The organism is Streptomyces triticirhizae (genome assembly GCF_003696235.1).
GTDB classification, from domain to species: domain Bacteria; phylum Actinomycetota; class Actinomycetes; order Streptomycetales; family Streptomycetaceae; genus Streptomyces; species Streptomyces triticirhizae.
This window is the reverse complement of the sequence record NZ_RFFJ01000010.1, coordinates 1-56,402: the sequence shown is the minus strand read 5'-3', so window position 1 is coordinate 56,402 and position 56,402 is coordinate 1. Positions and strand designations below refer to the sequence as shown.

52 protein-coding genes, 1 tRNA gene and 1 pseudogene (1 of these 54 running past the window's edge) are annotated in these 56,402 nt (G+C 72.9%); 27 read left to right on the top strand and 27 right to left on the bottom strand.

Features of this window, described 5'->3' with window-relative positions:
* Together EBN88_RS31540 and EBN88_RS03990 are read right to left on the bottom strand one after the other, a co-directional pair.
* Nucleotides 1–320, bottom strand: partial view of a serine/threonine-protein kinase gene (locus EBN88_RS31540; RefSeq protein WP_233580441.1) — the 5' portion only. Its footprint begins 1,093 nt before the window's first position; only the first 320 of its 1,413 coding nucleotides appear in the window; it begins with the start codon at nt 318–320; its stop codon lies off the left edge, out of view.
* Nucleotides 321–480: 160 nt separating this feature from the next.
* Nucleotides 481–552 (bottom strand) — tRNA-Val (locus EBN88_RS03990).
* 142 nt (nt 553–694) lie between these two features.
* Here EBN88_RS03990 and EBN88_RS03985 point away from each other — a divergent pair.
* Together EBN88_RS03985 and EBN88_RS32330 are read left to right on the top strand one after the other, a co-directional pair.
* Nucleotides 695–2,047, top strand: coding sequence for a hypothetical protein (locus EBN88_RS03985; protein WP_122182379.1), 1,353 nt, complete (start codon nt 695–697; stop codon nt 2,045–2,047).
* 161 nt (nt 2,048–2,208) lie between these two features.
* A pseudogene (locus EBN88_RS32330) lies at nt 2,209–2,634 on the top strand (DUF4383 domain-containing protein); the annotation flags it as partial.
* Between the two features lie 178 nt (nt 2,635–2,812).
* Here the strand turns inward: EBN88_RS32330 and EBN88_RS03975 are convergent.
* From EBN88_RS03975 to EBN88_RS03965, 3 genes are read right to left on the bottom strand one after another with little or no spacing between them, the layout of a single operon-like run.
* Complete coding sequence (locus EBN88_RS03975) at nt 2,813–3,712, bottom strand: HAD family hydrolase (protein ID WP_233580440.1); 900 nt, start codon at nt 3,710–3,712, stop codon at nt 2,813–2,815.
* Nucleotides 3,709–6,126, bottom strand: a complete 2,418-nt coding sequence (locus EBN88_RS03970) for a phosphoribosyltransferase (protein ID WP_122182377.1) — start codon at nt 6,124–6,126, stop codon at nt 3,709–3,711. Before EBN88_RS03970 ends, EBN88_RS03975 begins: the two co-directional genes overlap by 4 nt.
* Entirely contained in the window at nt 6,123–7,286 is a 1,164-nt protein-coding gene (locus EBN88_RS03965; protein ID WP_122182389.1) for an HpcH/HpaI aldolase/citrate lyase family protein, read from the bottom strand. The genes EBN88_RS03970 and EBN88_RS03965 overlap by 4 nt, the downstream gene beginning before the upstream one ends.
* 110 nt (nt 7,287–7,396) lie before the next feature.
* On the opposite strand from EBN88_RS03965, the gene EBN88_RS03960 reads away from it, so the two are divergent.
* A complete protein-coding gene (locus EBN88_RS03960) occupies nt 7,397–8,047 on the top strand; it encodes a TerD family protein (protein WP_122182376.1) in 651 nt (216 codons plus the stop codon).
* Nucleotides 8,048–8,087: 40 nt separating this feature from the next.
* On the opposite strand, the gene EBN88_RS03955 is transcribed toward EBN88_RS03960, so the two are convergent.
* The 4 genes from EBN88_RS03955 to EBN88_RS03940 form a co-directional block, all read right to left on the bottom strand.
* On the bottom strand, nt 8,088–8,828 hold the full coding sequence (locus EBN88_RS03955; RefSeq protein ID WP_122182375.1) for a Tellurium resistance: 741 nt from the start codon (nt 8,826–8,828) through the stop codon (nt 8,088–8,090).
* A 120-nt stretch (nt 8,829–8,948) separates the two neighbouring features.
* Nucleotides 8,949–10,079 carry a DUF475 domain-containing protein gene (locus EBN88_RS03950; RefSeq protein WP_122182374.1) on the bottom strand — a complete coding sequence of 377 codons (1,131 nt, stop codon included), beginning with the start codon at nt 10,077–10,079 and terminating at the stop codon, nt 8,949–8,951.
* 177 nt (nt 10,080–10,256) lie between these two features.
* On the bottom strand, nt 10,257–10,715 hold the full coding sequence (locus tag EBN88_RS03945; RefSeq protein WP_122182373.1) for a peroxiredoxin: 459 nt from the start codon (nt 10,713–10,715) through the stop codon (nt 10,257–10,259).
* A 153-nt stretch (nt 10,716–10,868) separates the two neighbouring features.
* Complete coding sequence (locus tag EBN88_RS03940; RefSeq protein ID WP_122182372.1) at nt 10,869–11,303, bottom strand: DUF3052 domain-containing protein; 435 nt, start codon at nt 11,301–11,303, stop codon at nt 10,869–10,871.
* 383 nt (nt 11,304–11,686) lie between these two features.
* Between EBN88_RS03940 and aceE the strand changes: the two genes are divergently transcribed.
* Nucleotides 11,687–14,419: a pyruvate dehydrogenase (acetyl-transferring), homodimeric type gene (aceE, locus tag EBN88_RS03935; protein ID WP_122182371.1), complete on the top strand. Its 2,733-nt coding sequence runs from the start codon at nt 11,687–11,689 to the stop codon at nt 14,417–14,419.
* A gap of 79 nt (nt 14,420–14,498) precedes the next feature.
* Here the strand turns inward: aceE and EBN88_RS03930 are convergent, their stop codons facing one another.
* Nucleotides 14,499–15,188, bottom strand: coding sequence for a response regulator (locus EBN88_RS03930; RefSeq protein WP_233580439.1), 690 nt, complete (start codon nt 15,186–15,188; stop codon nt 14,499–14,501).
* Nucleotides 15,189–15,213: 25 nt separating this feature from the next.
* A complete protein-coding gene (locus tag EBN88_RS03925) occupies nt 15,214–16,218 on the bottom strand; it encodes a sensor histidine kinase (protein WP_122182370.1) in 1,005 nt (334 codons plus the stop codon).
* 592 nt (nt 16,219–16,810) lie between these two features.
* On the opposite strand from EBN88_RS03925, the gene EBN88_RS03920 reads away from it, so the two are divergent.
* Both EBN88_RS03920 and EBN88_RS03915 read left to right on the top strand, forming a co-directional pair.
* Complete coding sequence (locus EBN88_RS03920) at nt 16,811–17,500, top strand: AfsR/SARP family transcriptional regulator (protein WP_158621317.1); 690 nt, start codon at nt 16,811–16,813, stop codon at nt 17,498–17,500.
* A gap of 95 nt (nt 17,501–17,595) precedes the next feature.
* Nucleotides 17,596–18,543 (top strand): NADP-dependent oxidoreductase, encoded by a 948-nt coding sequence (locus EBN88_RS03915; protein WP_122182388.1) that lies wholly within the window; start codon nt 17,596–17,598, stop codon nt 18,541–18,543.
* Nucleotides 18,544–18,579: 36 nt separating this feature from the next.
* Here the strand turns inward: EBN88_RS03915 and EBN88_RS03910 are convergent, their stop codons facing one another.
* The 7 genes from EBN88_RS03910 to EBN88_RS03880 form a co-directional block, all read right to left on the bottom strand.
* On the bottom strand, nt 18,580–19,218 hold the full coding sequence (locus EBN88_RS03910; RefSeq protein ID WP_122182368.1) for a TetR/AcrR family transcriptional regulator: 639 nt from the start codon (nt 19,216–19,218) through the stop codon (nt 18,580–18,582).
* A gap of 151 nt (nt 19,219–19,369) precedes the next feature.
* On the bottom strand, nt 19,370–20,149 hold the full coding sequence (locus tag EBN88_RS03905; RefSeq protein WP_122182367.1) for an AAA family ATPase: 780 nt from the start codon (nt 20,147–20,149) through the stop codon (nt 19,370–19,372).
* A 2-nt stretch (nt 20,150–20,151) separates the two neighbouring features.
* Nucleotides 20,152–21,147 carry an AvrD family protein gene (locus EBN88_RS03900; RefSeq protein WP_158621316.1) on the bottom strand — a complete coding sequence of 332 codons (996 nt, stop codon included), beginning with the start codon at nt 21,145–21,147 and terminating at the stop codon, nt 20,152–20,154.
* Nucleotides 21,148–21,360: 213 nt separating this feature from the next.
* Nucleotides 21,361–23,598: an MMPL family transporter gene (locus tag EBN88_RS03895; protein WP_122182365.1), complete on the bottom strand. Its 2,238-nt coding sequence runs from the start codon at nt 23,596–23,598 to the stop codon at nt 21,361–21,363.
* A gap of 305 nt (nt 23,599–23,903) precedes the next feature.
* Nucleotides 23,904–25,133 (bottom strand): beta-ketoacyl synthase N-terminal-like domain-containing protein, encoded by a 1,230-nt coding sequence (locus EBN88_RS03890; protein ID WP_122182364.1) that lies wholly within the window; start codon nt 25,131–25,133, stop codon nt 23,904–23,906.
* Nucleotides 25,130–26,479, bottom strand: coding sequence for a beta-ketoacyl-[acyl-carrier-protein] synthase family protein (locus EBN88_RS03885; protein ID WP_122182363.1), 1,350 nt, complete (start codon nt 26,477–26,479; stop codon nt 25,130–25,132). Before EBN88_RS03885 ends, EBN88_RS03890 begins: the two co-directional genes overlap by 4 nt.
* A complete protein-coding gene (locus tag EBN88_RS03880) occupies nt 26,469–26,804 on the bottom strand; it encodes an acyl carrier protein (RefSeq protein ID WP_233580438.1) in 336 nt (111 codons plus the stop codon). The genes EBN88_RS03885 and EBN88_RS03880 overlap by 11 nt, the downstream gene beginning before the upstream one ends.
* Before the next feature lie 394 nt (nt 26,805–27,198).
* On the opposite strand from EBN88_RS03880, the gene fabG reads away from it, so the two are divergent.
* The 4 genes from fabG (at nt 27,199) to EBN88_RS03860 (ending at nt 31,233) form a co-directional block, all read left to right on the top strand.
* On the top strand, nt 27,199–27,903 hold the full coding sequence (gene fabG, locus EBN88_RS03875; protein WP_122182362.1) for a 3-oxoacyl-ACP reductase FabG: 705 nt from the start codon (nt 27,199–27,201) through the stop codon (nt 27,901–27,903).
* A gap of 1 nt (nt 27,904) precedes the next feature.
* Nucleotides 27,905–28,996 carry a TIGR03617 family F420-dependent LLM class oxidoreductase gene (locus EBN88_RS03870; protein ID WP_199742243.1) on the top strand — a complete coding sequence of 364 codons (1,092 nt, stop codon included), beginning with the start codon at nt 27,905–27,907 and terminating at the stop codon, nt 28,994–28,996.
* 55 nt (nt 28,997–29,051) lie between these two features.
* Complete coding sequence (locus EBN88_RS03865; protein ID WP_122182360.1) at nt 29,052–30,263, top strand: alpha/beta hydrolase; 1,212 nt, start codon at nt 29,052–29,054, stop codon at nt 30,261–30,263.
* A gap of 88 nt (nt 30,264–30,351) precedes the next feature.
* On the top strand, nt 30,352–31,233 hold the full coding sequence (locus tag EBN88_RS03860) for a DUF4429 domain-containing protein (protein WP_122182386.1): 882 nt from the start codon (nt 30,352–30,354) through the stop codon (nt 31,231–31,233).
* A gap of 48 nt (nt 31,234–31,281) precedes the next feature.
* Here EBN88_RS03860 and EBN88_RS03855 read toward each other — a convergent pair whose 3' ends face one another.
* A complete protein-coding gene (locus EBN88_RS03855) occupies nt 31,282–31,776 on the bottom strand; it encodes a MerR family transcriptional regulator (protein ID WP_122182359.1) in 495 nt (164 codons plus the stop codon).
* A gap of 110 nt (nt 31,777–31,886) precedes the next feature.
* Between EBN88_RS03855 and EBN88_RS03850 the strand changes: the two genes are divergently transcribed.
* Nucleotides 31,887–32,702: a serine hydrolase domain-containing protein gene (locus tag EBN88_RS03850; RefSeq protein ID WP_122182358.1), complete on the top strand. Its 816-nt coding sequence runs from the start codon at nt 31,887–31,889 to the stop codon at nt 32,700–32,702.
* A 54-nt stretch (nt 32,703–32,756) separates the two neighbouring features.
* Here EBN88_RS03850 and EBN88_RS03845 read toward each other — a convergent pair whose 3' ends face one another.
* Nucleotides 32,757–33,428, bottom strand: coding sequence for a pirin family protein (locus tag EBN88_RS03845; RefSeq protein ID WP_122182357.1), 672 nt, complete (start codon nt 33,426–33,428; stop codon nt 32,757–32,759).
* 82 nt (nt 33,429–33,510) lie between these two features.
* Here EBN88_RS03845 and EBN88_RS03840 point away from each other — a divergent pair, with 82 nt between their 5' ends.
* The 5 genes from EBN88_RS03840 to EBN88_RS03820 all read left to right on the top strand — a co-directional run bounded on the left by EBN88_RS03840 (nt 33,511) and on the right by EBN88_RS03820 (nt 38,455).
* Nucleotides 33,511–34,689, top strand: a complete 1,179-nt coding sequence (locus EBN88_RS03840; RefSeq protein WP_122182356.1) for a PucR family transcriptional regulator — start codon at nt 33,511–33,513, stop codon at nt 34,687–34,689.
* 88 nt (nt 34,690–34,777) lie between these two features.
* On the top strand, nt 34,778–35,734 hold the full coding sequence (locus EBN88_RS03835) for an ACP S-malonyltransferase (RefSeq protein ID WP_122182355.1): 957 nt from the start codon (nt 34,778–34,780) through the stop codon (nt 35,732–35,734).
* 10 nt (nt 35,735–35,744) lie between these two features.
* Complete coding sequence (locus EBN88_RS03830; RefSeq protein ID WP_122182354.1) at nt 35,745–36,746, top strand: ketoacyl-ACP synthase III; 1,002 nt, start codon at nt 35,745–35,747, stop codon at nt 36,744–36,746.
* 107 nt (nt 36,747–36,853) lie between these two features.
* On the top strand, nt 36,854–37,102 hold the full coding sequence (locus tag EBN88_RS03825) for an acyl carrier protein (protein ID WP_122182353.1): 249 nt from the start codon (nt 36,854–36,856) through the stop codon (nt 37,100–37,102).
* A gap of 90 nt (nt 37,103–37,192) precedes the next feature.
* Nucleotides 37,193–38,455 (top strand): beta-ketoacyl-[acyl-carrier-protein] synthase family protein, encoded by a 1,263-nt coding sequence (locus EBN88_RS03820; protein WP_122182352.1) that lies wholly within the window; start codon nt 37,193–37,195, stop codon nt 38,453–38,455.
* A 121-nt stretch (nt 38,456–38,576) separates the two neighbouring features.
* On the opposite strand, the gene EBN88_RS03815 is transcribed toward EBN88_RS03820, so the two are convergent.
* A complete protein-coding gene (locus EBN88_RS03815) occupies nt 38,577–39,521 on the bottom strand; it encodes a beta-ketoacyl-ACP synthase III (protein ID WP_407703371.1) in 945 nt (314 codons plus the stop codon).
* Between the two features lie 63 nt (nt 39,522–39,584).
* On the opposite strand from EBN88_RS03815, the gene EBN88_RS03810 reads away from it, so the two are divergent.
* A complete protein-coding gene (locus tag EBN88_RS03810; protein ID WP_122182350.1) occupies nt 39,585–40,280 on the top strand; it encodes a TetR/AcrR family transcriptional regulator in 696 nt (231 codons plus the stop codon).
* Between the two features lie 438 nt (nt 40,281–40,718).
* Here the strand turns inward: EBN88_RS03810 and EBN88_RS03805 are convergent, their stop codons facing one another.
* Nucleotides 40,719–41,621 (bottom strand): NAD(P)-dependent oxidoreductase, encoded by a 903-nt coding sequence (locus tag EBN88_RS03805; protein WP_122182349.1) that lies wholly within the window; start codon nt 41,619–41,621, stop codon nt 40,719–40,721.
* A gap of 49 nt (nt 41,622–41,670) precedes the next feature.
* Nucleotides 41,671–42,165, bottom strand: a complete 495-nt coding sequence (locus EBN88_RS03800; protein WP_122182348.1) for a DUF3145 domain-containing protein — start codon at nt 42,163–42,165, stop codon at nt 41,671–41,673.
* Between the two features lie 274 nt (nt 42,166–42,439).
* On the opposite strand from EBN88_RS03800, the gene EBN88_RS03795 reads away from it, so the two are divergent.
* From EBN88_RS03795 to EBN88_RS03760, 8 genes are all read left to right on the top strand, one after another.
* The gene (locus tag EBN88_RS03795) at nt 42,440–43,378 is read left to right on the top strand and encodes an SGNH/GDSL hydrolase family protein (protein ID WP_122182347.1); all 939 of its coding nucleotides are present in this window, start codon (nt 42,440–42,442) and stop codon (nt 43,376–43,378) included.
* 121 nt (nt 43,379–43,499) lie between these two features.
* The gene (locus EBN88_RS03790) at nt 43,500–44,663 is read left to right on the top strand and encodes a mandelate racemase/muconate lactonizing enzyme family protein (RefSeq protein WP_122182346.1); all 1,164 of its coding nucleotides are present in this window, start codon (nt 43,500–43,502) and stop codon (nt 44,661–44,663) included.
* Complete coding sequence (locus EBN88_RS03785; RefSeq protein ID WP_122182345.1) at nt 44,660–45,679, top strand: zinc-dependent alcohol dehydrogenase; 1,020 nt, start codon at nt 44,660–44,662, stop codon at nt 45,677–45,679. Before EBN88_RS03790 ends, EBN88_RS03785 begins: the two co-directional genes overlap by 4 nt.
* 87 nt (nt 45,680–45,766) lie before the next feature.
* Entirely contained in the window at nt 45,767–46,831 is a 1,065-nt protein-coding gene (locus EBN88_RS03780; protein WP_233580437.1) for a hypothetical protein, read from the top strand.
* Between the two features lie 6 nt (nt 46,832–46,837).
* Entirely contained in the window at nt 46,838–47,944 is a 1,107-nt protein-coding gene (gene chvE, locus EBN88_RS03775) for a multiple monosaccharide ABC transporter substrate-binding protein (protein WP_122182344.1), read from the top strand.
* A gap of 55 nt (nt 47,945–47,999) precedes the next feature.
* Entirely contained in the window at nt 48,000–49,616 is a 1,617-nt protein-coding gene (gene mmsA / locus EBN88_RS03770; RefSeq protein WP_122182343.1) for a multiple monosaccharide ABC transporter ATP-binding protein, read from the top strand.
* A 1-nt stretch (nt 49,617) separates the two neighbouring features.
* On the top strand, nt 49,618–50,865 hold the full coding sequence (gene mmsB, locus EBN88_RS03765) for a multiple monosaccharide ABC transporter permease (RefSeq protein ID WP_233580436.1): 1,248 nt from the start codon (nt 49,618–49,620) through the stop codon (nt 50,863–50,865).
* 128 nt (nt 50,866–50,993) lie between these two features.
* Nucleotides 50,994–52,139, top strand: coding sequence for an aldose epimerase family protein (locus EBN88_RS03760; RefSeq protein WP_122182342.1), 1,146 nt, complete (start codon nt 50,994–50,996; stop codon nt 52,137–52,139).
* 96 nt (nt 52,140–52,235) lie between these two features.
* Here the strand turns inward: EBN88_RS03760 and EBN88_RS03755 are convergent, their stop codons facing one another.
* Nucleotides 52,236–53,642 carry a condensation domain-containing protein gene (locus tag EBN88_RS03755; protein ID WP_407703370.1) on the bottom strand — a complete coding sequence of 469 codons (1,407 nt, stop codon included), beginning with the start codon at nt 53,640–53,642 and terminating at the stop codon, nt 52,236–52,238.
* A 214-nt stretch (nt 53,643–53,856) separates the two neighbouring features.
* Nucleotides 53,857–54,330 (bottom strand): RrF2 family transcriptional regulator, encoded by a 474-nt coding sequence (locus EBN88_RS03750; protein ID WP_122182340.1) that lies wholly within the window; start codon nt 54,328–54,330, stop codon nt 53,857–53,859.
* Nucleotides 54,331–54,461: 131 nt separating this feature from the next.
* Here EBN88_RS03750 and EBN88_RS03745 point away from each other — a divergent pair, with 131 nt between their 5' ends.
* Nucleotides 54,462–55,214 carry an SDR family oxidoreductase gene (locus tag EBN88_RS03745; RefSeq protein WP_122182339.1) on the top strand — a complete coding sequence of 251 codons (753 nt, stop codon included), beginning with the start codon at nt 54,462–54,464 and terminating at the stop codon, nt 55,212–55,214.
* Nucleotides 55,215–55,271: 57 nt separating this feature from the next.
* On the opposite strand, the gene EBN88_RS03740 is transcribed toward EBN88_RS03745, so the two are convergent.
* On the bottom strand, nt 55,272–55,697 hold the full coding sequence (locus EBN88_RS03740; protein WP_122182338.1) for a hypothetical protein: 426 nt from the start codon (nt 55,695–55,697) through the stop codon (nt 55,272–55,274).
* Nucleotides 55,694–55,945 (bottom strand): hypothetical protein, encoded by a 252-nt coding sequence (locus tag EBN88_RS03735; protein ID WP_122182337.1) that lies wholly within the window; start codon nt 55,943–55,945, stop codon nt 55,694–55,696. The genes EBN88_RS03740 and EBN88_RS03735 overlap by 4 nt, the downstream gene beginning before the upstream one ends.
* 114 nt (nt 55,946–56,059) lie before the next feature.
* On the opposite strand from EBN88_RS03735, the gene EBN88_RS03730 reads away from it, so the two are divergent.
* Nucleotides 56,060–56,402 (top strand): hypothetical protein (locus EBN88_RS03730; RefSeq protein ID WP_147472634.1); only part of this gene is annotated, 343 nt, incomplete at its 3' end.

Sequence of the window (56,402 nt, the reverse complement as noted above, 5' to 3'; positions counted from 1 at the left end):
TGCGCCACCACCGCCTCGTCCAGGGCAGGCCCCGGAACATAGGCGGTGGCCAACCAGGGCGTGACCGCGTCGGGATCGGCATCGACCAGGGCGGCGGTGAACAGCCCGGCGACCTTCCGGGCCGCCCTGACCTCCCGCGCGAAACGCTCCCGGAAGCCGGGATCGTCGGCCAGCTCGGCCCGCACCACCTTCACCGCGACCAGCCGCCCACTCGGCGAACGCCCCAGGAAGACCCGGCCCATCCCGCCGGCCCCCAGCCGCCCGGTGATCCGGTACCGGCCCACCCGCCGGGGGTCAGCCGGCTCCAACTCCACAACCATCGCCCCGAGTTCCCCCCGTCCCTCACCCTCGCGAAACGTCATGGGCGATGACACCACATGCCGACCGCCCGAACCAGGGGCTCCCCCCGGGGACCTCCGGGCGTCGACGCCCCTCGGAACGGAGGCCCGGTGACTCGTCCACCCGCGGCGGGTACAGCGGTGGGTACAGACGGGTTCGAACCGCCGACATCCGCCTTGTAAGGGCGGCGCTCTACCACTGAGCTATGTACCCGGGGATTTCGCGGGCACAGCCTACACGGGAGCCGTTCGAAAGGGATCTCAGGCGGGCACTACCAGCCGCTTTCGGATCGTTGTGTGGATGGGAGAATGGCGGCGGACTCACCTGGCTTACACGACCACGGGGAGAAGGACACGTGACAACCGGCCGAGCGGCGAGCCGACTGGCGAGGGATCTCACCGTCTCCGTGGTGCTGGTGCCGGCCGCGTTGGCGGTGGTCGCGTGGGCCGCGCTGCCCGGCGCGTTCACCGGCGGCGGGACCCGGCGCTGGGGTCGGGGCCGGGCGGAGGAGTCGCGGGCCAGGGCGCAGCAGGCGAAGGACGCGGCGGCCACCGCGTTCTACGAGTTGGACACCGCGCAGCGCGATCTGCGGATCACGCTGGAGACGGTCACGGCGGCCGACGAGTCGCCGGAGGTGCGGCGGGCCGCCGCCGGGTTCGCCACCCTGGGCGAGCAGGTGGACCGGGTCAGCCACGACTACATCACCACCCTCGACGCGCACGACCTGGACGCGGAGCAGCTGGAGCCGGGCGACGCCAACCGCGCGCAGCGGGAGTTGGCCCGGGTGACCGACGCGCTGGTGCGGGTCAGGGGCGATCTGGAGCGGTTCGAGCAGGGTTTGACGCCGCTGGTCGCGCGGGCCCAGGAGCAGTTGGCGCAGGTGGCCCCTGCGGTTGAGCGCGCCAGGCGGGCCCTGCTGGCGGCGACGGAGGCGCTGGACGGGGCGCGCGGGTCAGGTCTTGGCGCCGACGAGTTGGCCGCGCGGCTGGCCCAACTCGGCCCGGAGCTGCGCGCGTTGAACGAGGGCGCCGGCCGGCACGGGGTGCGGCCGACGATCCAGCGGGCCGAGCGGGTGCGGCGGGAGGCCGAGGCGATCGCGGCGGACGCGGCCCGGCTGCCGGAGCGGGCGGCCGAGATCGACCGCCGGCTGACCTCGCTGCGCACCCGCGCGGAGGCGATCAGCAACCGCGCGGACTCCGTCGGCCCGGTCCTCAGCGAGCTGCGGCGCCGCTTCATGGCCAACTGCTGGCAGGACCTGCAACGGGTGCCCCAGCAGGCCGAGGAGGCGGTGCGGGAGGCCGGCGAGGCGCTGGCCGCCGCCCGCTCGGAGCGGCGGGCGCAGCGGTTCGAGGCGGCGACCGCCCAGCTGGCGCGGGCGCACGAGCTGCTGGGCAGCGCGGACGAGGCGGTGTCGGCGGCCGGGGAGCGGCTGCGGCGGCTGAACGAGATCGCCGGGGACCCGTCGGGCGAGATCGAGCGGACACGGTTCGTGGTGCGGGACGCGCAGCGGCTCGCGATGCGCGGGCGCACGGTGCCCGACCCCCGGCACGCCCGCCCGCTGGACGGGGCGGTCGCCCGGCTGGAGCGTGCGGTCTCCGAGCTGGAGGAGGGCGGGCGGAACCCGGACTACTGGCACTTCCTGACCGAGCTGGAGGCGGTGCGGGAGACGGCCGGCGCTGTGGTGGAGGCGATCCGGGCGGGGCGCTGAGCGCGCCGCGCGCCCCGGGCCGCTGACGTCGCGCCCCCCGGCGTGGTTGGGCGGCGCCACATCGGGTACGCGGAACGGGACATTTCGGGAGTCCGCCGGGTCGTTCGGCGGAGCTTCCGGGAGTAGCACGCGTCCCCGAGGAACCCGAGGAGGAGGTCGCCATGGCGGCATCGATGTCGTCCCTGATCGGGACGGACCCGCGCGGTGAGCCTCGACTGCCCAACGGCGGACCGCTGGGCCTGCTCAGCCGGGCCAGGCTGGAGCGGGACCGGCCGGCCGACCGCCGGCTGAACCGCTTCTACCGGATCGGCGCCGGGCTGATGGGCCTGGGCCTGGTGATCTTCGGCGTCCTGGGCATCACGCGGAAGCTCGGCGCGTTCTCCACCGGGGACAACACCGTGTGGGGCATGAACACCAACGGCGCGCTCAGCTGGCTGTCGGTCGTGGTGGGCCTGGCGCTGGGGGTGGCGATGCTGGTGGGCGGCAACCTGGCGTCCACGTTCTGCCTGGGCCTGGGCGTGCTGTTCCTGCTGAGCGGCTTCGTCAACCTCGCGTTGATCAAGACCGACGCCAACATCCTCAACTTCGAGATCTCCAACGTGGTCTTCAGCTACGCGGTGGGCCTGCTGCTGCTGTTCATCGGCGCCTATGGCCGGGTCGCCGGCCGGCTGCCGCACGACAACCCGTACTGGCGGGCGCGCAACCCGGAGGTCGCCAGCGGCGCGGAGCGCCGGTCGCGGATCGTCGAGCGGCGGCGCCGGGAGATCAGCGAGGAGTGGCGGCAGGCCGACCGGCGCCGGGAGCGGCGGTGGGCGCGGGACCGTCGGCGGCGTCGGGTGCTGCCGGGGCGGGCAGCTCGCCGAGCAGCGCGCGAAGAATCGACTCCCCGCAGCTGACGCCGCGTTCGTCGAGCCCGGTGACGTGCGGCGCCGTCCAGCCGCTGGTGGCCAGCTCGCCGTGGCCGGGCCGCCAGGCGGCGTCGGCGGCCAGCAGCAGGTCCCGGTCGAGCAGCGAGTCGCCGGCGGACAGCACGCGTTCGGCGCCGGCGCGGCGGGCGACCTCGGCGACGGCGGCGCTCTTGGTCAGCGGCTCCGGCACCACATAGAGCTTGCGGCCCTGGAGGGAGACGGTCCAGCCCCTGGGCGCGGCCCACTCGGCGAGGGCCTTGGGCCAGGCGTCGGGCAGCCGTTCGCGGTCCACCACCAGATAGGCGAAGAGGTCCTCGGCGACCCGGTCGCGCAGCAGCCAGTCCGGGTCGGCGGTGGCGCGGACGCGTTCCCTGACCGCGTCGAGCGGGGCGCACTCGGCGGCGAGCCGGCGGGTGACCGCGCGGTGCCAGTCGGGGTCGGTGACGCCGTCGACCAGCAGATGGCCGCCGTTGGCGCAGATCGCGTAGCGCGGCGGCGGGCCTGGCAGCCGCACCCGGAGGTACTGCTCGCGGGTGCGGGTGGTGGTGGGCACGAACACGGCCGCCGGGTGGGTGGCGAGCCGGGCCAGCAGGGCGGCGGCTGCCTCGGTGACGAAGGACTGCGGCCGGCCCCGGTAGGTCTCGACGGCGAGCAGCCGGGGCGCGTCGCGGTCGGCGCAGGTCAGCTCCAGGGCGTTCGCCGAGTAGATCAGCGTGCGGTCGAGGTCGCTGGCGACCAGGGTGCGGGCCGGGGTCATCGGCGTTCCTTCGGGGTGCTGGCGTGGCCGTCGGCGCCGGTGGCGCCCCTGGTGTAGCGGGGGTGGATCAACCCAACGCAGCTGTACGGGAGTTCGTCGGTCTCCTCGACGGGGACGCCGCGCTGCTCGGCGAGCAGCCTGATGTGGTCGAGGTCGGCGCCGGCGCCGCGCCGGGCCAGGATGCGCCAGGGCACCCGGCGCAGCAGGACCCGGGTGGTCTCGCCGACGCCCGGCTTGACCAGGTTGATGTCGTGGATGCCGTACTCCTCGCTGATCCGTTCCACGGCCCGCCAGCCGGCCCAGGTCGGGGTGCGGTCGGCGGCCAGCAGGGCCGCCGCGTCGTCGGCGACGGCGGCGCCGACCTCGGCGAACCGGGCGGTGACCGCGTCCAGGAACGCCCCGGAGACGTCGGCCCCGGCCAGTTCGCGGTAGTGCTTGGCGCCGTGGAAGTCGTCGGGGCCGACGAGGTCGGCGCGCAGCACGGTGCGGGAGACCAGCCCGGAGACGGTCGAGTTGAGGCAGGCGGAGGGGATCAGGAAGTCGTCCCTGGTGCCGTAGGTGGTGACGCAGCCGCCGGGGTCGGCCAGCACGGCCAGGCCCGGGTCGAAGCCGGGGAACGGGGCCAGCGCCGCCGTCAACTCCCGGGTGATCGCGCCCTTTCCGGTCCAGCCGTCGACGAAGACCACGTCGGCCGGGTCGTGGTGGGCGGCCAGCCAGCGCAGCGCGGTGGTGTCGATGCCCCGGCCGCGCACGATGGAGACGGCGTAGTGCGGCAGGTCAAGGCCGTGGGCGTGCCGGGCCCAGCGGCGCATCAGCACGCCGACGGGGGTGCCGGCCCTGGCCAGCGAGACCAGCACGGGCGGCCGGGCGCGTTCGGCGATGACCGTCTCCGTGACGGTGCCGACGGCGCGGGCGACGCGGGCGGCCGAGGTCTCCAGCGCGCTGTGGAAGAGCCGCTGGTACTCCTCGCTCGGCTGGTACTCGACCGGTAGCGACTCCGCGTAGTGGGCGCCGCCGGACTGGATGGCCTCCTCGCGCTCCTCGCGCGGCGCCTCCAGGCGCACCTCGGAGAGGTCCTGGAGCAGCCAGCCCACCTCGTCGGCGCGGTAGGAGGAGAACGCGGGGCCGCGCAGCGGCGGCGGCAGCGGCCTGGGCGCGGGCAGCGCGGCCAGCAGCACCCGGCCCGCGTGCGGCGCGAGGGTGGCCAACAGCCCGTCGGGGGCGTGGAGTTCGGGGGTGTCGCCGGCGGCGTCGGTGATCACGAGGGCCGCGTCCCAGCGTTCGCCGGCCACGTTGTAGGCGTAGCGAGGGCCGGGGTCGGCGGGGGCGTCGTGGGCGGGGAACGTCAGCCGGCTGCGGATGGCGTAGCCGGGGTCGTCCACCGGGAGGACCGGGGAGCGGGTGGTGGAGGAGAACGCCACCTCGGCGCGGTCGCCGAGCGCGGCCTGGAGCGCGCCGGCCAGCCGCAGCGGCGCGTACATCAGCTCCTCGGTGCCCAGCACCAGCACCCGCCGGGCGCCTTCCGGCACCCGCGCGGCCAGCTCCGCGCCGAGCGCGGGCAGCGCGGCGGTCAGCCGGGCGCGGTGGGCGCGGGTGAAGCCGTGCCGGCCCCCGTCGGGCACGTCGGCCGGCCAGTCGAGGGCGATCCTGGCGGGCGCGGTGCGCTGGCGGGGCACGGGCGGGGTCTCGGGGGGCGCCGGCTCGGCGCCGGGCGTCTCCCGGGCGGCGACCAGCGCGGCGCCCCGGGCCAGCACGTCCTCGGGCAGCGCGATCCGGCCCCGGGCCAGCGCCACCACCCGCACGGTCGCGCCCAGTTCGGCCGCGAACTTGGCCAGCTCGGACCGGTCCCGCTCGGTTCTGGTGTCCACCAGGGCGGCCACCACATAGCGGTCCCGGGGCCAGCGCCGGTGCAGCGTCGCGATGGTGTTGCGGACCGTGCGGCCGGTGGACAGCTCGTCGTCCACCAGCACCAGCGGCCCGTCGCCCGCCAGCAGGCCGGGGTCGGAGGGCAGCAGCAGATGCGAGGTGTGGTGCGAGTGCTCCTCCTCGAAGCCGCCGACCGGCGTGACCCCGGGCACCGCGCGCCGCGTCGAGTGCAAAAAGCCGACGGCGTCCAGGCCGTCGGCGACGCTGTGCCCGAGCCCGGTCGCGGTCTCCGCGTAGCCCAGGACCACGGCGCGCGCCGCCTCGGGGCCCAGCTCGGCGGCGACCCGCCGGCCCAGGTCGAGCCCGGTGCCGTGCACCAGCTCGGGCCGTTGCGGCACGTGCTTGCCCAGCACCAGGGAGACCAGCAGATGCGCCCGGCGCGGGTTGCGCCGCAGGGCCAGGCCCAGCAACTCCCGCGTCCCCGCGCCCTCCAGGCGCACGCCCAGCGCGCGGGTGACCCAGTCACCCGACCATATGGGGGCCGTCACGCGTTCCCCGCAGCCAGCAGATCCACGAAGTCCACTCCGTCCCTGGCGACGCCGAACACCTCAGCGCGCAGCATGGTCCTCTCGGCCCAGGCGCGGTGCGGCTTCACCTCGTTCATCTTGTTGGTGTACGCGGACCGCAGCACGCCGCCGCCGCTCGCCTCCGGCCGGAGGATGTCGGCGGCGTCGCTGAACTCCTCGTGGCTGACGACCGACAGCGCGTGCACCGGCGCCACGTGCGAGGGGTGGATGCAGGTCTTGCCCATCAGCCCGTTGGCGCGGTCCAGTTCGATCTCGCGCAGCAGCCCGTCCATGTCGTGCTCGATCAGCCGGGCACGCAGCGCCTCCGCCCGGCCGCTGAACGGGGTGTTGCGCAGCTGCGGCTTGAACAGCCGCTCCTGGGTGCGGAAGTACTCCCAGACCGGGCCGGTCACCACGCACCCCGAGCCGTCCGCGCGGCCCAGCACGTTGACCACGTCGGCGATCACCGAGGCGACCAGGCCCACGTCGTAGGCCGTCATCTCGGGGGTGCGGCGCAGCCCGTAGGCGGAGCAGAAGTCCGTCACCCCGAGCCGCACGGCGGGGACGCGCTCCCGGTGCTTCTCGACCAGCGCCGCCACCGCGCGCAGCCCCTCGTAGCGGCTCTCCAGGTGCAGCAGCTCGGGCGACTCCAGCACCGGCATCACCAGCAGCCGCCGCCCGCACAGGATCTCGGCGGCGACGGCGGCGTCCAGGAACGCGGCGCCCGAAGCCGGGGTGAACTTCGGCAGCACGAAGCCGGTCAACAGGGCCACATACGGGCCGAGTCGGCGCGTCAGGTCCAACACCTGCTCCGGCTCCCGCACCCGCACGAAGAGCAGCGGCAGCGCCGCCGGGTCAGTGCCGTCGGCCAGCAGCCGGAACTGCCGCACCAGGTTCTCCTCGGCGTCGCCCACCTCGGCGTCGCTGATGGAGTCCTCCAGGCACAGCACCATGGACACCACCCCGGCCCTGGTCTGCTTGCGCACGTCCTCGGCGAGCCGGGGGCGGGTGGCCGGAGCGTAGAGCGTCGCACCCAGCGCGTAACCCACCGTCCGCACCGGCGAGTCGGGGCCGAACTCGGCCGGCTCCCGATGGAACAACGCGCGACGCCGCGCGGCCGACAGGTGCCCGAAGTGCCGCATGATGCCCCCGATCTCCCCCACTCTCCGGCCGTCTGGCTGACGTCACCGGTTTCGGGCCATCGTAAGCTCGCCATTGTTTCGGGGGCATGGCCGCAGGCAGGATTCGGTGTATGACCCCTGTGGTGGAACCCGGTGCTCCGTTGCGTCTCGACGCCGGCGGGGTCCGGGTCGTGCTGCGGTGGAGCTGGCAGCACAGCGGCGCGGGGGCGCCCGATCTGGACCTGTCCGCGCTGCTCCTCGGCCCCGACGGCCGGGTCGGGCAGGAGGGCGACTTCGTCTTCTACAACCAGCCGGCCCACCCCTCGGGTCTGGTCAGGCGGCTGCCCAAGCAGCGCGCCGCCGACGGCGTGCGGGACGTGGTGCACGCCGAACTCACCGAACTCGCCCCGGGGATCGAGCGGCTGGCGCTGGCCGCCTCGGCTGACGGCGGCTTCCGCGCCGAGCTGAGCCGGCCCGAGCTGACCGTGCACGACGCCGCCAGCGGGGAGCCGCTGGCCGGCCTGCCGCTGCGGCCCGGGCCCCGGGAGACGGCGGTGCTCTGCGGGGAGCTGGCCCGCGCCGGCGACGGCGGCTGGGAGCTGCGGGCCATCGGCCGGGGCTTCACGGGCGGACTGGTCGCGCTGGCCGCCGAGTTCGGCATCGGCGCGGCCCGCAGGCCGCCGCCCACCCCGCACGGCTACGCCGGCGCCGACCCCACGTTCACGCTGCCGCCGCAGGGCCCGCAGTTCCTCCCGAACGCCGGAAGCGGCGCCGGCACCTGACCGCCGGCGTGGGAACGCCCCGACGGCCGGCCGCGCCGGGCTACTTGCGGGCCCGCCCCCAGGACAGGCCCCAGCCGTAGAGCCGGTCGATCTCCGACTGGAAGCCGTACACGTACCTGACCTCCCGCCGGGCCACCAGCTGCCCCTTCTCCTCCTCGATCAGCGCGACCGCGCAGGACCGCGCCTGCGGCGGCGGGTCGGTGCAGCCGATCTCCACGTTCTTCCCGTCCGGGGTGGCGAGGGTCACCACCACGTCGGCCCGGTCGAAGGTCGGCGCCCCGTCATAGATGTAGACGAAGATCAACAGCCGCTTGAACTGGTCCTTGTTGTCCAGGTTGATGTACAGGTGCTCGCCCGAGCCGGTGCCGAACCGGTCGTCGCCGCTCAGCTTGATGAACGGCGCCTCGCTGAAGTCGCCGTGCAGCCCGCCGAGCGTCTGCACCACGCCCCTGCTGCCGTCCGCCAGCTCGTACATGCAGGCCAGGTCGAAGTCCATGTTGGCCACGCCCTGCGAGTGCGCCTGGATCTCGGCCGGCCGGAACACGGCCAGCGGATGGCGCCAGTTGGCCATCCGCCGCCGCTGGGAGCGGCCGAAGTCGCTGTTGCTGCGGATGCGCCAGGTCAGGTCGACCCGCAGGGTCCCGCTGTCCGTCCCGTCGCCGGTGAGCACGGCGGTCGGGTTGCGTCGGGTCAGCTCCGACGCGTAGCTCATGGCCCCGCCGACCGAGTCGAACTTCTGGTTGGCCGCGCCGCCGCGCCAGTATGTCCACAGGGACACCATGCGGCTCCACCCCTCGCCTCTCCCCCTCCCGGCCGGGAGGTCCCACGCGCACTCCGCGCACCTTCGGTAACGGGACGGTCTCGGGCCGTCCCGTTACAGGCTTCCGCGTTGGCCGGGCGCTCACACCTCGTCGGAGATCTGCCGGTGTCCCCTGCCCTCGGCATCGTCCCGCCGGTTGGCGCGCACCGAGGAGTAGAACGCCCAGCCGATCAGCCCGACGCCGACCAGGCCCGTGACGACCTCGGGCAGGTGCCAACGGATGCTGATCAGCAGCATCACGGCCAGCGCGCCGATCGCGTAGTGCGCCCCGTGCTCCAGGTAGCGGTAGTCGTCGAGGGTGCCCTGGCGGACCAGGTAGATGGTGAGCGAACGGACGTACATCGCGCCGATGCCCAGGCCGAGCGCCATCCAGAAGATGTGGTTGGTGATGGCGAAGGCGCCGATCACGCCGTCGAAGGAGAACGACGCGTCCAGGACCTCCAGGTAGAGGAAGAGGAAGAACGCGGCCTTGCCGCCGACCCCCACCGCCGTCGGCTTCTTCCCCGCGCGGCGGGCGGCCTCCTCGGCCTCGTGCATCTTCTCCTGGTCGTCCTCAAGGCGGTGCTCGAAGTACCCGGAGAGCCCGCCGACCAGCAGATACGTCAACAGGCCCGCGAGGCCGGAGAGCAACACCGTCTCGGTCTTGTCCGCGTGCAGCCCGCCGTGCTGGTACGCCTGGCTGGCGACGGTGGTCGCGGTCAGCAGCAGCGCGGCCAGCGCGACGCCGACCGAGAAGCCGTCGATCCGGCCCAGCTTGGAGAGCGGCTTCTCCAGCCAGCGCGCCCACATGACCTCGCGCTCCTCGAACACGAAGTTGAGGGCGATCATCAGCAGGAACATCCCGCCGAAGGCGGCGATCGACGGGTGCGCGTCGGTCACCATCTCCGAGTACTGGTCGGGGTCGTCGAGCGCCAGCTCCACGGCCTCGATCGGGCCGACCCCCGCCGTGACGGCGACGATCAGCACCGGGAAGACCAGCCGCATCCCGAAGACGGCGATCAGGATGCCGATGGTGAGGAAGATCTTCTGCCAGAACTCGTTCATCCGCTTGAGCACGCCGGCGTTGACCACCGCGTTGTCGAACGAGAGCGAGATCTCCAGCACGGAGAGGATCGCCACCACGGCGAACCCCTCCCAACCCCAGAAGTACAGGGCGGCGGCGAGTCCGGCGATGGTCACGCCGAAGGACCAGCCAAAGGTCTTGAGAATCACGAGTAGTCCAGTCTTCCGCGCGAGACCGCGGTGGTTATGCGGGTGGACAGGCAGGTGGACGCGTCGGGAGGCGGCCCCGGGGCCCGGGGCCCTCCCACCCGGCCCGTGGTGGCCGGACCGCGAACCCGGCGCCCAGGCGCCGCGCCCCGTGTCCCACTCGCCACCGTCGAACCCGGGTCAGAGTGCCTTGAGGGCGGTGACGTAGTCGTCGAGGTCCCGCGCGTTGGGCAGGTCGTTGACGACGGTCCAACGGACCGTGCCCGAGGTGTCGATCACGAACGTGCCGCGCACCGCGCACCCCTTGTCCTCCGCGAAGACCCCGTAGGCGCGGGAGACCTCGCCGTGCGGCCAGAAGTCGGAGAGCAGCGGGTAGTCGAGGCCCTCCTGCTCGGAGAAGACGCGCAGCGCCGGGGCCGGATCGTTGGAGACGGCGAGCAGCTGCACCTCGTCGTTGACGAAGTCGGGCAGCCGGTCACGCAGCTCGCACAGCTCGCCGGTGCAGACACCGGTGAACGCGAAGGGATAGAACAGCAGCACCACGTTCTTCCGACCACGGAAGTCGGCCAGCGAGACCGACTGGCCGTGCTGGTCTCTGAGCGTGAACTCGGGTGCCTGGGTGCCGGGCTCGATCGCCATGCTCGCGTAATCCGTTTCCCTGGGGAAGGCAAAGTGACGAGCCCCAGCCTACGTCGGGCCCCGAAAACCCGGACGCGCCCCCGGAAGGTGGGGCCAGGAGGGCCCCTGGCGCCGCTCCCGGGGACGCTGTGTGGTGAAAGAAACCACGGACCGTTACTTCTTGCCGGCCGTCTTGGGGGTCACCAGCCGGCTCCCCGACCAGTCCTTGCCGGCGTTGACGGTGCTGGTCTGCGCCAGCCCTGCCGTCTGCGCGGCCTCGCCGATCTCGCTGGGCTCGACATAGCCAGCGCGCCCGGTCTTGGGCGTCAGCAGCCAGACCGGCGCCCCCGGGTCGATCAGCGTGGTGGCGTCCACCAGCGCGTCGGTCAGGTCGCCGTCATCGTCGCGGAACCACAGCACCACCGCGTCGGCCACGTCGTCATAGCTCTCGTCCACGAGGTCCTCGCCGGTGATGGCCTCGATCCCCGCGCGCAGCTCCTGCTCGGCGTCGTCGTCGTAGCCGAGTTCCTGGACCACCTGCCCGGGCTGAAAACCCAGCCTGGCGGCCGGGTTGGTCCGCTCATCCGCGTGGTCCGCGGTCGCGCTCACGGATAGCTCCTGTCCTGTCTCGGGTAAGTATCGAATGGGGGCCACGCGTGCGCGCGGCTTGGGGCGTAGTCCACACGGGCCGGGCGGATCGCGCAAGTACCCGCCCCCCGAGCCCGCCCAAACGTTGACGTCTTGGCCCATGACGTGGGGTGATCCGCGCCATGGCGCGGGGAACGGGTGTTCGCGGGTGGCGGGCGGGCCGGGCGTAGGCTTGACGGTCGGCCCTCAGATCGAGGATCGCCGCCGATACGCCGGTCGGGAGAGCCGCCCTGGCCCCGTGAGATGAGGATTACCACCCGGTAGAGATGACGTTTCGCCGCCGGCGGTACACGATGGAGGCGGCGCGACACAGCAGAGCAGACAACTCACAGTGAAGGAACAGCGTGGCTTCCGGATCAGATCGCAACCCGATCATCATTGGCGGCCTTCCCAGCCAGGTCCCGGACTTCGACCCTGAGGAGACTCAGGAGTGGCTTGACTCGCTCGACGCCGCGGTCGACGAACGAGGCCGGGAACGGGCCCGCTATCTCATGCTCCGGCTGATCGAGCGCGCCCGTGAGAAGCGGGTGGCCGTGCCAGAGATGCGCAGCACGGACTACGTCAACACCATCGCGACCAAGGACGAGCCCTACTTCCCCGGCGACGAGGAGGTGGAGCGCAAGATCCTCAACGCGACCCGGTGGAACGCGGCCGTGATGGTCTCGCGCGCCCAGCGGCCCGGCATCGGCGTGGGCGGGCACATCGCCACCTTCGGCTCGTCGGCCTCTCTCTACGACGTGGGCTTCAACCACTTCTTCCGGGGCAAGGACGGCGGCGACGGCGGCGACCAGGTGTACTTCCAGGGGCACGCCTCGCCCGGGATCTACGCCAGGGCCTTCCTCCTGGACCGGCTCACCGAGCAGCACCTGGACGCGTTCCGGCAGGAGAAGTCCAAGTTCCCGTACGGGCTCTCCAGCTATCCGCACCCCCGGATGATGCCGGACTTCTGGGAGTTCCCCACGGTCTCCATGGGGCTCGGCCCGATCAGCGCCATCTACCAGGCGCGGATGAACCGCTACATGCACGCGCGGGGCATCGCCGACACCTCCAACTCGCACGTCTACGCCTTCCTCGGCGACGGCGAGATGGACGAGCCGGAGTCGTTGGGGCAGCTGGCCCTGGCCGCCCGGGAGGGCCTGGACAACCTGACGTTCATCGTCAACTGCAACCTCCAGCGGCTCGACGGCCCGGTGCGCGGCAACGGCAAGATCATGCAGGAGCTGGAGTCCCAGTTCAGGGGCGCCGGCTGGAACGTGATCAAGCTGGTGTGGGACCGCAGTTGGGACCCGCTGCTGGCGCAGGACCGGGACGGGGTGCTGGTCAACAAGCTCAACACCACCCCGGACGGCCAGTTCCAGACCTACGCCACCGAGACCGGCGCCTACATCCGCGAGCACTTCTTCGGCGGTGACCAGCGGCTGCGCGACATGGTCGCGAACATGACCGACGACCAGATCCTGCACCTGGGGCGGGGCGGTCACGACCACCGCAAGATCTACGCGGCGTACCGGGCGGCCAAGGAGCACAAGGGCCAGCCCACGGTGATCCTGGCGCAGACGATCAAGGGCTGGATGCTGGGGCCGAACTTCGAGGGCCGCAACGCCACTCACCAGATGAAGAAGCTGACGGTCGACGACCTGAAGCGCTTCCGCGACCGGCTGCACCTGCCGATCCCCGACCGCGAGCTGGAGTCCGGCCTGCCGCCGTACTACCACCCGGGCCGGGAATCGGACGAGATCCAGTACATGCACGACCGGCGGCGCGAGCTGGGCGGCTACGTACCGACCCGGGTGGTGCGCGCCAAGCCGCTGACGCTGCCGGGCGACAAGGCGTACGCGGCCGTCCGCAAGGGCTCGGGGCAGCAGCAGGTGGCCACCACCATGGCCTTCGTGCGGCTGCTGAAGGACCTGATGCGGGACAAGGAGATCGGCAGGCGCTTCGTGCCGATCGCGCCGGACGAGTACCGCACCTTCGGCATGGACTCGCTCTTCCCCTCGGCCAAGATCTACAACCCGCTGGGGCAGACCTACGAGTCGGTCGACCGCGAACTCCTGCTCTCCTACAAGGAGTCGCCGACCGGGCAGATGCTGCACGACGGGATCACCGAGGCCGGCTGTACGGCCTCCCTGATCGCCGCGGGATCGGCCTACGCCACGCACGGCGAGCCGCTGATCCCGGTCTATGTCTTCTACTCGATGTTCGGGTTCCAGCGGACCGGTGACCAGTTCTGGCAGATGGGCGACCAGCTCGCGCGGGGCTTCGTTCTGGGCGCGACCGCCGGGCGCACGACCCTGACCGGTGAGGGCACCCAGCACGCCGACGGGCACAGTCACCTGCTGGCCTCGACCAACCCGGCGTGTGTCGCCTACGACCCGGCCTACGGGTATGAGATCGCGCACATCGTGCGGGACGGTCTGCGGAGGATGTACGGCGAGAACGCCGAGGACGTCTTCTACTACCTGACCGTCTACAACGAGCCGATCACCCAGCCCGCCGAGCCGGACGACGTGGACGTGGACGGCATCCTCAGGGGCCTCCACCGGATCGCCGTCGGCACCTCGGGCAACGTCCCGGCGCAGATCCTCGCCTCGGGCGTGGCCGTGCCGTGGGCGCTTGAGGCGCAGTCCATCCTCGCCGAGGAGTGGGGCGTGAAGGCCGATGTGTGGTCGGCCACCTCCTGGAACGAGCTGCGGCGCGACGCGGTGGAGGCCGAGGAGCACAACCTGCTGCACCCGGAGGAGGAGCAGCGGGTGCCGTATGTCACCCGCAAACTCCAGGGCGCCGAGGGTCCGTTCCTGGCCGTCTCCGACTGGATGCGTTCCGTTCCGGACCAGATCGCGCGGTGGGTGCCGGGCACCTACCAGTCGCTGGGCGGCGACGGCTTCGGCTTCGCCGACACCAGGGGCGCGGCCCGGCGGTTCTTCCACATCGACGCGCAGTCGATCGTGCTCGGGGTCCTCACCGAGCTGGCCAAGGAGGGCAAGATCGACCGCTCGGTGCTGAAGCAGGCCATCGACCGGTACCAGCTGCTGGACGTGGCGGCGGCCGACCCGGGCGCCGCCGGCGGCGACGCCTGACCGACACGGAGTGAACGGGCGGGCCCCAGGCGGAGAAGTTCTCCGCCCGGGGCCCGCTCCGTTCTCTCGGCGGGGCCCCTCAGCCGGGCGGGCGCTGCCTGGCGCGGGGCGCCGGGGGTGGGGGCGGGGGGATCATGCCGGCGGCGAACGCCTTGTTGACCGCGTCGATGCGGGAGACGGCGTCCAACTTGGCGAAGATGTTCCGCAGATGGCGTTTGACGGTGCCCTCGGTGATGGAGAGCCGGGCGGCGATCTGCCGGTTGCTCATCGCGCCGGCCACCAGCGACAGCACCTCCAGCTCGCGGTCGGACATCAGCCGGGCCGCCGAGCGCCGCCGTTCCCCGCGTTCCCCGCGTTCCCCGCCCGGGAGCGGCGACGTCTCCGGCCGGGACAGCACGATCCGCCGGTCGCCGGCGGCCACCCCGAGGATGGCGTCCACCAGTTCGTCGGAGCGCGCCGACTTGTGCACATAGCCCCGCGCGCCCCGGGCCATCAGCTGCCGCACCATGGGGAGTTCGCCGTACATGCTGACGACGACCACCCGGGTGCCGGGCGATTCGACGAGGACCCGGCGCAGCGTGCGGGCCGGGTCGTGGCCCGGCATCCCGATGTCGAGCAGCAGCACCTCGGGGCGCTCCCTGGCGGCCAGCGCGACCGCGTCCTCCGCGTTCCCCGCCTCGCCGACCAGCGTGAAGCGGCCCGTGGACAGGAGCATGTCGCGGACCGTCTCGCGCGGCAGGGCATGGTCGTCGACCAGGGCGACGCGCACGCGCCGCCCCGGGCCGGGGCGCACCTCACTCCCCCCGCAGCGGAACGCCCAGTCGTACGCGGGTCCCCACCCCGACCTCGCTGAACACCCGGCAGGTGCCGCCGAGGAGCGCGGCCCGGTCGCTCATCGAGCGCAGCCCGTAGCCGCCGGCGCCGGGGGGCGTGAGGTCGAAGCCGCACCCGTCGTCGGCGACCTCGGCGACCACCTCGGTGTCGGCGACCGTCACCGTGACGGTCACCCGCTCCGCCTCGGCGTGCGCCAGGGCGTTGCGCAGCGCCTCGCAGAGGATCAGATAGATCTCCTTGCGGGAGGTGTCGGGGACCCGCCAGTCGTCCCCGGATAAGCGGAGGTCGACGGCGGTGGTCCCGCACCCGGCGTGGTCGCGGAACATCCTCAGGGCCTCGAAGATGCCCAACGCGGGGTCCTGCCGGCGCAGTTGGCAGATGACCTCCTGCGCCTGGGAGAGCGTGTCGAGCAGGACCTGGCGGGCCCTGCGCAGCCGCGAGGCCAGCTCCGCCGGCTCCCCGCCCCGCCCCAGCGCGCCGTCCACCAGCCGCAGCGCCAGCGTGAGGCCGTTCCCGATGCCGTCGTGCACGTCCCTGGCCAGGCTGCGCCGCTCCAGGAGCCGAATCTCGTCGATGGTGTCCAGCGAGGCGGCGTCGTAGAACCCGGCGAGGAACCGGGTGCGGCGGGCGGCTCCGCGCACCAGCGTCCGCGTCGCGACCTCGCGGAGGTCGGCCGGGCAGGCGGTGTCCAGCAGGACCCGCTGCACCTCGACGGAGGCCACCTCGACGAAGACGTGGGACGCCTCCAGGTAGTCCCCGGGCTGGAGTTGGTGGGTCACGAACTTGTCCGCCATCAGGTCGACCCGGGGCAGGTTGGTGACGTCCAGGTGCACCTCGCCCGTGCGCAGCGCCCGCACGCAGTCGTCGAGCACGTACTCGGCCTGGGTGAGGCATCCGTTCAACAGCCCGGTGTCCCGGGCCAGCGGCGAGGCGGTCCGCTCCAACTCCGCCGCGTAGTTCCCCACGATCAGAGGCCGACGTTCTGACAGTAAATCGGCCGTGTCAAGCGTTGATGATCTTAGGCGCACAGCACTCCCCCATGACGTCTGTGTTCATTGATCGATCATTGACGCCCACCGTTGGCGTCCGTCTCGCCAGCTATGCCCGGTGCCCACGGCGTGTTGTCTTTCCCCCATTAGTTACACCGGCATACTACACCCGCACACCTGCGGGGACCGGATGTCAACACTCTCGCAACCACCTTGTTGACGAGAGGAGTTGACCTTCCACGGGGATCTCGGGGAGGTTCCCTCGGGGAACTGGAATTTCCCGTCCCCGTTCGTTCCGACGTCCCGTTCGGTTGCGTTCTCGGGCATGAGATGTTTCGTTCGACACATGGAACGCATCCCCTGAACGATATTGCTTGGCGCCGCCGCTCTCCTGCTGCTACCCATGAACCTGACCACGGGGGAACACCGCCGTAAAGAGGCACGCCCGCCTGGATTCCACCGTCAAAGGCGTGACCAGTTCGGAGTGTTGAGAATGATCAGGTTCGGTCTGCTCGGACCGCTCGAAATCCAAACCGACCAGGGGGCTTTCACCCCACGGGGTGTCAAAGTGCGCACGGTGCTCGCGCTGCTGGCCGCGCGGCGCGGCCAGGTGGTCAGCCTGGGCACGTTCGCGGAGGAGCTGTGGGGCAGCCGGCTGCCGCGCCGGCCGGAGACCACCGTTCGCACCCACATCTACCACCTGCGGACCATGTTGGAGCGCGACTGCCCGGTGCCGGTGGGCCAGGGGACGCTGGCGACGGGCTCGTCCGGCTATCTGCTGCGGGCCACCGAGGAGCAGGTGGACGCCGAGGTCTTCGCCGCCACCGCCGAGCGCGGCAGGACAGCCCTGGTGGCCGGCGACACCCGGCGCGCCGCCGTGCTGTTGCGCCAGGCGCTGGCGCTGTGGCGCGGCCCGGCCCTGTCCGACGTCGCGGCGGGGCCGGCGCTCTCCGGCCACCTGCGCTACCTCACCGACCTGCGGCTGCGCACGCTGGAGCTGCGTATCGACGCGGACATGGCGCTCGGCGAACACCGCGAGCTGGTCCCGGAGTTGCGTGGGCTGCTGGCCGCCCATCCGCTGCACGAGTACTTCCACCGCCGACTGATCGAGACGCTGTGGGCGTCCGGTCGCCGGAGCGAGGCGCTGGCCGCCTACCGCTCGCTGCGGGCGCTGCTGGCCGAGGAGTTGGGCATCGATCCGTCGCCCGAGGTGCAGCGGCTGCACGCGGAACTGCTGGCGCTGCGGCCGGTCGCCTGACCGCGCGGGGGCGTCAACGGGGGCCGGCGCGCGGGGTGTTGCCCGCCGCCCGCCCCCACTTCACGATCCGTTCCTTCGAGGAGAACGCGAGGACCATGCCCGAGACGATGACCGCCGCCGTGGCGACCAGCCCCGGCGAGATACGCCTGACGGAGGTGGACCGACCCGCGCCCTGGCTGGGCGAGGTGCTGGTTCAGGTGCGGGCCGCCGGGATCAACCCGGCGGACTGCCGGGCCGCCGCCGGCCGGGGGCTGCCCGTCGAGCATCCCTTCCCGCTGGGCTGGGAGATGGCGGGCGTGGTGCGCGCGGTCGGCCCCATGGTGACCAGGTTCGCGCCGGGCGACGAGGTGCTCGGGCTGCTGCGCTTCCCACGCCCCGGCGGCTGTCACGCCGAGTTCGTCACCGCCCCCACGCGTCAACTGGCCCTGCGGCCGGCCGCGTTGAGCCCCGAGGCCGCCGCCGCGCTGCCGCTGGCCGGCCTCACCGCCTGGCAGGCGCTGACCGAGGTCGCGCGGGTGGAGGCGGGGCAACGGGTGCTGGTGACGGCCGCCGGCGGCGGCGTCGGGCATCTGGCGGTGCGGCTCGCGCGGCGGCTGGGGGCCACCGTGATCGCCACCGCCAGCGAGGGCAAGCACGCGCTGGTGCGCGGCTGGGGCGCGGACGAGGTGATCGACCACACCAGGAAGGACCCGGCGACCGAGGTCGCGGACGTGGACGTCGTCCTCGACCTGCTGGGCGGTCGGGAGACCGAACGGCTGCTGGGCACCCCGCGCCCCGGCGGCGTGCTGGTGAGGGTGGCGGGCGGCGACCCGGCGCCGTTCGCCGGCGCGGACGGCAGGCGGGGCGTTCCGATGCTGGTCGAGCCGGACCACGCGGCGCTGGCCGAGCTGGCGTCGCTCGCCGCCGGGGGCGAGGTGGAGGTCCTGGTGGAACGGACCTGGCCGCTGGCCGAGCTGCCGGCCGCCTATGCGGCGGTCGAGGCCGGGCACGCCGTGGGCAAGACCGTGCTGACCGTGGACGCCTGCGAACTCCCGGCCGGCTGACGGGACTTCGGGCGGGACGCGGGCGGCTCGGGGGCGTCAGCTCCGCAGCCCGTGGACCATCCCGTCCAGGGACCGTTCGACGACGGCCCGCCGGCGTGGCTCGGGGAGCACGCTGAGCGGGCCGTCGAGCAGCAGCGTGGCCAGGCCGTGGACGGTGGACCAGACGGCGGCCTCGGCGTCCTCGCGCAGCCCGGGCGAGACCCGCCCGGCCTCGGCCAGTTCGTCGAGCACCTCGCGCAGCAGCTGGTAGGTGCCGTAGGCGCGCGGGTCGGGCGGGTTCTCGTCGTCGGTGTGGCAGAAGCAGGAGCGGAAGAGCCCCGGCTGTCCCAACGCGAAGGAGACATACGCCTCGGCGATCGCGCGCAGCCGGCGCTCGGCCTCGTCGCCGCGCTCGGGCAGCGGGGGCGAGGCGGCCAGCGCGGTGGCGACGGAGGCGTCCAACAGCCGCTGGGAGCGCTCCTTGACCGCGCGCAACAGGTCGGCGTGGCCGGCGAAGTGGCGGTAGGCGGCGGTGGCCGAGACCCCCACGCGGCGTGCCGCGGCCCTCAGGACCACGGCCCCCGGGCCGCCCTCGCTGGCCAGGGCGACGGCCGCCTCGGTCAGCGCGTTGGGCAGGTCGCCGTGGTGGTAACCGCCCCTGGCCGGGGGCCCGTCGTGTACCGCCGTGTCCGCCATCGGCTCACCCCTGCCTGGTCAACGCGGCCCTGCGGATCGAACTCCGCCCAGTCTAGGCGCTGGTCCCCGCGCCGCCGAGGGGCCGCCGGCACCCACCCGGCGACGCGGAGTCGCGCGGAGTGGCGCGGCCGGGGGAGGCGGCCGTGCCCGTTCAGAACCGGATCGCGTACTTCAGCCGCCTGCGGCGCGGGACCGGGTTGGCCGCCTCCTGCTCGCTGGCCCGCCTGGCCAGCGACTCCCGCTGTTCGCGCACGCTGTCCACGGCCAGCTTGACCGCCTCGTCCAGCGGCATGACCAGCGGCAGGTCGAAGATCTCCGCGATCCTGCCGACGCGTTCCTCGACGGTGCCGCGCACCACGTGGTGCGGGATGCCGATGTCGGCGACCGTCTCCAACAGCAGCCGGTCGCCGAGCTTCCGGAACTCCTCGGAGACCGGCCGGTGGCCGTCCTGGGTGATGTGTGTCTCCACCGGGAGGTGGACGAAGGCGTCGTAGTGGTTGCGCGCGCGGTTCCTGACCACGGTGCCCCAGGCGTCCATGGTCTGGCGGATCATGGGCTTGAACGGGATGCCGGCGATCTCCCTGGCGATCCGACTGGCCCGGTTGGCCTGGGGGTTGATGCCCACCCGCATCCTGACGTGACCGTAGACCCACTCGTGGATCACCGAGCCGTCGGCGACGAACGAGCCGTGGCTCTCCATCGCCGCCGCCTCGTGGTGGATGCGCTCCTCCATGCGCCGGAAGCCGATCACCATCAGCTCGGAGGCCGAAAGCTGGTCCAGGCGCCGCCCGGGCAGCAGCTCGTGCAGGATGTCCCGCGCGGTCAGCGCGTGGGTGCGGGGGATGCCGGTGGCGATCGAGATCGCCTCGGTGGTCGTGGTCTTCCCGGTCGAGTACGTTCCGGAGACCGCGAGCCTGATCGTGCGTTCCATGGTCACCTCGGGAGTTGGTGCGCCATCGAGGAGCGCGCCTGAATCGTGTGGAAGTCGCCTGACATGTCGGCCTTTCGCCAGCGGGCGCCGGAGAACTCCAGGGCGTCGCTGCGGTGTCGGGTGACCGCCAGCGGCAGGCCGGCGCCCAGGGGCGCCTCGGGCCGCTCGCAGGTCATCGTCAGCCGCCGCATCCAGAGCGTGTTGCTCTGTCCCCGGGTGATGCCGTCCTCGTGGTAGACGAGGAGTTGGGCCAGCTGGGCCAGCGCGAGGAAGCAGTCGACCATCGTCAGCCCCGGCTGGTAGGCGGCGGCGAAGCCGAGCCCTGCCCGGCCGTCGGGGTCGGCGAACGTGGCCAGCGCCGCGACCCGTTGGCCGTCCGGGTCCAGCCGGACGTCCGTGAGCGTGTGCCGGCGGGCGCGGAAGCCGTCGCCGTAGTACCGCTCCCCGGCCGGGCCCAACGCCTGCTCGGCGTCGGCGTAGCCGACCGGGGTCAGCTCCGAGGAACCCGCGTCGTGCTCGACCTCGCAGACCGCGTTCAGGGCGCCGACGTTGAGGTCGAACGCGGAGACCGCAGGCCGGACGCGGCCGGCGCCCGGCAGGGTGCGGCGCAGCCGGCCGACGACGGGGAAGCGGCCCAGGTCCTCCTGCGGCCCGGCGCTGGAGCGCACGGCGAAGCGGCGCAGCCAGCTGGCGGCCCGCTGCTCCGGGGTCAGGCCGTGGACCCGGGTGAGGTAGACCTCGACCAGCTGGACCGCGAGCACCATCACGTCCACGCTGGACAGGTGGGGCCTCAGCTCCATGGCCCGGTCCTTGCGCGACCAGTCCTCGGGGTAGGTGACGGCGGCCGTCGCCGAGACGCTCCCCTGGCCGGGCCGCGCGGGCTCGACCCGGATGTCGGTCAGCCGCTGGCCGACCCTTCTGAACCCCTCGCTGAAGAACCTTCTGCTGCCGTCCCCCAGATACTCGTCTATCGATGAGAATCTCAGCGCTGTGGTCACGGACTCGGCCTTCCCCTGACTGTTTTCCTCGTCTGGCTTTTCCTGTGCCGTCATTCTCGTGGACCGACATCAAACACGCGTCAAGGAGAGGTCAATCGGGAAATCCGGGGCGGTGGCCGGAGAGAGGCGCCGTGGAAACGCGCACGGCCGCCCAGGGAGGGAACTCGCCCTCCCTGGGCGGCCGTCGGTACCCGTTCGGTGCCGGCCGGTGGTTCAGCCCCGAGTGCCGACCGGGTCCGTGGCCGGCGTCCGGTCGCGGTCGCCGGCCGCCGCGTCCTCGGGCTCGGCGGCCTCGGAGAGTCCGAACCTGGCGTAGACGCCGCGCAGCGGGCCGGGCAGCCACCAGGCGCTCCGGCCGAGCAGCGCCAGCGAGCCCGGCACGAGCACGCCCCTGATCAGCAGCGCGTCCAACAGGATCGCCAGCCCCGCGCCGATGCCGAACATCTGCACGAAGCTGATCGAACTGGTGCCGAAGGCGAGGAAGCTGACCGCCAGCAGGCCGGCCGCCGTGGTGACGATCCGTCCGGTGCGGGCCAGCCCGTGCTCCACCGCCGCGTCGGGCGTCATGCCCTGGTCGTGCAGCTCCTTGATCCTGGCGACCACGAACACCTCGTAGTCCATGGCCAGTCCGAAGACCACGCAGAAGACGAGCACGGTCATCGCGGAGTCGGTCGGCTGGGGCGTGAAGCCCAACAGCCCGGAGAGATGGCCCTCCTGGAAGATCCAGACCATGATGCCGAAGGTGGCGGCCAGCCCGAGCCCGTTGAGCACCAGGGCGCGCAGCGGCTGGACCACGCTGCCGGTGAAGAGGAAGAGCACCAGGAACGTCACCAGGGTGATCAGCGCGATGGCCAGCACCAGCCGGGAGCCGATGGCGTCCCTGGTGTCGACCAGCTCGGCGTCGGTGCCGCCGACCAGCAGCTCTCCCCCGCCGGGCACCGCCAGCCCGCGCAGGTCGGCGACCAGGTCGGTGGCCTCCTCGGACTTGGGCTCGACGCTGGTCGAGACGGTCAGCCACTCGGCGTCGGGCCCGGAACGCTCGGCGTCGGCCGGCGGCCCGTCGAGCGGCCGGCCCTCGGCGAACGAGCCGACGCTGGCGTCGACGCGGGTGACGCCGGGCCGCTCGGAGATGTCGCTCGCCAGGCTCTCGACGGCGGGGGCGTCCAGGGCGGTGTCGGTGACCACCTGGAGGGCGCTGGCGTCCAGCCCGGTGAAGCCCTCGTCGAGGACGGCGCTGACCTCGCGGCTGGCGACGTCGTCCCGCAGCACCCGCTCGTCCGGGGTGCTGAACTGCACGCCGAGCAGCGGGCTCGCGGCCAGCACCATGCCGGCGACCACCGGCAGCAGCGCCAGCACCGGGCGGCGGCGCACCGCACGGGCCAGCCGTCCCCAGAACGGCGCGTCGCCGCCCCTGATCCCGGTGACCCAGGGCAGCCGGCCGGCGTTGATCCGTTCGCCGAGCAGCGCGAGCAGCGCGGGCACCACGAAGAGCGCGGCCAGCGCGGCGATGGTGACCACGCCGATGCCCGCGTAGGCGAACGACCGCAGGAAGTAGAGCGGGAAGAGCAGCATGGTGGCGAGGGCCGCCGCGACGATGACCGCCGAGAAGAGGATGGTGCGGCCGGCGGTGCGCACGGTGTGGGCCAGCGCGTCGGGGACGCTCTCGCCGAGGCCCAGCCGTTCCCGGAAGCGGGCGACGATCAACAGCGCGTAGTCGATGCCGAGTCCGAGCCCGAGGGCCGTGGTGAGGTTGGCCGAGAAGATCGAGACGTCGGTGAAGCCGCCGAGGAGGCTGAGCAGCCCGAAGGTACCGACGATGGCGAGCACGCCGATGGCCAGCGGCAGCGCGGCGGCCACCAGGCTGCCGAAGGCCGCGAGCAGCAGGACGAGTGTCAGCGGGATGGCGATGGCCTCGGCGATGACCAGGCTGGTCATCACGTTCTCGAAGATGTCCCGGTTGACGCCCTGCCAGCCGCCGAAGGTGACCTCGGCCGGGCCGATGGAGCCGGCGTAGGCGGCGTGCAGGTCCTCGGTGTTCTGGAGGGCCTCGTGCTCGTCGCCGGCGACGTGCGCCACCACCACGCCGAACCGGCCGTCCTCGGAACGGAGCGACGGCGCCTCGTCGGTCCAGTAGGAGACGACGTTGCTGAGCGTCTCCTCGCCGGTGAGGTCGGCGGTGAGGCGTTCGCCGGCCTCGCGGACCTCGGGCGAGTCGACGGTGGCGCCCTCCTCGGCCTCCACGAGCACGATCAGGTCCGCCTGCCCGCCGAACCGCTCCTCGATCAGCTCGGCGGCCTCGCTCGACGGGGCGTCAGGGTCCAGGAAGCCGCCCACCTTGAGCTTGTCCATCGCTCCGGTCGCCAGCACCCCGGAGATCGCGACCACGACCCCCGTGATGATCAGGATCAGGCGGGCACGCCGGATGGCCAGGCTGCCGAGCCAGGTAAACATGGGTAGCGGTATCCCCTCGGAGAGGTGGTACAGGGCTGTGTGACGCCTGGTGAGCCGACGGCCCGGCGTCCGGACCGCCGGCCGGGCCGGCGTGGTGCGGCGGTGGTGCCGTGTGGTGCGGCGGCGCCGGTCGGGACCGAGCGGCGCCGCCGGCTGGGTCGGTGGATCGGTGACACTGCTTCGGGGCGCGGGGCCGACCGAATGTTAACGGTGGAAACATGGCGCGCGGACCCATCCTAGCGGCGATGATGACACTGTCAACATCCCGCCGCCGCACGGGAGTCGGCGCGCCGGCGCGAGGGCCCTCAGCGCGCTCCCGGGGCGCACACCACGGCGCAGGCGACATTGCCGTCCCCGCCGACCGAGGTGACCAGGCCGATGCGCTCGGCCGAGTCCGACGCGCGCCAGTCGGCCAGCAGCGCGGCCAGTTGGAGCGCGCCGCTGGCGCTGTAGCAGTCGCCCAGCACCTCGGCCACGCTGAGCCGGCGCACGTCGGCGGCACGCGGGAGCACCCGCCGCAGCGCGCGCTCCTCGGCCCCGGCCAGCGCCAGGTGCCGGTCTGCCCCGGTGGCCACCACGTCCACCTCGCCCGCCTCGACGCCCGCGCGCGCCAGGGCGCGTGACAGGCAGTCGGCGAGCCCGAGGGCCAGCCCTCCGGGCCGCCCGGCCGGGCCGCCCGCATAGCCGATCTCGACGGCGAGCACCTCGGCCGACACCGCCCCCGCGCCGGTCTCCGCGCCCGTCTCCGGTCTCGCGTCCCGCGAGGTCCCCCGCGTTCGGTCCGCCGCCTCCCCGCCGGCCGGCTCCCCGCCGGCCGGCTCGACGACGAAGAGCGCGGCGCCCTCGCCCAGCGGGGTGTCCGGCTCCAGGCCGCCGGCCCGGTGCCGGCCCCAGGCGACGGCCGGGGTCAACTCCTCGACGCCGCCGACCAGAAGCCGGTCAGCGCGCCCGCGCGCCAGCGCCGTGCGGGCGTGGCGCAGCGCCGCCAGGCTCGACGTCTGCCCGGTGGCGACCGTCGCGTTCAGGCCGCGCAGCCCGTTCCAGATGGCGATCTGTCCCGCGCAGCTGTTCATCACGGTGTTGGGGAACATCGAGGGGTCCACCAGATAGGGCAGCTCCTGCACCAGGGTGTCCCTGGCCACGGCGGCCAACGACCGCAGGCTGCCGGTGCTGGTGGCCAGGACGACGCCGGTGGTGGAGCGGTCCTCCCCTTCGGGCGGCGGGCCGCCCAGGGCGAGCCGGGAGGCGGCGAGCCCCAGCGAGCTGAACCGATCCAGCTTCCGCGTGCCGCGCCGCCCCAGGAACTCCCTGATGTCCAGGGGCGTCACGGGCCGCAGCGGGGCGGGCGGGAAGTCGGCCGGCGGGTCGGCCGTCGGCTCGCCGACGGGGGCGCGCGCCCCGTGCAGCGCCTCGGCCAGCGCGTCCAGGCCCTGGCCGGCGGCCGAGAGGACCCCGCAACCGGTGATCCGCAGCGTTCCGCCCGGCCGCGCGGCGGCGCGCCCGGCGCCGGCCGCCGCCGTGGTCGTCACGGTCATGTCCCCTCCCCGCCCGAGGCGGCGCCGGCCGCGACCCGGCCGTGCGCCCCGTTCGCCCTGTTCGCCTCGCTCGCCTCGCTCGCCTCGTTCACCTTGCTTGACCGGTCCGCCTCGTACCGTCCGAAGAGGGTGATGGCGTTGTTCCCGCCGAACGCGAAGCCGTGGTTCTGCGCCACCCGGGGCCTGGCCGGCCGCGCCGTGCCCGGCACCGGGTCGACGCCCGGCCCCAACTTCGGGTCCACGGCGCGCAGATGGGCCGTGGGCGGCAGGAAGCCGTCGCGCAGCGCCATGCAGCAGATCACCGCGCCCAGGCCGCTGGCCGCGCCCATGGTGTGCCCGATCGCCGACTTGATGGAGCTGATCGGCGGCAGCCGGTCGCCGAAGACCATGCGGGCCGCCGCGATCTCGGTGGCGTCGTTGGTCGGGGTCCCGGTGCCGTGGGCGCAGATGTAGTCGATCTCCTCGGGCCCCACCCCGGCGTCCGCCTGGGCCAGCCGGATGCACTCGGCGATGCTGCCGGCGTCCGGGTTGACCATGTGGCGGGCGTCGCAGTTGGCCCCGTACCCCAGCAGCTCGGCGTAGATCCGCGCGCCGCGCGCGAGGGCCGCCGTCAGCGGTTCGAGCAGCAGGACCACGCCGCCCTCGGCGGTGAGGATGCCGGCCCGCTCGGCGTCGAACGGGCGGCACACGTCCGGCGACAGCGCGCCCAGTTGGAAGAAGCCGGCGTGCGTCGCCCGGTTGACCGCGTCGGCGCCGCCCGCCAGCATCAGGTCGGCCTCGCCGCCGCTGACCAGGTCGTAGGCGTAGCCCAGCGCGAAGTTGCTCGCCGAGCAGGCGGTGGGCACGGTCTGCGCCTCACCGGTCAGCCCCAGCTCGCTGTTGACCGCGTTGGCGATCCGGCTGGCCGGCAGCCGCCACACCACCTCGGGGGCCAACGACTTCAGCCCCCCGGCGTGCGCGGCCTCGGCCAACTCCTGGAGCACCGTGGACTCCCCACCCGTGGTGCCCATCACCGAGCCGGCGGCCACCGTGCCCAACGTCTCCGGGTCGATCCCCGCGTCGCGCACGGCCAGCCGGGCGGCGACCGCGGCGAACTGGGCGCTGCGCCCCCACTCCTCGGCCGTCAGCCGCTCCAGCCAGTCCGCCGCGTCGAAGTCGCTGACCTCGCCGGCCATGGTCACCGGGAAGCCCTCGGTCGGGAAGCTCGTGATGGGGAAGGTGCCGGTGCGCCCGGCCCTGATCGCCTCCGTGAAGGCGGCCACCCCGATCCCCACGCTGCTGACCACGCCGATCCCGGTCACCACGACGCGCCGCCCCTCGGCGCGCGCCCGCGTCTCAGGCGGCATCGCCGGCCCCGCTCGCGTGGGCCTCGACGATCTCGTAGGTCCTGCTCAGGTTGTTCATCTCGGACAGCTCGTCCTTCGGGACCCGGATGCCCAGCTCCTTCTCCACGCGGCTGACGATGGTGATCAACGAGAGCGAGTCGGCGTCGTACTCCTCCACGAAGTCGCCCGTCTCCTCGATCTCCCCCTCCACCTCCAACTCCGCCACCACGATGTCGCGAATCCGCTCGCGCACCGAGGCGGTCGCGGTGGTCACGGCGGGCACGGCGGTCGCTGTGGTCGCGCCCGTCTCCGTCGTCGTCGGGTCCGAGGTCAGGTCGGTGGTCATCTGTGCGTCTCCTGTCGTTCCGTCGACTGCTCCCCCGTCACGGGGCCCACCCCCGGACGGAACGCCGCTCGGCGTTGTGGTCGCGGCAAAACTAGCCAGCGGCCCCTCCCCACTCCCAGGATTCGCCTCGGTAATTCCCCTTAAGTGACACCGCATTCCGCCGGGATTCGCTCTTTGACCCGGAGTTGACATCGCTTTGACGCGCTGCGGCCAGCATTGCGGGAACGCCGGGAAACAGAGCCGCTGCCCGCTCCGGGAATTCCCGGTTCCGGGAACGCGTCACCGCGCCCGTTCTCCGGTCGGGGAGCGTGGCCCGCGCGTATTCCTCCGCGGCCTCTTCCACGGCCCCGTTTGTGCATCCGAACCCGAACCCGCAGCCATCGGGAGGCAATCCGTGTCTCGTTCCGTCCTCGTCACCGGCGGAGGCCGGGGCATCGGCCTCGCGGTCGCCCGCGCCTTCGCCGACGCAGGCGACAAGGTCGCCGTCACCTACCGCACCAGCCCGCCGCCCGACGGCCTCTTCGGCGTGCGCTGCGACGTGACCGACCAGCGCTCGGTCGACCGCGCGTACGACGAGGTGACGGCCCAGCACGGCCCGGTCCAGGTGCTGGTCTCCAACGCCGGCATCACCCGGGACAACCTCTTCCTCGGCATGGAGCCCGAGGACTTCGACGCCGTCCTGGACACCAACTTCGGCGGCGGGGTGCGGGTCACCCGCCGCGCCCTGCTGGACATGGCCAGCGCCCGCTGGGGACGGGTGATCCTGATCGGCTCGGCCGCCGGGATGATGGGCTCCGCCGGCGTCTCCAACTACGCGGCCGCCAAGTCCGCGATGATCGGCTTCGCCCGCTCCCTCGCCCACGAGGTCGCCACCCGCAGGGTCACCGTCAACGTCGTCGCCCCCGGGTTGATCGAGACCGACCTCGTGGCCGACCTCGGCGACCGGCGCAGGGCCGAGATCCTCGCGGCCACCCCGATCGGCCGGCCCGGCCGCCCCGAGGAGGTCGCCGGGATCGTCCGCTTCCTCGCCGGCGACGAGGCCAGCTACATCACCGGCGCGGTGATTCCGGTCAGCGGCGGCTATGGAATGGGGCACTGACGTGGCCACAGACATCGAGACGACGCCCGGGGCCCCGGCCCACGCGGCGGCCCGCCCGTTCCGCGCCGGCTTCGCCGCGATCTCCGTGGCACCCGGCGAACTGGGCCAGCTCGCCGGCGCGTTGGAGGAGAACGGCTACCAGGAGCTGGTCGTCTCCGAGACCCGCCACGACCCCTTCGTCAGCCTGACCGTGGCCGCCGGCGGCTCCCGCTCCGTCGCGCTGCGCTCCGGGATCGCGGTCGCCTTCGCCCGCAACCCGATGTCCACCGCGATGCTCGCCAACGACCTCCAGACGCTCTCCGGCGGCCGCTTCACCCTCGGCCTGGGCACCCAGCTGAAGGCGCACATCACCAAGCGGTTCGGGATGCCGTGGTCCGCCCCGGTCGCCCGGATGCGGGAGTACGTGCAGGCGCTGCGGGCCATCTGGCACAGCTTCGAGACCGGCGAACGGCTGCGCTTCCGGGGGGAGTTCTACCGCCACACGCTGATGGTGCCGTTCTTCGACCCCGGGCCGAACCCGCACGGCTGGCCCCCCGTGGTGCTGGGCGGCGTCGGCGAGGCCATGACGGAGATGGCGGGCGAGGTCGCCGACGGCTTCGTCGCCCACAACATCACCACCCCCCGCTTCCTGACGGAGGTCACCCTGCCCGCGCTGCGCCGGGGGCGGGAGCGGGCCGGCCGGGACATGGCGGACTTCGAGCTGCACCTGACGCCGATGGTCGCCACCGGCCGCACGGAGGAGGAGTACCAGCGCGCGGTCGCCAGCACCAGGTCACAGCTGGCGTTCTATGTGGCGGCCCCCACCTATGCGTCCATCCTGGAGCTGCACGGCCTGGGCGAGGTCCGCGACGAGCTGCACCGGCTGGCGTCCGAGGGGCGGGCCGACGAGATGCCCTCGGTCATCGACGACTCGGTGCTGCGCACGTTCGCCTTCGTCGGCGAGGCCGAGGACGTGGCCCGCCAACTCCACGACACCTACGCCGGCCACGCCACCAGCCTCAGCTTCTACGAGCCCAACGTGACCGACCCGCACCGCTGGCTGCCGCTGATCCGACGGCTGCGCGAGATCGACACGGCGGAGCGCGCCGGCTGAGCCGGGCGCGGAGGGCTGGACGGGTCGCCCTGGCGGCCCCGTACGCTGGGGCGCGATGTACGCGTTCGTCCGCTCCGCCCCGACACGCACCGCCCACCCGCTGCGGCGCGTGGTGCTGGTGCTGGCCGTGACGTTCGCGGTACTGGTCGCCGCCGGCTGGCTGGTGAACGCGCGGGCCGCGGAGCCGGGCCCCCTCGAACGCCAGCTGGCCCTGTGGACCCAGGCGACCATCGCCGACCGGCCGTTGCCCGACCCCGACGCCCCCGCCGAGCGGATCGCCGCCTTCTTCGCCGCCCTCGACCCCGGCCAGGCGCGGACGTTGGCCGACCGCTACCCGCTGGTCGTCGGCAACCTGCCCGGGGCCCCGCTCACCCTGCGCTACCAGGCCAACCGGCTGGCCATCGAGGACGCCAGGGCGGAGGAGCGGCGGCGTGCCGAGGACGCGCGGCTCTCGCCCGAGGGCCAGTGGGAGGCCGGCCGCCGCGCCAACCGCCTGGCGTCGCTGCTGCGCGAGGACCGGCAGATCCTCGCGTTCGACCCCTCGGGGCGCGGCCGGGTCGCCGAGGTCTTCGGCGACCTCGAAGCGGCGGACCGGGTCTCCCTGGTCGTGCCCGGCGTCAACACCGACCTGCTGACCTTCGAACGCACCGAGGGCCGCTGGTCGGCGCCCGCCGGAATGGCGCGGGCGCTCTACGCCGAGGAGCGGTCCCGCTCCCCCGAGACCGCCACCGCCACCATCGCCTGGGCCGACTACGACGCACCGCGCGGGCTGACCATGTCGGCGGTCACCGCCGGCAGCGCCGAGACGGGCGCCGAGCGGCTTCTGGCCACGCTGCGCGGGCTGCCGGACGACGCCGAACTGGCGCTGTTCTGCCACTCCTACGGCTCGGTGGTCTGCGGGCTGGCCGCCGACGAACTGCCGTCCAGCGTCACGGACATCGCGGTCACCGGCAGCCCGGGGATGCGCGCCGAGCGGGTCGATGACCTGGGCACCACGGCGCGGGTCTGGGCGATGCGGGCCGAGGACGACTGGATCGGCGGCATCCCGCACCTGGCGATAGGCCCGCTGGGGCACGGCAACGACCCGTCCTCCCCGACCTTCGGGGCCCGCCCGCTCGGCAGCGGCGGCGCGAGCGGCCACGACGGCTACTACCTCCCCGGCTCGGCCAGCCTGAGCAACCTCGCCCGGGTGGGCAACGGCACGGCGGCGAGCGCCGGTTGCGCTCCGGAGGCGCCCGACTGCGCGCCGCTCACCCCCTGCGGCTGACCTCCGCGCGCGCGTTCCGTCAAGGTGACGCGAACACACCCATCCGGGGGAAGCCGTTTCGTCGGTGCCGCCCCTTACGATGACCCGCATGGGTGATGTGCTGGCCGGAATCCACTCCACATGGGAGTTCGACACCGACTCCGTGCTCATCCGCTTCGAACGGGGGATCCGCACGCCGAAGCTGTTCCAGGTGCTGGGCGAGCGCCGCATCCCGTACGAGGCGCTGAGTTCGGTCGAGCTGGCCCCCGGGTCGCGCAAGGGCACCGTGGTGCTGCACGCCGTGCCGCGTCCCGGCGCCGACCCGCTGGTCGAGGCGGCGGCCGGGCAGCTGCGGCAGGCGGCCGACCCGTACCGGCTGGTGCTGCCGGCCGAGCGCGAGTCGCTGGCCGCCTACTACGCGGGCGAGCTGCGCTCCGCGCTCGGGCCCGAGGCCGGGCAGGACGCGGACCGCCACCTGGTGGCCGCTCCCGTGGCCCCGCTCCAGTTCAAGGCGTACGACGGCAAGGTCTCGTTCGACAGCAAGGTGGTCAGCTTCCGCTGGTTCTGGACGGGCGCCTCGTCGGCCAAGTGGAAGGCGGGCGACCAGACCTTCCCGGTCAGCGAGCTGGCGGACGTCGAGTGGCGCTCGCCCGAGATAGCCGGCGGCCATCTGCGGCTGCTGCGGCGCGGCCCCGACGGGGAGCCCGAGCGGGACCAGGGCCCGGTGGACCAGGACCCGGCCACGGTGGTCTTCGGCCCCGGCTACGGCCTGGTCCACGAGTCGCTGCCGCTGGCCGCCGCCGTGCTGGAGGCGATCCACGCGAGCGACCCCGAGGAGAACGGGCACCGCGCCCCGGGCCGGGGCAAGCGCCGCGCGGCGCCGGCCGACATCGCCGAACGCATCCGGCACCTCGGCGAGCTGCACCGCTCGGGCCTGGTCACCGACGAGGAGTTCACGGCCAAGAAGCGGGAGCTGCTGGCCGAGCTGTGACCGGCCGGCCGCACCGCCCGCTACGCGGGTAGTTCCCCGCGCCCGCCCTCAGTGCCCGGCCTCGACGGCCGCGGCCGCCTCGCCATAGAAGTCGATCTTGTAGTCCAACACCGAAAGCGTGCCCTGGAGTTCGGCGATCCGCCGCAGCACGTTCTCCCGGGTGGCCAGCAGCAGCGCCTGCCGCTCGGGGTAGGTGTGGTCCCCCTCCCGCATCAGGTCCGCGTAGCGCACCATGTCGGCCACCGCCATCCCGGTCAGCCGCAGCTTCCCCACGAACGCCAGCCACTCCAGGTCGGTGTTGTGGTAGCGGCGCTGCCCGGTGTGGGAGCGGTCGACGTGCGGCATCAGCCCGATGCGCTCGTACCAGCGCAGCGTGTGCACGGACAGCCCGGTGTGCTGGGCCACCTCGCTGATGGTGTACCGGTCCTGCCCCGTGGGCCGGGGGAACGGCCGGTCCACCGAGGCGCAGAGATCATCCGCTCCCGCCTCGCCCTCCACCGGCGAGGAGGTCGAAGGGGAGGGCTGTGCTTGGGTCAGGGTCATGCCGCCCACGCTAGATCCTTGGAGTGGACTCAAGGCAAGGGCCCGGGGAACGGACGGCGCCCCCGGGGCCGGCCGCCGGGCGGGCCGGGGGCGCGGCTAGGCTCGACCGTATGCGAAGCCTTGCGTTGGTGGACGAGTGGCCGGTCGAGACGGTGGCCACCGGGGTGGTGCGCGCGGACGGCACGATCGCCGGGCAACGCGGGCCGGTGGACGAGGCGTTCCCGCTGGCCTCGGTGACCAAGCCGCTGACCGCCTACGCCGCGCTGATCGCGGTCGAGGAGGGCGCGATCGAGCTGGACGAGCCGGCCGGGCCCGAGGGCTCCACGGTCCGGCACCTGCTGGCGCACGCCTCAGGGCTGGCCTTCGACGAGCCGAAGGTGATGGCCCCGCCCGGCGAGCGCCGGCTGTACTCCAACGCCGGCTTCGACGTGCTCGGCGACCACATCGCCAAGGCCACCGGGATGCCCTTCGCCGAGTACCTGCGGCAGGCGGTCTGCGAGCCGCTGGGCCTGACGGCCACCGGGCTGGCCGGCTCCCCGGCCAAGGACGGCGTCTCCTCGGCGGCCGACCTGCTGCGCTTCGGCGCCGAGCTGCTGAACCCGGCGCTGCTGGCCCGCGAGACGCTGGACGAGGCGACACGGGTGGTCTTCCCCGGGCTGAGCGGCGTGCTGCCCGGCTTCGGCCACCAGCGACCCAACGACTGGGGGCTCGGGTTCTCGCTGCGCGACCACAAGTCCCCGCACTGGACGGGGCGGAACTCCTCGCCGCGCACCTTCGGCCACTTCGGCCAGTCCGGGACGTTCCTGTGGGTCGACCCGGACGCGGGGGCGGCGTGCGCGACGCTGACGGACCGGCCCTTCGGGCCGTGGGCGGCGAGCGCCTGGCCGGCGTTCACGGACGCGGTGTTGCGTGACCTGAGCACCTAGGCCGTGTCCGTAAAGTCTCGCCGTGGGCCGGTGCGGGCGGGCGGGCAGGAAGAATCAGTCGCGCAGCGACCAGCGCAGCGCCTCCACCGGGCTCGGCCCGGCCGTCAGCACCCACGGTCCCCGCGTCCGCACACTGTCCCCCGCGAACACCTCGCGTCCACCCAACTCCCCGCTCCCCCGCACCAGTTGCAGATGTGCGAGCCCCCCGGCCAGGACCGTGGAACCGCCGGAGGCCACCCGCAGCAGGCGTAGTTCCGCCGCCGTGCGCGGCAGCGCGTACCCGTCGTCGGGAGCGAACCCGCGCACCACCTCGTACTCCGGCTCGCCGCCGGGCTCGTCCTGCACGAGCCACATCTGCGCGAACCGCAGCGGCACGTCCCCCTCGTTCCGTTCGCTGTGCCGCACCCCGGAGCCGGCCGTCAGGCGTTGCAGGTCGCCGGCGCGCACCACCGTCGTCGCGCCCGTGTCGTCCTCGTGGGTCAGCTCGCCCTCGATGACCCAGCTGACGATCTCCACGTCGCGGTGCGGATGCGGCGGGAACCCGGCGCCCGGCGCCAGCCGTTCCTCGTTGCAGGCGGTCAACTGGCCCCAGCGCAGGTTGTCCGGGTCGTAGAAGGCGCCGAAGGAGAACGCGTGACGGGTGTCGACGCCGGCGTCCGGGTCCCCGCCCCGGAAGCGGTCGGCGGCGCGCACGATCCCGAGTTCGCTCGGTTGGAGAGACGACACGCACGCCACGTTAACGCCCGACGAGGGGCGGGCGGGGACCCCCCGGGTATGCCCGACGACGAAATGAGGCAGGCTGGTCCCCGTGTCCGATGCCGATGAGAAACAGGCTCATGCCGCCACCGTTCGCCGTCTCGAACAGTCCTCGGGCAAGCTGGCCGCCGCCGCCATCGCGCGGATGGACCAGCAGTTGCCCTGGTACCGCGCCATGCCTCCGGAGAACCGCTCCTGGATCGGGCTGGTCGCCCAGGCGGGCATCGCGGCGTTCACCGAGTGGTTCCGGCATCCGGACGCGCCCCAGGCGATCAGCACCGACGTCTTCGGCACCGCGCCGCGCGAGCTGACCCGGGCGGTCACCCTGCGGCAGACCGTGGAGATGGTCCGCACCACCATCGAGGTGGTGGAGTCGGCCGTCGACGAACTGGCGCCGCCCGGCGGCAAGACGGCGCTGCGCAACGCGCTGCTGGTCTACGCGCGGGAGATCGCGTTCGCCACCGCCCAGGTCTACGCCCAGGCCGCCGAGGCCAGGGGCGCGTGGGACGCCCGCCTGGAGTCGCTGGTGGTCAACGCGGTGGTCTCGGGCGAGGCCGACGAGTCCGACGTCTCCCGCGCCGCCGCGCTGGGCTGGCGGGCCCCCGAGCACGTGGTGGTGGTGCTGGGCAACGCGCCCAACGGGGACAGCGAGTTGACGGTCGAGGCGATCCGCCGGGCCGCCCGTTACGCCAAGCTCCAGGTGCTGACCGGGGTGTTGGGCAAGCGGCTGGTGGTGATCGCCGGCGGCAGCGACGACCCGGTGCAGGCGGCGAAGGCGCTGATCGGCCCGTTCGCCGCCGGGCCCGTGGTGGCCGGGCCCGTCGTCGGGGACCTGCTGTCGGCGACGCGTTCGGCGCGGGCGGCGGCGGCCGGGGTGCGGGCGTGCGCCGCCTGGCCGGACGCGCCGCGCCCGGTCCTCGCGGACGATCTGCTGCCGGAGCGCGCGATGGCCGGCGACCCGGCGGCGCGCACGTTGCTGGTGGAGGAGATCTACAGACCGCTCCAGCAGGCGGGGTCGGCGCTGTTGGAGACGCTGAGTGTCTATCTGGAGCAGGCCAGCTCTCTGGAGGGTGCCGCCAGAATGCTGTTTGTGCATCCCAACACCGTGCGCTACCGCCTCAGACGTGTGACTGATGTCACCGGGTGGCCTCCTTCTGACGTACGCTCGGCCTTCACACTCCGCATCGCGCTCATGCTCGGCCGTCTCGCGGATGGAGATGCGAACTCCTGATAGTTAGAGACTCTCTACAATTCCCGAGACCGTTCTTCGTTCTCGCCACCACCGGTGGCGAACCCCTCACCCGGGAGAGAGTGAGAAGGTGCTCGTACTCGTAGCCCCCGGCCAGGGCTCCCAGGCCCCTGGCTTTCTGCAACCGTGGCTCGAACTTCCTGGTGTGGCCGATCGCCTCGGCGAGTGGTCCGATGTCGTCGGTCTCGACCTGGTCCGTTATGGGACCGAGGCGGACGCCGACGAGATCCGCGACACCGCCGTCGCCCAGCCGCTGCTGGTCGCTGGCGCGCTGCTGTCCGCCGGCGCGCTCTTCGGCGCGGACGGCGTGCCGGCCCCCGCCGAGGCTTTGGGCGCGATCGCCGGCCACAGCGTCGGAGAGTTGCCGGCGGCCGCGATCAGCGGGGTGTTGAGCGAGCGCGAGGCGATGGCCCTGGTGGCCCGCCGGGCGACCGCGATGGCCAAGGCGGCCGCCGTCACCGAGACCGGGATGTCCGCCGTGCTCGGCGGCGAGCCGGAGGAAGTCGACGCCAAGCTGGCCGAGTTGGGCCTGGTCGCGGCGAACAACAACGGCGGTGGCCAGCTGGTCGCCGCCGGCACCACGGAACAACTGGCCGCGCTGGCCGCCGACAAGCCGGCCGGGGCGCGGGTCATGCCGCTGAAGGTCGCCGGCGCCTTCCACACCGCGTACATGGCCCCGGCCGTGGCCGAGATGGAGGAGGCCGCCCGCGACCTGACCCCGGGCGACCCGAGCGTGCCGTTCGTCTCCAACGCGGACGGCACCGTGGTCGGCGAGGGCGCCGAGGTGCTCCGCCGGCTGGTGGCCCAGGTCTCCAGCCCGGTCCGCTGGGACCTGTGCGTGGACCGCTTCAGCGCGCTGGGCATCACCGCGATGATCGAACTGCTGCCCGGCGGCACCCTGGCCAGCCTGGCCCGGCGGAACCTGCCGGGCGTCGCGCGGGTCGCCATCAAGCGGCCCGACCAGCTGGACGCGGCCCGCGCACTGATAGCGGAGCACGCGCACCAGTCCCCCGAATCAGCCGAATAGGAGTCCGGACATGCCCCCCGCCACACTCAAGGCCAGCCGAGGCGCGCCGTATGCGCGGCTGGTTGGCGTCGGTGGCTACCGGCCCGCCCGGGTGGTACCCAACGAGGAGATCCTCCGCCACATCGACTCCTCCGACGAGTGGATCAGATCCCGCTCGGGGATCGCGACCCGCCACTGGGCCGGGCCCGAGGAGACGGTCGCCGAGATGGCGATCTCCGCCTCCGGCAAGGCGATCGCCGGCGCCGGGATCACCGCGCGCCAGGTGGACGCCGTGGTGATCTCGACCGTCTCGCACTTCGCCCAGACCCCGGCCGTGGCCACGGAGATCGCGCACCGCCTGGGCACGGAGAACGCCGCCGCGTTCGACATCTCGGCGGCCTGCGCCGGGTTCGGCTACGGCCTGACCGTCGGCAAGGGCCTGATCGTGGACGGCAGCGCCGGCCATGTGCTGGTCGTCGGCGTCGAGCGGCTCTCCGACCTGACGGACCCCACCGACCGTTCCACCGCGTTCCTGTTCGGCGACGGCGCCGGCGCCGTCGTGCTCGGCCCCTCGCTTGAGCCGGCGCTCGGGCCGACGATCTGGGGCTCCGAGGGCGACAAGGCGGACGTCATCGGGCAGACCGTGGCCTGGAACGAGTACCAGCCGGGGCAGCGCTTCCCCGCCCTGCGCCAGGAGGGCCAGTCGGTCTTCCGCTGGGCGGTCTACGAGATGGCCAAGGTGGCCCAACAGGCGCTGGACGCCGCCGGGATCACCGCACAGGATCTGGATGTCTTCATCCCGCACCAGGCCAACATGCGGATCATCGACTCGATGGTGAAGACGCTCAAGCTGCCGGAGCATGTCGCGGTCGCCCGGGACATCGAGTTCTCCGGCAACACCTCGGCCGCCTCCATCCCACTCGCGATGGAGCGGATGCTGGAGACCGGTCAGGCGAGAAGCGGGGACACCGCGCTCGTCATCGGCTTCGGGGCGGGGCTGGTGTACGCGGCCACGGTCGTTACCCTCCCCTAAGCGAGGACCCGACAACCAAGGACCCACCGCTTGACCCGGGTCCGCCCGACGGTCCACGGACCACCAACCACGCGGTACCCCACCGCAGCACACGAAGGAGCGCCGTCATGGCTGCCAGCCGGGAAGAGATCATCGCCGGTCTCGCCGAGATCGTGAACGAGATCGCCGGTATCCCCAACGACGAGGTGACCGAGGAGAAGTCGTTCACCGACGACCTCGACGTCGACTCGCTGTCCATGGTCGAGGTGGTCGTCGCCGCCGAGGAGCGCTTCGGCGTCAAGATCCCGGACGACGACGTCAAGGGCCTCAAGACCGTGGGTGACGCGGTCGGTTACATCGCCGACCACCAGAGCTGACGGCTTCGGCCCTCGGCACCACGCGCTGTTCGCCACCCGGGATGCGGGGTGGCGGCGGCCCCATCCCCGATCTAGCGGAGTTAGAGAACTGTGAACGCGACCAATCGAGCGGTGGTTGTCACCGGTGTCGGCGCAACCACACCGCTGGGTGGCGACAGCGCGACCACCTGGGAGGCCATGCTCGCCGGTGAGTCCGGCGCGCGTCCGCTGACCCAGGAGTGGGCAGCGGATCTGCCGGTCACCTTCGCCGCCACGGCCGCGGTCGAACCGACCGAGATCCTGCCCCGGCCGCAGGCCCGCAAGCTGGACCGTTCCGCCCAGTTCGGGCTGATCGCGGCCAGAGAGGCGTGGGCCGACGCCGGTTTCCAGGGCAGGGCCGGAGAGGACGCGCCGGTCGACCCCGACCGGCTGGGCGTGGTGCTGGCCTCCGGCATCGGCGGGGTGACCACGCTGATGGATCAGTACGACGTCCTCAGGGAGCGGGGCGCGCGGAAGGTCTCGCCGCACACCGTGCCCATGCTGATGCCCAACAGCCCGTCCGCCAACGTCAGTCTGGACGTGGGCGCGCGCGCCGGCGCGCACACCCCGGTGAGCGCCTGCGCCTCCGGCGCCGAGGCGGTGGGCTACGCGGCGGAGATGATCCGCACCGGGCGCGCCGACGTGGTGCTGGCCGGCGGCACCGAGGCGTGTGTGCACCCGCTGCCGATCGCGGCGTTCGCCAACATGATGGCGATGTCCAAGGACAACGAGAACCCGAAGACCGCCTCCCGCCCCTTCGACACGGCCCGCAACGGCTTCGTGCTGGGCGAGGGCGCCGGCCTGGTGGTGCTGGAGTCCGCCGACCACGCGGCCCGCAGGGGCGCGCGGGTCTACTGCGAGCTGCTGGGCCAGGGGCTGTCCGCCGACGCCCACCACATCGCCCAGCCCGAGCCGACCGGGCACGGCATCGCCACGGCGCTGCGGCACCTGCTGGCGACCACCGACCTCAAGCCGGAGCAGCTCGCCCACGTCAACGCGCACGCCACCTCGACGCCGCAGGGCGACCTGGCCGAGGTGAAGGCGCTGCGCGCGGTGCTGGGCGAGAACCTGGACCCGGTGGCCATCTCGGCCACCAAGTCGATGACCGGCCACCTGCTGGGTGGCGCCGGCGGGGTGGCCACGGTGGCGACGGCGCTGGCGCTCTACCACCGGGTGGCGCCGCCGACGATCAACGTGGACGAACTCGACCCCGAGGTGGACGCGGACGTCGTCGTCGGCAAGCCCAGGGAGCTGCCCAGCGGCACGATCGCCGCGCTCAGCGACTCGTTCGGCTTCGGCGGGCACAACGTGGTGCTCGCGCTGCGGACGGTCTGAGCGCGCTCGGGAACGCACAACGAGGGGGCGCCGCCGGCCTGTTGGGGCCGGCGGCGCCCCCCTTTCTCGTGTGGGGCTTCCGCGTGCGGGGTTCCCGCGTGCGGGGTTCCCGCGTGTAGCGTCAGGGGCAGCGGACGACCTGGCCGGCCCAGGCGAGGCCGCCGCCGAAGGCGAAGAGCAGCACGGGCGCGCCCGCCGGGATCTCGCGCCGCTCCACCAGCTTGGCGAGCGCCAGCGGCACGGAGGCGGCCGAGGTGTTGCCGGAGTCGACCACGTCGGCGGCGAGCACGGCCTGTGGCGCGTTCAGCTGGCGGGCCAGGGACTCGACGATCCGCAGGTTGGCCTGGTGGAAGACGATCCCGCCCAGCTCCTGCGGGGTGAGCCCGGCCCGTTCGCAGGCGCGGCGGGCGATCGGCGCCAGCTCGGTGGTGACCCAGCGGAAGACGGCCTGCCCCTCCTGCCCGAACTTCGGCTGCCACTCGCCCTGGAGCCGCACCACGTCGCGGCGGCTCGGGTCGGAGCCCCAGACCACCGGGCCGATGCCGTCCGGCCCGCCGGACGTCCCGTCGGGGCCGATCACGGCGGCCCCCGCGCCGTCGCCGAGCAGCACACAGCTGGCGCGGTCGGTCCAGTCCGTGACGTCCGACATCTTCTCCGCGCCGATCACCAGCGCGTGCCGGGCGGCGCCCGCGCGCACGGAGTGGTCGGCGGTGGCGAGCGCGGTGGTGAAGCCGGCGCAGCCGTTGTTGAGGTCGTATGCGACGGCCTCGGGGATGCCCAACTCGCCGGCGACCCGGGCGGCGATGGACGGCACCCGGTCCCTGGCGCTACAGGTGGCCACCACCACCAGGCCGATCTCCTCGGGCGCGAGGCCGGCCCCGGCGAGCGCCTTGCCGGCGGCGGCCGTCGCCAGGTCGGCCACCGACTCCTCGCGTGCGATGCGGCGGGTGGCGATGCCGGTGCGCTGTCTGATCCAGGCGTCGTTGGTGTCCACCATGGTCGCCAGGTCGTCGTTGGTCAGCACATGTTCGGGCTGATAGTGCCCCAGGGCGTGGATGCGCGTCATGCCCGACATAATAGCGACCGACCGGTCGGACGCTATCGGTGAGGCTCTCCTATAGTGGCTGCCATGAGTCCCCGTCACTCCCTCGCCGAGGCCCAGCAGACCCGGGAGCGGATCATCCAGCGCAGCGTGGACGTCGCCTCGGTCGAGGGGCTGAGCGGGCTGACCCTGGGCCGGCTCGCCGGCGACCTGGGCATCAGCAAGTCCGGGCTGCTCGGCCACTTCGGCTCCAAGGAGGCGCTCCAGCTGGCGGCGCTTCGGCGGGGCGCGGTGATCTTCGACCGCGAGGTGTGGCGGCCGGCGGCCGACGCGACGCCGGGCCTCGACCGGCTCCGCGCGGTCTGCGCGGCGTGGATCTCCTACCTGGAACGCGGCGTCTTCCCCGGCGGCTGCCTCTTCGTCAGCTCGACGTTCGAGTTCGACGGCCGGGGCGGGCCCGTACTGGCCCTGCTGCGCCGCCAGTTCCGCGCCTGGGGCCGCCGGCTGACCGGCGAACTCCGCACGGCGGTCGCCCGGGGCGAACTGCCGCCGGAGACCGACCCGGAGCAGCTGGTCTTCGAGCTGTACGGGGTGATGATGAGCCTCAACCACTCCCTGCAACTGGCCCCCGACCCTCAGGCCGCCGCCCGCGCCCACCGCGCCGTCTCCCGCCTGTTGCCCTGGCGGGCGGCCCCGGGAACGCGGGCTGCCGCCCTGGCGGGCGGCCCCGGGACGCCTAAGGCGAAGGGCGGCTCGCCACCGCCGGCGGCGAACAGGGGGTAACGCGTGTGGCGGGCCCGCGGTACGGCGCCTGCGGCGGGCCTTGGCGGAGCAGCGCCGGCGGCGCGAGCACGGAGGACAGCGGCGCGCCTACGGCGGAGTGCGGCGCCAGCGGCGCGGGCGTCGCCTGCGGCGGGCGTTGGCGGAGCAGCGCCAGCGGCGAACTCCCCGAACCGGGGCGGCGCCAGCGGCGCGAGCGCCGGGCCACCCGGGGCGAGCGAAGCCGGTCACCGCAGCGAGCCAAGTACCTCGGGGCGCGGGGGCGGAGCCCCCGCAACCCCAGCCAACCCGCACCACCCCACGTCCGCCGACCCCGCGCCCCAGAGACAACCCGCCGGCCGGCCGCAACCCGCACCGCTCACGCACCGTCGCCGCTCCCGAGCCCCGCCGGCAGGCACCCCGCCGTCGCCGCTCCCGGGCCCCGCCGGCAGGCGGCACCGTTCACTCGGCAGGCGCGAAGCTCGCGTAGTAGGACGCCGCCATGTCCTCCCCGCCGTGGCCCTGGGAGGAGGCGCGGGCGAGGCGGTCGAGGCCGGCGGCCGCGACGTCCAGTTGGACGCCGGCGCGGGTTCCGGCCTCGACGATCAGCCGGGCGTCCTTCAGCGCCGTGTCCACCGCGAAGCTCGGCGGCGACAGCTCGCCGGCCTCAATGGCGGCCGCCTTGGTGCGCAGATACCCCACGTCCAACGGACCGCCCGCGATCGCCTCCAGGAAGTCCGCCGAGTCGACGCCCAGCCCGTGGGCCAGGGCCAGCGCCTCCGCCGTGCCGTGGGTGATCGCCAACAACCAGCTGTTGCAGACCAGTTTGAGCCGGGTCGCGACCCCCGGCGTCCCGCCCAGCCACAGCGTGCGGCTGCCGATCGCCGCCAGCACCGGGGCCAGCCGGCCCCTGGTCTCCTCGGGGCCCGCGGCGAGCACGGTGAGCATTCCCGCCTCGGCCGGCTGCCGGGTGCCGAGCACGGGGGCGTCGACGAGGGTCAGGTCGTGCCGCTCGGCCAGCGCCACGAGGCGGTCGAGGCCGTCGAGGCCGGCGGTGGTGCACTGGAGCCAGACCGCGTCGGGGGCGAACGCGCCGGCCGCCTCGGCGATGGCCTCGGCGGCGGCGTCGCCGTCGTGGAGCACGGTGACCACGACGCCCGCGCCGGCCACCGCCTCGGACGGGCTGTCGGCGATCGTGATGCCGTCGTCCGCCAACGGCTCCGCCTTGGCCCTGGTGCGGTTCCAGACCCGCACGTCCAGGCCGGCGCGGCAGAGGTTGCGGGCCATCGCCGCGCCCATGATGCCGGTGCCGAGAACGGCGATGGAGGTGGGGTCGGTCGGGGAGGAAGCTGAGCTGTCGGTCATGTCCCACACGCTAACTCGCGTCCGCTGTGCCCCGGTTCGCCGCGCGCGGTCAGACGACCTGGTGCAGCCAGCGGACGGGGGCACCTTCGCCCGCGTGCCGGAACGGCTCCAGCTCGTCGTCCCAGGGCTTGCCGAGCAGCCGGGTGATCTCCGAGTGGAGGTCGCTCTCGCCGGCGGCGGCGCGGGCGGCGGCGGCGCGCAGCCGGTCCTCGGGGATCATGATGTCCCCGTGTGGGCCGGTGACGGCGTGGTAGATGCCGAGGTCGGGGGTGCAGCTGTAGCGTTCGCCCTCGCTCGCTGGGCCCGGGTCGGCGGTGACCTCGTAGCGCAGGAGGTGCCAACCGCGCAGCGCGGAGGCGAGTTGGGAGGCGGTGGCGGGCTCGCCCTGCCAGGACAGCTCGGCGCGCCAGGTGCCGGGGGAGGCGGGTTGTCGGGTCCAGTCGAGGCCGACGCGGGAGCCGAGGACGGAGGCGACGGCCCACTCGATATGCGGACACAGCGCGCGGGGGGCGGAGTGCACATACAGAACACCACGTGTCGTCATCGGGACCTCCACTTCCCAACCTGCGCCCGCGCCGCGCCTCCGGCCGCCCCCACCGTGACCCCGACCGCGCACGAACAGTAAACACCATTGCCGTCTTTTCTCGGCAAAGCGGACAGCGTGTGACGTGCGGTCATCTCTTAACCTTGGTGGTGGCACGCACCCCAGGCGCTGCCCGTGCCACAACCAAGCTACCGCCCCGCACGGTGCCCACCGGGACAACGCGAGCCCGGACGGCGGCACCACGCCCGAACAGCGGGAGATCGAGGGAGTCCGCATGACCGTTCACCTCCGCGCCGCACTCGCCTCGTTGACCCTGTCCGCGTTGCTGCTCGGGTGCACCTCCACCGGCCAGGACGCTGGTCAGGAGGCCGAGCGGGGCTCCGGGACGGAGTCCGACCGGGGTTCGTCCGAGGGTTCGTCCGAGGGGGAGGCGGCCGCCCCCGAGGAGGACGTCCCGACCTGGAACACCGAACCGGCTTCCATCGCGGCGATGGGTGACTCCATCACCCGTGGCTTTGACGCCTGCGCCCTGTTGGCGGACTGCCCCGAGGCGTCGTGGGCCACCGGCACGGACAGCGAGGTCGACAGCCTGGCCCGGCAGTTGCTCGGGGACGATGTCGCGGTGGCCGAGCGCTCCTGGAACCTGGCCTCCTCGGGCGCGGTGATGGCCGACCTGCCGGCGCAGGCCGCCGAGGCCGTCGCGCTGGAGCCGGAGCTGGTGACGGTGTTGATCGGCGCCAACGACGCGTGCGCCACCGACGTCGAGCGGATGACGGAGGTGGCCGAGTTCCGCGCGGACTTCGCGGAGGCGCTCGGGGTGATCCGGGCCGAGCTGCCGGAGACCGGCGTCTATGTGGCGAGCGTTCCCGACCTGGAGCGGCTGTGGTCGGAGGGGCAGGGCTCGACGCTGGCGCGGGCGATATGGCGGCTGGCGAACGTGTGCCCCTCGATGTTGGCGGACGCCGACGAGCAGGGCGCCGAGGCGACCGAGCGCAGGGCGGAGGTGAGCGACCGGGTGCGCGCCTACAACGAGGCGCTGGCCGAGGTGTGCGCGCGGGACGCGCTCTGCCGTTACGACGGTGGCGCGGTGTACGACTACGCGTTCACGGCCGACCACATCAGCGACTGGGACTGGTTCCACCCCAGCCGGCACGGGCAGTCGACGCTGGCGGCCCTCGCGTACGAGCAGGTCACCATGGACGCCGTCGAGTAGGCCGGCGCCGGGCCGATTCCCGCCGCTGCCGCGCCATTGACAGCGGAACTCTTCGGTGAATACGTTCTGCTCAGCATTTCGAACGTATGACGAAATACCGAACAAGCGGAGGTCCGAGCCCGTGCGCATCACCGGTATCAGCACCCATGTCGTGGGCACCCCGTGGCGCAACCTCACCTATGTCCAGGTCCATACCGACGAGGGGCTGACCGGCGTCGGCGAGACCCGGATGCTGGGGCACACCGACGCGCTGCTGGGATACCTCAGGGAGGCCGAGGTCAACCACATCCTGGGCTCCGACCCGTTCGCCGTCGAGGACCTGGTGCGGCGGATGAAGACCGGTGACTACGGGCGCGCCGGGGAGATCGTGATGTCCGGCATCGCCTGTGTGGAGACGGCCTGTTGGGACATCAAGGGACAGGCCCTGGGCGTTCCGGTCTGGCAGCTGCTGGGCGGGCGGGCCAACGCGAAGGACAACCGGATCAAGGCGTACGCCAACGGCTGGTACACCGTCGAGCGCACCCCCGAGGCGTTCCACAAGGCGGCCACCAGGGTGGTCGAGCGCGGCTATCTGGCGCTGAAGCTGGACCCGTTCGGGACCGGCAGCTTCGAGTTGGACCACGCGGAGACCGTGCGTTCCCTGTCGCTGGTCGAGGCGGTGCGGGACGCGATCGGTCCGGAGCGTGAGCTGTTGCTGGAGATGCACGGCCGGTTCAGCCCGGCGACCGCGATCCGGCTGGCGAAGGAGTTGGAGCCGTTCCAGCCGTCCTGGCTGGAGGAGCCGGTGCCGCCGGAGAACCTCAAGGCCCTCGCGAAGGTCGCCGAGAAGACCACGCTGCCCATCGCCACCGGCGAGCGCATCCACGACCGGATCGAGTTCCGGGAGCTGTTCGAGTCGCAGGCCGCCGACATCATCCAGCCGGACCTGGGGCACCTGGGCGGCATCGGCGAGATGCGGAAGCTGGCCGCCACGGCCGAGACCCACTACGTGCTGGTCGCGCCGCACAACGTCGGCGGCTCGGTGCTCACCGCCGCCAGCCTGCAACTGGCCGGCTGCACGCCGAACTTCAAGATCCTGGAGCACTTCAACGACTTCGCCGACGCGGAGATCAAGAAGGTCGTCAAGGGCGCGCCCCAGGTGGTGGACGGGTACTTCACGCTCTCCGAGGAGCCGGGGCTCGGCGTCTCGCTGGACACGGACGCGGCGGCCGAGTTCCCGCAGCAGCAGGCCAGGTTCGACCTGTGGGCCGAGGGCTGGGAGAAGCGCGAGGGGACCAGGCGATGACCGGGCCGGCGCGCAGCGTCGTCGTCGAACGGCCGGGCGCCTTCCGCCTCGTCGAGGCCGAACGGCCCGAACCCGGGCCGGGCGAGGTGCGGGTGCGGGTGCACGCGGCCGGCGTGTGCGCCAGCGACCGGGAGCTGTTCGACGGCACCAGGCCGGCGGACTACGCCCGTTATCCGGTGGTGCCGGGCCACGAGTGGTCGGGCATGGTGGACGCGGTGGGCGAGGGCGTCGATCCGGCGCTGGTCGGCCGGGGCACGGTGGCCGAGGGCTTCCGCGCCTGCCAGCGCTGCGAGCGCTGCCGGGCCGGCGAGCAGACCCTGTGCACCGCCGGCTACGCGGAGACCGGGTTCACGGAGCCGGGCGCGTTCGCCGACTATCTGGTGCTGCCGGCGCGGCTGTTGCACCCGCTGGCGCCCGACGTGGACCTGACCTCGGCCGCGCTGCTGGAGCCGGCGGCCGTGGTCGCGGCCGCCGTGCTGCGCGGCGCGCCCCGCGCGGGCGAGCGGATCGCGGTGCTGGGCTGCGGGACGCTGGGGCTGCTGGCCGTTCAACTGCTCGCCGCCTCCACGCCCGTTGAGCTGCTGGCGGTCGATCCCCGGCCGCGCCCGCTGGAGTTGGCCGCCGAGATGGGCGCGACGCGCGCGCTGACGCCCGAGCGGGTGGGCGAAGGCCCCGGCGCGTTCGACCTGGTGGTGGAGACGGCGGGGGCGCCCGGCACGGCGGCCGACGCCTGCCGGCTGGCCCGCAGGGGCGGCCGGGTGGTGCTGACCGGCGTGCCCGAGCCGGGCGCGCTGGGCCTGGACCCGGTGCTGCTGCTGGTCAACCAGCTGACCGTGGCCGGGATCTTCGGCGCGGCGCCGGCCGCCTGGTCCTATGCCGTGCACGCCTTCAACCACGGGCTGCTCCGCCCCGAGAAACTCGTCTCGCACCAGCTTCCCCTCGCGTCATTCGGGGAAGCGATGAGACTGGTCGGCAGCGGCGACCCGGACGTGGGCAAGGTCCTGCTGATGCCGTGACGACCTCCGGCATCCCAGCGTGGCCACCCAACCCCCCTGCAACCGAACCCTGATCGAAATACCGAACGACCGCACGTCTGGAGCATCGTGTCTGACCCCGCCGCCCCCTCCGCCCGCCCCGGTGACGCCGCGCTGGCCGCGCTCGGCTTCGCCCCGCCCGCCGAACTCCCCGCCGACTCCTCCCCGCACGCCTTCCCGGACGGCGGCACCTGGCGCACCGAGATCCCCTCGGTCGAGGGGCCCGAGGCCCTGGCCACGGTGCTGGAGGAGGCCGCCCGGCTGTCCGTGCCGATCCACCGGATCAGCCAGGGCAGCGGCGTGTGGATGCTCACCGACGCCGAGATCACCGAGATGGTCGACGCCTGTGCCGAGGCCGGCACCGAGCTGTGCCTGTTCACCGGCCCCCGGGGCACCTGGGACATCGGGGCCGCCACCCGCACCGCCTCCGGCGGCGCCGGCCCGCGCGCACGGGGACAGCGCGCGGTCGCCGGCTGTGTGGAGGACGCGCTGCGCGCGGCCTCGTTGGGCGTGCGCTGCCTGCTGGTGGCGGACGAGGGCGTGCTCTGGGCGCTCCACCAGCTGCGCGCGCGGGGGGAGTTGCCGGCCGACACCACGTTCAAGGTCTCGGCGTTGATCGGCCCGGTCAACCCGATCGCCGTCTCGGTGCACGAGGGCCTGGGCGGCGACTCGGTCAACATCCCCTCGGACCTGACGCTGGAGCACCTCAGCGAGATCCGTCGGGTGACCCGGGTGCCGCTGGACTTCTATCTGGAGGCGCCCGACGACCTCGGCGGCTATGTCCGGATGCACGAGATAGCCGAGCTGATCCGGCGCGGGGCGCCGATCTACCTCAAGTTCGGCCTGAGCAAGGCGCCCGGGATCTACCCGTACGGCGCCCACCTGCGCGATGTCACCCTCAACAGCGCCAGGGAGCGGGTCCGTCGGGGGCGGCTGGCCCTGGACCTGTTGTCCCGGCTCGGCGCCGACGAGGGCATGTCACCGCTCGGCTCCCGACTGCCGGGGACCCTGCGCCGCTTCCCGCTGGACAGGGCCGAGCACACTCCAACCGCTTCCAACAAAACAGTCCATACTCCATCATCAAACGGCAGCAACAGCACAGCAGAAGAGGCGTCACCTGTCGAAAGGACGTGACCGTCAATGTCTCGTGCACGAGCCGCGACCCGCACCCTCGCCGTCACCGCCGCCCTCGTCCTCCCCCTGACCGCGTGCGGCCAGGACTCGGGTGGAGGCGGCGGGCGCGACGCCGACGCCGAGGGCGGGACCGTGGGCATCGCGATGCCCACCAAGTCGTCGGAACGATGGATAGCCGACGGCGACAACATGGTCGCGCAGTTCGAGGAGGCCGGCTACGAGACCGACCTCCAGTACGGCGAGGACCGGGTCGAGAACCAGATATCCCAGATCGAGAACATGATCGCCCGGGGCCATGACCTGCTGGTGATCGCCGCCATCGACGGCTCCTCGCTGAGCAACGTCCTCCAGCAGGCCGCCGACGCCGACATCCCGGTCATCGCCTACGACCGGCTGCTGATGAACTCCGAGAACGTCGACTGCTACGCGACGTTCGACAACAGCCAGGTCGGCGAACTCCAGGCGCGGTACATCGTGGACGCGCTCGGCCTGGAGGAGAACCAGGACGAGTCCTTCAACATCGAGCTGTTCGCCGGCTCGCCCGACGACAACAACACCCGGTACTTCTTCGAGGGGGCGATGAGCGTCCTCGACCCGTATCTGGAGAGCGGTCAACTCGTCGTCCAGAGCGGCCAGACCGAGCTGAGCGAGGTCACCACCGAACGCTGGGACGGCGGCACCGCCCAGAACCGGATGGACGACCTGCTCACCGCGCACTACCGCGGCGAGCCCGTGGACGCGGTGCTCTCCCCGTACGACGGGATCTCCATCGGCGTGCTCTCCGCGCTCAAGAGCGTGGGCTACGGCTCGGGCGACACCCCGTTCCCCGTGGTCACCGGGCAGGACGCCGAGCTGGCCTCGGTGAAGTCGATCGTGACGGGCGAGCAGACCCAGACCGTCTACAAGGACACCCGCGAACTGGCCCGGCTGGCCGTCGCCATGGGCGAGGCGCTGCTCGCCGGCGAGGAGCCCGAGGTCAACGACACCGAGAGCTACGACAACGGCGTCAAGGTCGTGCCCGCCTACCTGCTGGAGCCGGTCAGCATCGACGCGGAGAACTACGAGCTGCTGATCGAGGAGGGCTACTACACCGAGGCCCAGATCACGGGCTGAGCCGGGGCTGTCAGGACGTCCGACGGGACCGCCTGACAGGGAGAGAGAGAACGCCATGGCACCACACGTGCTGGAAATGCGCGGGATCACCAAGACCTTCCCCGGCGTCAGGGCCCTCGACGGGGTGGACATCTCGGTGCGCACCGGAGAGGTGCACGCGATCTGCGGCGAGAACGGCGCCGGGAAGTCCACCCTGATGAAGGTGCTCAGCGGGGTCCACCCGCACGGCACCTACGGCGGGGAGATCCGCTTCGAGGGCGAGCCGTGCGAGTTCAGGGACATCAGGGCCAGCGAGCGGCGCGGCATCGTGATCATCCATCAGGAGCTGGCGCTGGTCCCCCAGCTGTCCATCGCCGAGAACATCTTCCTGGGCAACGAACGGGCCACGCGCGGCGTCATCAGCTGGTCGTCCACGCTGGTGGAGACCGAACGGCTGCTGCGCCGCGTCGGCCTGGACGAGCGGCCCGGCACCCGGATCTCCGAACTGGGCGTCGGCAAGCAGCAGTTGGTGGAGATCGCCAAGGCCCTGGCCAAGCGGGTCAAGCTGCTGATCCTCGACGAGCCGACGGCCGCGCTCAACGACGAGGACAGCCGCAAGCTCCTCGAACTCATCGGTGAACTCCGCGACCAGGGCATCTCCTGCATCCTGATCTCGCACAAGCTCAACGAGATCCGGCAGGTGGCCGACACGGTCACGGTGATCAGGGACGGCCGGTCCATCGAGACGCTGACCGTGCGGGAGAGCCCGGGCGAGCCGTCCCGGATCACCGACGAGCAGCTGATCGAGCGGATGGTCGGCCGGGAGCTGGACCGGTTCTACCCCGACCGCACGCCCTACACCGGCGACCGCGCCGGGCAGGTCGCGCTGACCGTGCGGGACTGGACGGTGCGGCACCCGGTGGACACCGGCCGCACGGTGGTCGACTCGGTCTCCTTCGAGGTGCGCCACGGGGAGATCCTGGGCCTCGCGGGGCTGATGGGCGCCGGGCGCACCGAGTTGGCGATGAGCGTCTTCGGGCGCTCCTGGGGCCGGTACGAGCGCGGCACGGTGGAGCTGCACGGCCGGGAGATCTCGACCCGGACGGTGGCGGAGGCCGTGCGGCACGGGATCGCCTATGTCACCGAGGACCGCAAGACCTACGGCCTCAACCTGATCGACACCATCAGCCGCAACATCTCGCTGGCCGCCCTGCCCCGGATGGCCAGCCGGGGGCTGGTGGACGCGCACAGCGAGCGCCAGGTCGCCGAGCGGTTCCGCGCCTCGATGAACATCAAGGCACCCACGGTCTTCGAGCAGGTGGGCCGCCTCAGCGGCGGCAACCAGCAGAAGGTGGTGCTCAGCCAGTGGATCAACGCCGAGCCGCAGGTGCTGATCCTCGACGAGCCGACGCGGGGCATCGACGTCGGCGCCAAGTCGGAGATCTACACCGTGATCGACCAACTGGCCGCGCGGGGCAAGGCGGTGGTGGTCATCTCCTCGGAGCTGTCCGAGCTGCTGGGGATCTGCGACCGGATCGCCACGATGGCCTTCGGCCGCCTGACCGGGGTGCTGGACCGCGACGAGGCCACCCAGGAGGGGCTGATGCGGCTGATGACCAGGACGAACCCAGCGGACCCAGCCGACGCCGACCCCGGGGACCCCGCCGACCCGGCCGTGAGGGGAGAGGGATGAGATGAGCCAGGCCACTCTCGGCAAGAACACGCGGGACCAACGGGAACCGGACGGTTCCGGCGCCTCCACGGAGCGGTCCCTGGCGGCGCGGGCGCTGCGCGCGCTGCGGAACAACATGCGGCAGTACGGGATGCTGATCGCCCTGGTGCTCCTGCTCGGGCTGTTCCAGGTCTGGAGCGGGGGCGACATGCTGTTGCCCCGCAATGTCACCAATATTGTGCTTCAGAACGGCTACATCCTGATTCTGGCCATCGGCATGATGATCGTGATCATCAATGGCCATATCGATCTGTCCGTGGGGTCCTTGGCCGCCTTCACGGGGGCGGCGGCGGCCGTGATGATGGTGGACCACGACCTGCCCTGGCAGGTCGCACTGGCCGTCTCGCTGCTGATCGGGGCGGTGGTGGGGGCCTGGCAGGGCTTCTGGATCGCCTATGTGGGCATCCCGTCCTTCATCGTCACCCTGGCCGGAATGCTGCTCTTCCGGGGCGCCACCCAGATCCTGCTGGACGGGCAGTCGGTCTCCCCGTTCCCCAAGGGCTTCCAGGACATCAGCCAGGGCTTCCTGCCGGAGGTCGGCCCCAACACCAACTACCACAACCTCACGGTGTTGTTGGGCGTGGCGGTGTGCGCGATCGCGCTCCTCCAGGAGTGGCGGCAGCGGCAGCAGGCGCAGGCGTACGAGCTGCATGTGCTGCCGTTCCGGATCTTCCTGTTGAAGTGCGTGGCCATCGTCGCCGCGATGATGGCGTTCACCCTGACCCTGGCGAGCTACCGGGGCGTGCCGGTGATCCTGCTGATCCTGGGTGGGCTGCTGGTGGCGATGGGCTTCGTGATGCGCAACGCGGTGGTCGGCCGGCACATCTACGCGCTGGGCGGCAACCGGGCGGCGGCGCAGCTCTCCGGCGTCAAGGACAAGCGCGTCACCATGCTGGTCTTCGTCAACATGGGCGTGCTGGCCGCGCTGGCCGGCTGTGTCTTCGCGGCCCGGCTCAACGCGGGCACCCCGGGCGCCGGCAACCTCTTCGAGCTGGAGGCGATCGCCGCCGCGTTCATCGGCGGCGCCTCGATGAGCGGCGGCGTGGGCACCGTGCTGGGCGCGGTGATCGGCGGACTGGTGCTGGGCGTGCTCAACAACGGCATGTCCCTGGTCGGCATCAGTCAGGACTGGCAGCAGGTGATCAAGGGCCTGGTCCTGCTCGCCGCCGTCGGCTTCGACGTGTGGAACAAGCGCCGCGCCAGCTCCTGAGGTTGGGCCCCTGCGGTCGCTGAGGTTCCGGGCGGCACGGGGGGAACGATCAGCATCGAACAGAAGTAATCTGAATTCGAGCAATACGGCACACTCAGCAACGGGACAATCAGAAGGAGCAGCCTTCGATGACCACCTCAAGGAGAGCCGTGATCGCGACGGCGGCCGCCGCGGGGATCACCGCGGCGACGGCCGGCCGGGCCTCGGCGGGAGGCCATGGCGGACAGCCGCCCCACCCCGAACGCTTCGGTGAGCTGGAGGACGGCACCGAGGTCCAGCGGTGGACCCTCGCGAACGGTGGCATCCGGCTCGGGGTGCTCAACTTCGGCGGTATCGTCCAGACCCTCGAAGTGCCCGACCGGGACGGCGAGTCGGTCAACATCTCGCTGGGCTTCGCCGAACTCGACCCCTACCTCGGCGACTCGCCCTACATGGGCGCGCTGATAGGCCGCTACGGCAACCGCATAGCCGCCGGCAGGTTCACCCTGGACGGCACTGAGTACCAGGTGCCGGTCAACGACGGGCCCAACAGCCTGCACGGCGGCACCCAGGGCTTCGACAAGCGGATCTGGGACGTCAACCCGAACGGCAGGTCGGGGCTGACGCTCACCTACTCCAGCCCGGACGGCGAGATGGGCTACCCGGGCACGCTGGACGTCCGGGTGGACTACACCCTGACCGACGACGGCGAGTTCCGCATCGACTACGAGGCGACCACCGACGCGCCCACCGTGCTCAACCTCACCAACCACACCTACTTCAACCTGGCGGGCGAGGGCAACGGCGGGGTCTACGACCACAAGCTGAGCCTGGCCGCCGGCCGGTTCACCCCGGTCGACGAGGTCCTGATCCCCACCGGCGAGCTGGCCTCCGTCGGCGGCACCCCGTTCGACTTCCGCCGGGGGAAGACCATCGGCGAGGACATCAGGGAGAGCCACCAGCAGATCCTCTACGGCCAGGGCTTCGACCACAACTTCGTCCTGGACAAGGGGATCACCCGTCGCCCCGAGCGCTTCGCCCAGCTCTACGAGCGGCGCTCGGGCCGGCTGATGACCGTCTCCACCACGGAGCCGGGCGTGCAGTTCTACAGCGGGAACTTCCTCGACGGCACCCTGGTCGGCACCTCGGGCCGGGCCTACCGGCAGGGTGACGGGCTGTGCCTGGAGACCCAGCACTTCCCGGACTCGCCCAACCAACCCGACTTCCCGTCGACCGTGCTCCGCCCGGGCGAGACCTACCGCTCCACCACGGTCTACGCCTTCTCCACCCGCTGATCCCCACTGATCCCAGCCGATCGGCCCGCCGGCCCGTGGACCACCCGGTCCACGGGCCGGCCCGCGTTCCCGACCCGACGCCGCGCCACCGCGCCGCTACCGCACCACCGCCTCCGAATCCGCCCGCGCCACCGACAGCACCAACTCCCGCAGCCGCTCGACATACAGCCGCATCGTCTTCCCCGCCACCTCGGTGTCCGGGAAGCGGGCGGCGAACTGGAGCCCCTCGTGCAGCCGGGTCAGCCACACGCAGACCCGGTCCCCGTAGGAGACGCGGACCAGCCCGTACGCGCGCAGCTCCGCCCACCGCTCCGACAGGGGCACCCCGCGCCCGTCCACATAGGACAGGAACGAGCAGAGGTCCGGCGAGTCGAAGCGGAAGTCGGAGCCCAGCAGCCCCAGCGCCCGCGCGATGGGAATCCGCGCGCACCCCCGGTTCGCGCGCAGCGCCGAACGGGCCATCGGCAGCGCCTCGTCGAACCCCGACGCCCGCCCCACCGGGATCTCGACCGGAGCGCCGCCCACATACCAGCCGACCGAGTCCGACCACCGGGACCTGACCCGCGTGTGGAACGGCACCACGGTGCGGTAGGTGTCCACCCCGCCCAACTCCCGGAAGACCAGAGCCGACGCGGCGAGCGCGCCGACCAGCGTCCCGCCGAACGGCCGGCAGTGCGCCTCGAACGCCGCCGCCGCGCGGTCGTCCACCAGCGTCTCGTGCTCGAACCGCTGCGTCGGCAGCGGCCCTTCGGGATCGAGCCCCAGGTCGACGGGGAACGCCGGCATCACCCCGCCGGAGCGGGCGACGAACTCCCGCCAGCGGCCGATGATCTCGTGCGTTCCGTCGATGGCGTCGGCCCGCGCGCGCTCGGTGGCGCAGAAGTCGACATAGCTGTCGACCGGCGGCAGCGGCGCCGGCTCGCCGCGCAGCTGGGACGCGTAGAGCTGGTGGATCTCGGCGGGGATGCGGTAGAGGGAGTGCGCGTCGACGTTGCTGTGGTCGAAGGCCAGGTAGAGCGCGGCGCCGTCCGGCCTGACCACGGCCGTGTAGAGGAAGTTGGGCCAGCTCAGGGCGTCGGCCGCCCGGTCGAAGCGGTCCTGGAGATAGCGGGTGAGCGTCGCCGGCTCGGCGAAGTGGCCGACCTCGGACCGGTCCAGCGCCACGGCCTCGGCCGGCAGTGTGAACCGCCGCACCGTCTCGCCCGCCCAGCGGAACCCGCTGCGCAGCGTCTCGTGCCGCAACGTCCAGGCGTGCAGCGCCCGTTCGAGGGCGTCCAGGTCCACGCGGCCCGGCAGGTCGAAGGCGACGCCGAGCCAGCCGGGCGCGCACAGCCCGGCGGCGCGGGCGTCACGGGCGGTCCTGAGGTGGAACTCCTGCACATAGGCGGGCGGTCGGGAGTCGTCCGGCGCCGACCTCGCGGCCTCGACGGTCGGCGCTGGCAGCGACCACTCCACCAGTCGCCCGGGGCGGATCTCGCAGCGCTGGATGTCGGTCATTCGCACGGGGCTCTCCGTTCACACGCCCCGGGGACTCAGGTGGCGCGGGTGGGGGTCGGGAAGGGCCGGCGGGCCAGGGCACGGGACCGCCGCGCCCTCGCACGCCGCCGTCGCCCGGCCCGGCGCCGCGAGAGGCGCGCGGGTCAACGGTCGACGGCATAACAGAACCAACGCGCCGGGCGCCTCCCGGTCACGCCCGCCCACCCGACCGCGCGCCGCCTCACTCCGTGTCGGTCAGCAGCCGACGGGTCCTGGCCGGCGCCGTGGCGGGGAGTTCGCCGAGGATGTCGGCGAGCGTGGTGCCGGCGAGGCTGCTCCGCCAGGCGCGGTGCGCCTCGTGCATCCTGACGGCGAGCAGACAGGCGTCGGCGCAGTCCTCCGGCGGGTGGGCGCCGCGCCCGCGCTGGCGGATCTCGCGGCACTGGAACGGCGTCGACCCCCCGTCCACGGCCTCGACGATCTCCAGGAGGGTGATCTCGGCGGCCGGCCTGGCCAGTTGGAACCCGCCGCGCGGCCCCGTGGTGGCGCTGAGCAGCCCGGCCCTGACCAGGGCCTGGAGCTGCTTGGCGAGATAGGGCGCCGGCAGGTCGAAGTAGGCGGCGAGCTGGGCGGCCGAGGCCGTGGCACCCGGTTCGAGCTGCGCCAGCGAGGTCGCGCAGTGCAGGAGCCATTCGGTGCTCACGGGCAGCTTCATGGCGTCGAGTCTAGCGACGGCGCCCCGGATCTAAGATATTGCGGATCTCTTTAGTCCTGGATAGCGTCGGCCGAGACATCGGGAGACCCGAACGAAGGACCCGGGACAGAACGAGAAGAGAAGAGGACGCCATGCGCATCGCCATCGCCGGAGCGACCGGGAGGATCGGCTCCCTGACCGTTCGGACCCTGGAACGGGACGGGCACGAGGTCGTCCGGATCAGCCGCTCGCTCGGCGTGGACCTGCTGACCGGCGAGGGCCTGGACGCCGCGCTGGTCGGCGTCGACGCGCTGATCGACACGACCAACACCCCCGCGATGGAACGGAGTTCGGCCGTCGAGCAGCTCGGCACCATGACGCGGAACCTGCTGGCCGCCGAGGAGAGGGCCGGGGTCCGCCACCATGTGCTGCTGTCGATCGTCGGCATCCAGCGGATCGACGGCAACGCGCACTACGCCGGCAAGCGCGAGCAGGAGCGGCTGGTCGCCGAGGGGCCGATCCCGTGGACGGTGGTGCCGGCCACCCAGTTCCACGACTTCGCGGAGATGGTCGCGGGCTGGACCGAGCGGGACGGCCAGGCCACCATCGCGCCGCTGCTGGTGCGGCCCGTCGCGCCCGCCGACGTCGCCGAGGTGCTGGCCGAGGTCGCGACCGACCGGCCGCAGGGCCGCTACGCCGACCTGGCGGGCCCCGACACCCAGGACCTGGTGGACATGGCCCGCCGCACCCACCGCGTGCGGGGGCGCGAGGTGCGCCTGGTGCCGACCTGGTCCGGGGTGTTCGGCACCGACATGGGCGGGGAGGCGCTGCTGCCCGGCGAGAACGCCCGGATCGCGCCGACCACGTTCGAGCAGTGGCTGAACGAGCAGGCCGCCGCCCGGTGAACGCGCGGCACGGCCGGTGCGCCCGCCGCCCGTCCGCCGCCCGGTGAACGGGCGGGCTCAGGGCAGCAGTTCGACCTCGATCGCGGGATAGAGCGTGCGCAGCGGCTCGGGCGTCGCGGTGATCACCGGCCACTGGCGGGCGGCCGCGAGATAGGCCACATGGCCGGGCGTGGTCGCTGCCGGCCGGTGCGCGGAGCGCAGGATGCCCGAGCCGACGGCGTGCGCCTCGTCCAGCGCGGCGAAGGCCACCAGCGGGAACCGCAGGATCGCGGTGAGCGCGTCCCGGCCGTGCGGGTGCAGGTCGGCCGCCGCGTCGGCGACGCAACTGGCCGGCGCCAACAGCGGGATGACGTGCCGGTGCGCGGCGCTCAGCAACGCCCGCATGTGCGGGCTGCCCTGGGCCGCTGCGACCAGCGCCGTGGTGTCGAGGATGCGACCGCCTATCGCGGGGGCGGCGCCCGAGGGTTCGTCGGGCGCCGTCACGCGGCGCCGCGCCCCTCGGCGGTGTCGAGGCCCAGGGCGCGGTCGGCCCACTTGTGGTGCTCCTCGCCCGGGAGTTGCTCGCCGAAGAGCCGGCGGAGCGTCTCGTCGACCTCGGCGGTCTCCTCCTCGCGGCGGAGCAGCTCCTGGATGTGCCCGGAGACGCTGGGGATGCGCCCGGCCGCCTCGGCGGCCTTCAGCCGCATCAGCTGGTCCTCGGGCAACGAGATCGCCGTTTTCCGCATGGTCATACTTCAGTAGTACCACCGACCGGCCCCGGAGGCCAGACCTCACCGACCGGTTTGCGGGCCGGCGCGAGCGGCGCTCTAGTGGAGGGAGAGACATCGGGCGGCCAGGGAGCGAACATGGTGCGGGAGACGGCCACCAGCCCGGCGCTGGAGCGGCAGACCCAACGGCTGCGCCTGCGCGGCCTGCGCCTCCAGGCCACGGAGGCGGCCGTCGCGCTGCTCTCGGGGGAGCCCGACCGCACCGATGAGCTGCGCTCGGAGGTCGACGCCGTGCTCGCCGGGCACGAGGCACGCCGGGGCGACACCGTGTTGGTGGACACCCGCGAGGGACGCCTGACAGTAAGGATGTTCATGGACGTCTCCCGGCGAGGTCTGACCCAACGCCTGACTGACTTCGGGTCTTCAACGGGATCTGTCGGCCTGTGCCGGGAGACGTCCGTACGCATCCACCGGCCTGGGC

Bases quoted from the DNA above. Each gene is read 5' to 3' on its own strand.
- EBN88_RS03785 (WP_122182345.1), top strand. From the start codon at position 44,660: ATGACCGGGCCGGCGCGCAGCGTCGTCGTCGAACGGCCGGGCGCCTTC.
- EBN88_RS03905 (WP_122182367.1), bottom strand. From the start codon at position 20,149: ATGGAACGCACGATCAGGCTCGCGGTCTCCGGAACGTACTCGACCGGG.
- EBN88_RS03895 (WP_122182365.1), bottom strand. From the start codon at position 23,598: ATGTTTACCTGGCTCGGCAGCCTGGCCATCCGGCGTGCCCGCCTGATC.
- EBN88_RS03750 (WP_122182340.1), bottom strand. From the start codon at position 54,330: ATGAAGCTGCCCGTGAGCACCGAATGGCTCCTGCACTGCGCGACCTCG.
- EBN88_RS03795 (WP_122182347.1), top strand. From the start codon at position 42,440: ATGACCGTTCACCTCCGCGCCGCACTCGCCTCGTTGACCCTGTCCGCG.
- EBN88_RS03815 (WP_407703371.1), bottom strand. From the start codon at position 39,521: ATGACGCGCATCCACGCCCTGGGGCACTATCAGCCCGAACATGTGCTG.
- EBN88_RS03975 (WP_233580440.1), bottom strand. From the start codon at position 3,712: ATGACCCCGGCCCGCACCCTGGTCGCCAGCGACCTCGACCGCACGCTG.
- mmsB (WP_233580436.1), top strand. From the start codon at position 49,618: ATGAGCCAGGCCACTCTCGGCAAGAACACGCGGGACCAACGGGAACCG.
- EBN88_RS03825 (WP_122182353.1), top strand. From the start codon at position 36,854: ATGGCTGCCAGCCGGGAAGAGATCATCGCCGGTCTCGCCGAGATCGTG.
- EBN88_RS03860 (WP_122182386.1), top strand. From the start codon at position 30,352: ATGGGTGATGTGCTGGCCGGAATCCACTCCACATGGGAGTTCGACACC.
- EBN88_RS03960 (WP_122182376.1), top strand. From the start codon at position 7,397: ATGACCCCTGTGGTGGAACCCGGTGCTCCGTTGCGTCTCGACGCCGGC.
- EBN88_RS03805 (WP_122182349.1), bottom strand. From the start codon at position 41,621: ATGACCGACAGCTCAGCTTCCTCCCCGACCGACCCCACCTCCATCGCC.
- EBN88_RS03735 (WP_122182337.1), bottom strand. From the start codon at position 55,945: ATGACCATGCGGAAAACGGCGATCTCGTTGCCCGAGGACCAGCTGATG.
- EBN88_RS03850 (WP_122182358.1), top strand. From the start codon at position 31,887: ATGCGAAGCCTTGCGTTGGTGGACGAGTGGCCGGTCGAGACGGTGGCC.
- EBN88_RS03800 (WP_122182348.1), bottom strand. From the start codon at position 42,165: ATGACGACACGTGGTGTTCTGTATGTGCACTCCGCCCCCCGCGCGCTG.
- EBN88_RS03915 (WP_122182388.1), top strand. From the start codon at position 17,596: ATGCCCGAGACGATGACCGCCGCCGTGGCGACCAGCCCCGGCGAGATA.
- EBN88_RS03965 (WP_122182389.1), bottom strand. From the start codon at position 7,286: ATGCGGCACTTCGGGCACCTGTCGGCCGCGCGGCGTCGCGCGTTGTTC.
- EBN88_RS03865 (WP_122182360.1), top strand. From the start codon at position 29,052: ATGTACGCGTTCGTCCGCTCCGCCCCGACACGCACCGCCCACCCGCTG.
- EBN88_RS03810 (WP_122182350.1), top strand. From the start codon at position 39,585: ATGAGTCCCCGTCACTCCCTCGCCGAGGCCCAGCAGACCCGGGAGCGG.
- EBN88_RS03910 (WP_122182368.1), bottom strand. From the start codon at position 19,218: ATGGCGGACACGGCGGTACACGACGGGCCCCCGGCCAGGGGCGGTTAC.
- EBN88_RS03955 (WP_122182375.1), bottom strand. From the start codon at position 8,828: ATGGTGTCCCTGTGGACATACTGGCGCGGCGGCGCGGCCAACCAGAAG.
- EBN88_RS03880 (WP_233580438.1), bottom strand. From the start codon at position 26,804: ATGACCACCGACCTGACCTCGGACCCGACGACGACGGAGACGGGCGCG.
- EBN88_RS03885 (WP_122182363.1), bottom strand. From the start codon at position 26,479: ATGCCGCCTGAGACGCGGGCGCGCGCCGAGGGGCGGCGCGTCGTGGTG.
- EBN88_RS03745 (WP_122182339.1), top strand. From the start codon at position 54,462: ATGCGCATCGCCATCGCCGGAGCGACCGGGAGGATCGGCTCCCTGACC.
- chvE (WP_122182344.1), top strand. From the start codon at position 46,838: ATGTCTCGTGCACGAGCCGCGACCCGCACCCTCGCCGTCACCGCCGCC.
- EBN88_RS03760 (WP_122182342.1), top strand. From the start codon at position 50,994: ATGACCACCTCAAGGAGAGCCGTGATCGCGACGGCGGCCGCCGCGGGG.
- mmsA (WP_122182343.1), top strand. From the start codon at position 48,000: ATGGCACCACACGTGCTGGAAATGCGCGGGATCACCAAGACCTTCCCC.
- EBN88_RS03890 (WP_122182364.1), bottom strand. From the start codon at position 25,133: ATGACCGTGACGACCACGGCGGCGGCCGGCGCCGGGCGCGCCGCCGCG.
- EBN88_RS03830 (WP_122182354.1), top strand. From the start codon at position 35,745: ATGCCCCCCGCCACACTCAAGGCCAGCCGAGGCGCGCCGTATGCGCGG.
- EBN88_RS03855 (WP_122182359.1), bottom strand. From the start codon at position 31,776: ATGACCCTGACCCAAGCACAGCCCTCCCCTTCGACCTCCTCGCCGGTG.
- EBN88_RS03945 (WP_122182373.1), bottom strand. From the start codon at position 10,715: ATGGCGATCGAGCCCGGCACCCAGGCACCCGAGTTCACGCTCAGAGAC.